This is a genomic window from Enterovibrio sp. QJM3NY_24 (assembly GCF_057786035.1).
On record NZ_CM173520.1, the window covers coordinates 863,692 to 921,362 of the forward strand.

Annotated in this window: 51 protein-coding genes (2 of these 51 only partly in view); 42 read left to right on the forward strand and 9 right to left on the reverse strand. The window is 48.1% G+C overall.

From position 1 onward, the window contains the following. The 3 genes from AC3CIC_RS20215 to AC3CIC_RS20225 all read right to left on the reverse strand — a co-directional run. A protein-coding gene (locus AC3CIC_RS20215) for an oxidoreductase (RefSeq protein ID WP_488515986.1) crosses the window boundary here: on the reverse strand, window positions 1–1,000 show its beginning. 1,061 nt of this gene lie to the left of the window's left edge; only the first 1,000 of its 2,061 coding nucleotides appear in the window; the start codon lies at window positions 998–1,000; the stop codon falls past the left edge of the window. 146 nt (window positions 1,001–1,146) lie between these two features. Further along, a complete protein-coding gene (locus AC3CIC_RS20220; protein ID WP_488515987.1) occupies window positions 1,147–1,677 on the reverse strand; it encodes a DUF5943 domain-containing protein in 531 nt (176 codons plus the stop codon). 73 nt (window positions 1,678–1,750) lie between these two features. Beyond that, window positions 1,751–2,740, reverse strand: coding sequence for a dipeptidase (locus tag AC3CIC_RS20225; protein WP_488515988.1), 990 nt, complete (start codon window positions 2,738–2,740; stop codon window positions 1,751–1,753). 207 nt (window positions 2,741–2,947) lie between these two features. On the opposite strand from AC3CIC_RS20225, the gene AC3CIC_RS20230 reads away from it, so the two are divergent. Further along, the gene (locus AC3CIC_RS20230) at window positions 2,948–4,072 is read left to right on the forward strand and encodes a M14 family metallopeptidase (protein WP_371732819.1); all 1,125 of its coding nucleotides are present in this window, start codon (window positions 2,948–2,950) and stop codon (window positions 4,070–4,072) included. Window positions 4,073–4,183: 111 nt separating this feature from the next. On the opposite strand, the gene AC3CIC_RS20235 is transcribed toward AC3CIC_RS20230, so the two are convergent. Both AC3CIC_RS20235 and AC3CIC_RS20240 read right to left on the reverse strand, forming a co-directional pair. Next, window positions 4,184–5,335 (reverse strand): sterol desaturase family protein, encoded by a 1,152-nt coding sequence (locus AC3CIC_RS20235; RefSeq protein WP_488515989.1) that lies wholly within the window; start codon window positions 5,333–5,335, stop codon window positions 4,184–4,186. Between the two features lie 183 nt (window positions 5,336–5,518). Further along, window positions 5,519–7,249 carry a formate--tetrahydrofolate ligase gene (locus AC3CIC_RS20240; RefSeq protein WP_488515990.1) on the reverse strand — a complete coding sequence of 577 codons (1,731 nt, stop codon included), beginning with the start codon at window positions 7,247–7,249 and terminating at the stop codon, window positions 5,519–5,521. Between the two features lie 346 nt (window positions 7,250–7,595). Between AC3CIC_RS20240 and AC3CIC_RS20245 the strand changes: the two genes are divergently transcribed. The 3 genes from AC3CIC_RS20245 (at window position 7,596) to AC3CIC_RS20255 (ending at window position 9,201) form a co-directional block, all read left to right on the forward strand. Then, window positions 7,596–8,237 (forward strand): SGNH/GDSL hydrolase family protein, encoded by a 642-nt coding sequence (locus tag AC3CIC_RS20245; protein WP_488515991.1) that lies wholly within the window; start codon window positions 7,596–7,598, stop codon window positions 8,235–8,237. An 84-nt stretch (window positions 8,238–8,321) separates the two neighbouring features. Further along, window positions 8,322–8,840, forward strand: coding sequence for a lipocalin family protein (locus tag AC3CIC_RS20250; protein ID WP_488515992.1), 519 nt, complete (start codon window positions 8,322–8,324; stop codon window positions 8,838–8,840). A gap of 157 nt (window positions 8,841–8,997) precedes the next feature. Further along, on the forward strand, window positions 8,998–9,201 hold the full coding sequence (locus tag AC3CIC_RS20255) for a hypothetical protein (RefSeq protein WP_488515993.1): 204 nt from the start codon (window positions 8,998–9,000) through the stop codon (window positions 9,199–9,201). Window positions 9,202–9,311: 110 nt separating this feature from the next. On the opposite strand, the gene AC3CIC_RS20260 is transcribed toward AC3CIC_RS20255, so the two are convergent. Next, window positions 9,312–9,563 (reverse strand): TIGR03643 family protein, encoded by a 252-nt coding sequence (locus AC3CIC_RS20260; RefSeq protein ID WP_488515994.1) that lies wholly within the window; start codon window positions 9,561–9,563, stop codon window positions 9,312–9,314. Between the two features lie 280 nt (window positions 9,564–9,843). Here AC3CIC_RS20260 and AC3CIC_RS20265 point away from each other — a divergent pair, with 280 nt between their 5' ends. The 13 genes from AC3CIC_RS20265 to AC3CIC_RS20325 all read left to right on the forward strand — a co-directional run bounded on the left by AC3CIC_RS20265 (window position 9,844) and on the right by AC3CIC_RS20325 (window position 27,709). Next, window positions 9,844–10,719: a DMT family transporter gene (locus AC3CIC_RS20265; protein WP_488515995.1), complete on the forward strand. Its 876-nt coding sequence runs from the start codon at window positions 9,844–9,846 to the stop codon at window positions 10,717–10,719. 323 nt (window positions 10,720–11,042) lie between these two features. Continuing rightward, window positions 11,043–12,572 carry a putative basic amino acid antiporter YfcC gene (gene yfcC, locus AC3CIC_RS20270; protein WP_488515996.1) on the forward strand — a complete coding sequence of 510 codons (1,530 nt, stop codon included), beginning with the start codon at window positions 11,043–11,045 and terminating at the stop codon, window positions 12,570–12,572. 81 nt (window positions 12,573–12,653) lie between these two features. Beyond that, window positions 12,654–13,670, forward strand: a complete 1,017-nt coding sequence (locus AC3CIC_RS20275; protein ID WP_488515997.1) for a succinylglutamate desuccinylase/aspartoacylase family protein — start codon at window positions 12,654–12,656, stop codon at window positions 13,668–13,670. A 206-nt stretch (window positions 13,671–13,876) separates the two neighbouring features. After that, window positions 13,877–15,394: an O-antigen ligase family protein gene (locus AC3CIC_RS20280; protein WP_017003825.1), complete on the forward strand. Its 1,518-nt coding sequence runs from the start codon at window positions 13,877–13,879 to the stop codon at window positions 15,392–15,394. 13 nt (window positions 15,395–15,407) lie between these two features. Then, window positions 15,408–16,556, forward strand: a complete 1,149-nt coding sequence (locus tag AC3CIC_RS20285; protein ID WP_488515998.1) for a histidine kinase dimerization/phospho-acceptor domain-containing protein — start codon at window positions 15,408–15,410, stop codon at window positions 16,554–16,556. 8 nt (window positions 16,557–16,564) lie between these two features. Then, window positions 16,565–17,239, forward strand: a complete 675-nt coding sequence (locus AC3CIC_RS20290; RefSeq protein ID WP_488515999.1) for an ATP-binding response regulator — start codon at window positions 16,565–16,567, stop codon at window positions 17,237–17,239. Window positions 17,240–17,530: 291 nt separating this feature from the next. Next, the gene (locus AC3CIC_RS20295; protein WP_488516000.1) at window positions 17,531–17,854 is read left to right on the forward strand and encodes an STAS domain-containing protein; all 324 of its coding nucleotides are present in this window, start codon (window positions 17,531–17,533) and stop codon (window positions 17,852–17,854) included. A gap of 29 nt (window positions 17,855–17,883) precedes the next feature. Further along, window positions 17,884–18,693 carry an OmpA family protein gene (locus AC3CIC_RS20300; RefSeq protein ID WP_488516001.1) on the forward strand — a complete coding sequence of 270 codons (810 nt, stop codon included), beginning with the start codon at window positions 17,884–17,886 and terminating at the stop codon, window positions 18,691–18,693. Continuing rightward, complete coding sequence (locus tag AC3CIC_RS20305) at window positions 18,690–20,792, forward strand: SLBB domain-containing protein (protein WP_488516002.1); 2,103 nt, start codon at window positions 18,690–18,692, stop codon at window positions 20,790–20,792. Before AC3CIC_RS20300 ends, AC3CIC_RS20305 begins: the two co-directional genes overlap by 4 nt. Beyond that, window positions 20,792–21,499 (forward strand): P-loop NTPase family protein, encoded by a 708-nt coding sequence (locus tag AC3CIC_RS20310; RefSeq protein ID WP_394208974.1) that lies wholly within the window; start codon window positions 20,792–20,794, stop codon window positions 21,497–21,499. Before AC3CIC_RS20305 ends, AC3CIC_RS20310 begins: the two co-directional genes overlap by 1 nt. 14 nt (window positions 21,500–21,513) lie before the next feature. After that, entirely contained in the window at window positions 21,514–23,043 is a 1,530-nt protein-coding gene (locus AC3CIC_RS20315; protein ID WP_488516003.1) for a SpoIIE family protein phosphatase, read from the forward strand. 160 nt (window positions 23,044–23,203) lie between these two features. Further along, on the forward strand, window positions 23,204–26,158 hold the full coding sequence (locus AC3CIC_RS20320) for a PAS domain S-box protein (protein ID WP_488516004.1): 2,955 nt from the start codon (window positions 23,204–23,206) through the stop codon (window positions 26,156–26,158). 117 nt (window positions 26,159–26,275) lie between these two features. Then, the gene (locus tag AC3CIC_RS20325) at window positions 26,276–27,709 is read left to right on the forward strand and encodes a sigma-54-dependent transcriptional regulator (protein ID WP_488516005.1); all 1,434 of its coding nucleotides are present in this window, start codon (window positions 26,276–26,278) and stop codon (window positions 27,707–27,709) included. Window positions 27,710–27,838: 129 nt separating this feature from the next. Here AC3CIC_RS20325 and AC3CIC_RS20330 read toward each other — a convergent pair whose 3' ends face one another. Then, window positions 27,839–28,783, reverse strand: a complete 945-nt coding sequence (locus AC3CIC_RS20330) for an NAD-dependent epimerase/dehydratase family protein (protein WP_488516006.1) — start codon at window positions 28,781–28,783, stop codon at window positions 27,839–27,841. Between the two features lie 424 nt (window positions 28,784–29,207). Between AC3CIC_RS20330 and AC3CIC_RS20335 the strand changes: the two genes are divergently transcribed. From AC3CIC_RS20335 to AC3CIC_RS20385, 11 genes are all read left to right on the forward strand, one after another. Beyond that, the gene (locus AC3CIC_RS20335) at window positions 29,208–30,224 is read left to right on the forward strand and encodes a glycosyltransferase family 4 protein (protein WP_488516007.1); all 1,017 of its coding nucleotides are present in this window, start codon (window positions 29,208–29,210) and stop codon (window positions 30,222–30,224) included. Window positions 30,225–30,409: 185 nt separating this feature from the next. Then, entirely contained in the window at window positions 30,410–31,666 is a 1,257-nt protein-coding gene (locus tag AC3CIC_RS20340) for a glycosyltransferase (RefSeq protein ID WP_488516008.1), read from the forward strand. Then, entirely contained in the window at window positions 31,663–32,805 is a 1,143-nt protein-coding gene (locus tag AC3CIC_RS20345) for a glycosyltransferase family 4 protein (RefSeq protein WP_488516009.1), read from the forward strand. The genes AC3CIC_RS20340 and AC3CIC_RS20345 overlap by 4 nt, the downstream gene beginning before the upstream one ends. Beyond that, window positions 32,802–34,226 (forward strand): lipopolysaccharide biosynthesis protein, encoded by a 1,425-nt coding sequence (locus AC3CIC_RS20350; RefSeq protein WP_488516010.1) that lies wholly within the window; start codon window positions 32,802–32,804, stop codon window positions 34,224–34,226. Before AC3CIC_RS20345 ends, AC3CIC_RS20350 begins: the two co-directional genes overlap by 4 nt. A gap of 237 nt (window positions 34,227–34,463) precedes the next feature. Continuing rightward, window positions 34,464–35,186 carry an acyltransferase gene (locus AC3CIC_RS20355; protein WP_488516011.1) on the forward strand — a complete coding sequence of 241 codons (723 nt, stop codon included), beginning with the start codon at window positions 34,464–34,466 and terminating at the stop codon, window positions 35,184–35,186. After that, window positions 35,183–36,310 carry a glycosyltransferase gene (locus AC3CIC_RS20360; RefSeq protein ID WP_488516012.1) on the forward strand — a complete coding sequence of 376 codons (1,128 nt, stop codon included), beginning with the start codon at window positions 35,183–35,185 and terminating at the stop codon, window positions 36,308–36,310. The genes AC3CIC_RS20355 and AC3CIC_RS20360 overlap by 4 nt, the downstream gene beginning before the upstream one ends. Next, complete coding sequence (locus AC3CIC_RS20365; protein WP_488516013.1) at window positions 36,307–37,812, forward strand: GumC family protein; 1,506 nt, start codon at window positions 36,307–36,309, stop codon at window positions 37,810–37,812. Before AC3CIC_RS20360 ends, AC3CIC_RS20365 begins: the two co-directional genes overlap by 4 nt. A 34-nt stretch (window positions 37,813–37,846) precedes the next feature. Then, a complete protein-coding gene (locus AC3CIC_RS20370) occupies window positions 37,847–40,207 on the forward strand; it encodes a glycoside hydrolase domain-containing protein (protein WP_488516014.1) in 2,361 nt (786 codons plus the stop codon). Window positions 40,208–40,361: 154 nt separating this feature from the next. Then, window positions 40,362–41,432 carry a glycosyltransferase gene (locus tag AC3CIC_RS20375; RefSeq protein WP_488516015.1) on the forward strand — a complete coding sequence of 357 codons (1,071 nt, stop codon included), beginning with the start codon at window positions 40,362–40,364 and terminating at the stop codon, window positions 41,430–41,432. A 1-nt stretch (window position 41,433) separates the two neighbouring features. Beyond that, window positions 41,434–42,666 carry a glycosyltransferase family 2 protein gene (locus AC3CIC_RS20380; protein WP_488516016.1) on the forward strand — a complete coding sequence of 411 codons (1,233 nt, stop codon included), beginning with the start codon at window positions 41,434–41,436 and terminating at the stop codon, window positions 42,664–42,666. Then, window positions 42,663–43,328: a sugar transferase gene (locus tag AC3CIC_RS20385; RefSeq protein WP_488516017.1), complete on the forward strand. Its 666-nt coding sequence runs from the start codon at window positions 42,663–42,665 to the stop codon at window positions 43,326–43,328. Before AC3CIC_RS20380 ends, AC3CIC_RS20385 begins: the two co-directional genes overlap by 4 nt. A 135-nt stretch (window positions 43,329–43,463) precedes the next feature. On the opposite strand, the gene AC3CIC_RS20390 is transcribed toward AC3CIC_RS20385, so the two are convergent. Both AC3CIC_RS20390 and AC3CIC_RS20395 read right to left on the reverse strand, forming a co-directional pair. Next, window positions 43,464–43,889 (reverse strand): DUF4399 domain-containing protein, encoded by a 426-nt coding sequence (locus AC3CIC_RS20390; protein WP_488516018.1) that lies wholly within the window; start codon window positions 43,887–43,889, stop codon window positions 43,464–43,466. Between the two features lie 179 nt (window positions 43,890–44,068). Then, a complete protein-coding gene (locus tag AC3CIC_RS20395; protein WP_488516019.1) occupies window positions 44,069–45,736 on the reverse strand; it encodes an FAD-dependent oxidoreductase in 1,668 nt (555 codons plus the stop codon). A 239-nt stretch (window positions 45,737–45,975) separates the two neighbouring features. Between AC3CIC_RS20395 and AC3CIC_RS20400 the strand changes: the two genes are divergently transcribed. The 14 genes from AC3CIC_RS20400 to tadF all read left to right on the forward strand — a co-directional run. Then, window positions 45,976–46,416, forward strand: a complete 441-nt coding sequence (locus tag AC3CIC_RS20400) for a YeeE/YedE family protein (RefSeq protein WP_488516020.1) — start codon at window positions 45,976–45,978, stop codon at window positions 46,414–46,416. A gap of 9 nt (window positions 46,417–46,425) precedes the next feature. Next, complete coding sequence (locus tag AC3CIC_RS20405) at window positions 46,426–46,872, forward strand: DUF6691 family protein (protein WP_488516021.1); 447 nt, start codon at window positions 46,426–46,428, stop codon at window positions 46,870–46,872. 779 nt (window positions 46,873–47,651) lie between these two features. Then, the gene (locus AC3CIC_RS20410; protein WP_016959159.1) at window positions 47,652–47,849 is read left to right on the forward strand and encodes a Flp family type IVb pilin; all 198 of its coding nucleotides are present in this window, start codon (window positions 47,652–47,654) and stop codon (window positions 47,847–47,849) included. A 22-nt stretch (window positions 47,850–47,871) separates the two neighbouring features. Beyond that, window positions 47,872–48,303 carry an A24 family peptidase gene (locus AC3CIC_RS20415; protein WP_488516022.1) on the forward strand — a complete coding sequence of 144 codons (432 nt, stop codon included), beginning with the start codon at window positions 47,872–47,874 and terminating at the stop codon, window positions 48,301–48,303. A gap of 265 nt (window positions 48,304–48,568) precedes the next feature. Then, window positions 48,569–49,219: an RcpC/CpaB family pilus assembly protein gene (locus tag AC3CIC_RS20420; RefSeq protein ID WP_488516023.1), complete on the forward strand. Its 651-nt coding sequence runs from the start codon at window positions 48,569–48,571 to the stop codon at window positions 49,217–49,219. After that, entirely contained in the window at window positions 49,137–50,450 is a 1,314-nt protein-coding gene (locus tag AC3CIC_RS20425; protein WP_488516848.1) for a type II and III secretion system protein family protein, read from the forward strand. The genes AC3CIC_RS20420 and AC3CIC_RS20425 overlap by 83 nt, the downstream gene beginning before the upstream one ends. Continuing rightward, the gene (locus tag AC3CIC_RS20430; RefSeq protein WP_488516024.1) at window positions 50,447–51,001 is read left to right on the forward strand and encodes a hypothetical protein; all 555 of its coding nucleotides are present in this window, start codon (window positions 50,447–50,449) and stop codon (window positions 50,999–51,001) included. The genes AC3CIC_RS20425 and AC3CIC_RS20430 overlap by 4 nt, the downstream gene beginning before the upstream one ends. Before the next feature lie 12 nt (window positions 51,002–51,013). Further along, the gene (locus AC3CIC_RS20435) at window positions 51,014–52,276 is read left to right on the forward strand and encodes a CpaE/TadZ family protein (protein ID WP_488516025.1); all 1,263 of its coding nucleotides are present in this window, start codon (window positions 51,014–51,016) and stop codon (window positions 52,274–52,276) included. 6 nt (window positions 52,277–52,282) lie between these two features. After that, window positions 52,283–53,560, forward strand: coding sequence for a TadA family conjugal transfer-associated ATPase (locus AC3CIC_RS20440; protein ID WP_488516026.1), 1,278 nt, complete (start codon window positions 52,283–52,285; stop codon window positions 53,558–53,560). Continuing rightward, entirely contained in the window at window positions 53,557–54,483 is a 927-nt protein-coding gene (locus tag AC3CIC_RS20445) for a type II secretion system F family protein (protein WP_016959152.1), read from the forward strand. Before AC3CIC_RS20440 ends, AC3CIC_RS20445 begins: the two co-directional genes overlap by 4 nt. Further along, window positions 54,483–55,349 (forward strand): type II secretion system F family protein, encoded by an 867-nt coding sequence (locus AC3CIC_RS20450; RefSeq protein WP_016959151.1) that lies wholly within the window; start codon window positions 54,483–54,485, stop codon window positions 55,347–55,349. The genes AC3CIC_RS20445 and AC3CIC_RS20450 overlap by 1 nt, the downstream gene beginning before the upstream one ends. Beyond that, window positions 55,349–56,848 (forward strand): hypothetical protein, encoded by a 1,500-nt coding sequence (locus tag AC3CIC_RS20455; protein ID WP_488516027.1) that lies wholly within the window; start codon window positions 55,349–55,351, stop codon window positions 56,846–56,848. Before AC3CIC_RS20450 ends, AC3CIC_RS20455 begins: the two co-directional genes overlap by 1 nt. A gap of 117 nt (window positions 56,849–56,965) precedes the next feature. After that, window positions 56,966–57,385 (forward strand): TadE/TadG family type IV pilus assembly protein, encoded by a 420-nt coding sequence (locus tag AC3CIC_RS20460; protein WP_488516028.1) that lies wholly within the window; start codon window positions 56,966–56,968, stop codon window positions 57,383–57,385. Next, window positions 57,369–57,671 carry the 5' portion of a tight adherence pilus pseudopilin TadF gene (tadF, locus tag AC3CIC_RS20465; protein WP_488516849.1) on the forward strand. 249 nt of this gene lie beyond the right edge of the window, so only the first 303 of its 552 coding nucleotides appear in the window; it begins with the start codon at window positions 57,369–57,371; its stop codon lies beyond the right edge, outside the window. Before AC3CIC_RS20460 ends, tadF begins: the two co-directional genes overlap by 17 nt.

Consider the following 57,671-nt stretch of genomic DNA (forward strand, 5'->3'; position numbering starts at 1 on the left):
GATGCGGGTCGGCAATGTGTGCGCGAGTCATGCCGACAAAATCAATCAATCCGCTTTCTAATGCGCGCGCCGCTTGCACGGGATCTTTGATGTTTTGCGCATGCATCACTGGCACATTGACCACGCTGCGAATGCCTGCCGCCAAATGGATAAACGGCTCTGGCGGATAGGTCATATTTGGAATGACATTCGCTAACGTATTGTGCGTATCACAGCCTGAGCCAACGATACTGAAAAAGTCGATGAGACCGAGGCTGTCGTAATACGCCGCGATCTCTTTCATGTCATCTTGATCAAGGCCATCTGGGTGGAACTCATCCCCTGTCATACGAATGCCGACAGCGAAATCCGGCCCCACCTCTTCACGCACCGCTTTGAGTACTTCCACGCCAAAACGCATCCGGTTTTCAAAACTGCCGCCCCACTCATCGGTGCGTCGGTTAACGCGCGGACTCCAAAATTGATCAACCAGATGTTGGTGCGCAAAAGAGAGTTCAACGCCATCCAAACCGCCGTCTTGGGCGCGTTTGGTCGCTTTGGCGAAATCACCAATGATGCGCCAAATTTCTTCTGGTTCGATAGTCTTACAGGTGGCGCGGTGAACCGGTTCACGAATGCCACTTGGGCTCATCAGCGACGGCCAATTGCCGCCATCCCAACGAGAACGACGCCCCATGTGGGTAATTTGAATCATGATATGCGCGCCATGTTTATGCATGGCATCGGCAAGATTTTGTAGGTGCGGGATCACTTCGTCGGAGGCCATATTGACTGACTTCCACCAGCCTTGCGGGCTGTCGATTGAGACCGGACTCGAGCCACCACAAACACACAGCCCTATGCCGCCTTTGGCTTTTTCTTCGTAATACTGAATGTAGCGCTCAGTCGGCATGCCATTTTCGGTCGCATATACCTCGGCATGCGCCGTGCTGATCACGCGGTTTCTGATCATCAGCTTGTTAATCGCAAGCGGCTGAAAAATGGCATCGAACTGAGACATGATATTTCCTTATGTTCGTTTTAGACCCTGGGTCCTGCAAAAATTCAAAGCCCATGTTTGCTACGTCAAGATTTTGCTTTCCCTAGGATCTAGGGCCTTCTCTTACAGCTCTTAACTCTCAACGCTTGACGCTTGACGCTTGACGCTTAAACAGGCTTCACGTCAAATAACCCAAATTCGCAGCCCTCTTCCGAGCCACTTTGACGTTGAACAGCATGCGTTTTGAGCGGGAAGCCCACGCTTTCGGTGACCTGATCCATCGCGCCTGCAAACCACCCCGTGAACATGTAATCCACTTTGCGATTGACCTTGCCGTAGTAATACACAAACGCGGAATTTTCGAGTCGCACTCGCGCTGTGCCTTGGGATACATCAAGGTGCTCGATAAAAAACTGCCCCCAACCACGTTGAGAAAGGCGTTTCATGTAATGATCAAACACTTCAGCGCCGGAAATGCCGTGGGTTTCACCTTCTTGCTCACACCAAAAATAGGCCGATTTGTAGCCTGCTTTGTAGAGCAAATCAGCATAGACATCCGCACCTAACGCTTCTTCTACCGCAGCATGGTTATTGATGAAAAAATGGCGCGGCACGTACAACATGGGTAACCCATCTGTACGCCAAACGCCGGTTTCGTCGTCAACCTGAATCGGTAATTCCGGTGGATGTTGGCTCATGAATGTTTCCTCAGCTTTCACTATTAATCTCGATCAAATCACTTCGCAACAATCGAACGCTTACACGCAGGTGCTATTCGCCCCACACGTCTTTCAATACATTGACCCAATTTCCGCCCATGATTTTCTGCACCTTGCTTGCAGGCCAGCCGTTATCAAGCAGCGCTTGGGTTAAGTTCGGGAAATCCCCGATGGTGCGCATACCTTTGGGGTTAATGATCTCGCCAAAGCGTGTCAGCCTACGCGCATAGCCTTTGTCATGGGTGATCCATTCAAAAAATGCCTGATCGTGACCCTGCGTAAAATCAGTACCAATACCGACACTGTCTTCCCCCACAATGTTGACGATGTAATCAATCGCCTCGACATAATCTTCGATGGTGGAGTTGATGCCGTTTTTGAGGAAAGGCGCGAACATGGTGACGCCAACAAAGCCGCCGTGATCAGCAATGAATTTCAGCTCAGCGTCAGATTTATTGCGCGGGTGATCTTTTAGCCCTAAAGGCAAGCAGTGGGAATAACAGACAGGTTTCTTGGATTCCAAAATCACTTCTTCAGAGGTTTTGGGACCAACATGGGAAAGGTCACACATCACGCCCACGCGATTCATTTCGGCTACCACTTCACGCCCATAACCCGACAAACCGCCATCACGTTCATAGCAGCCAGTGCCAACGAGGTTTTGGGTGTTGTAGGCCATTTGCGCGATGCCAACGCCCAGCTTTTTGAAAATCTCGATGTAGCCCAGTTGGTCTTCAAATGCCTGCACATTTTGAAAGCCCAGCATGATGCCGGTTTTACCTTCTTCTTTGGCACGTAAGATATCTTGTGTGGTGTGAACAGGCCGAATAAGGTCGTTGTTGTCACGAAGCAGCTGATTGAATTCGACGATATTGTCGATGGTGGCCTGAAAATCTTCCCACACCGACACGGTGCAGTTAGCAGCGGTGAGTCCACCCTTTGCCATGTCTTCAAACAGCGCCCTGTCCCACTTGGCAATGATGAGGCCATCAATAATGATGGAATCGCGATGAAGTACAGCGGCAGCGTTATTGTCGGACATGAAGGCTTCCTTGTGAGTATTCCCTTTTCTATGACTTTCACGTTAACCAACAACCTTCAAACTCGGCGGTGCGATTGCGACAGCTTGTTGCGGGTTTGCGTCAGAGGGGAAATTGCCCCACGCATATCGGGGGTGGATTGCAGGTTTAGGACGCCGAAAACTGTGATAATCTTACTGACTGTTCACACAAAAACGTCACATTCAAAAATGAAAATATTCAGCAATTTCGAAAGCGGAAATATTCACATCGTTAAAGCCGATACGCCTAACGATATTCAGCTCACCATTCCTGCGGATAACCAAACCGAGATATCCCAGTGGTTCCACTTTCGACTAGAAAGTACGTCGCAAGAACAGCATGATTTCAACATTCTGAACTTAGCAAAATCGGCTTACCCAGAAGGGTGGAAAGACTACGATGTTGTCGCGTCTTATGACCGCAATGAGTGGTTCCGTATTCCTGCCGAGTTTGATGGCGACACCCTGCGCTTTTCTGTTATCCCAGAAAGTGGCTCCATGTATTTTGCCTACTTCGCGCCATACTCTTACGACCGTCATCAAGACTTACTGCACAGTGCGCAATCTCACTATGCGTGCGAACTTGAAACCCTTGGCACCACGCTTGATGGCAACGACATCAGTCTGTTGACCATCGGCGAGCCCGCAGAAGGCAAGAAGAACATTTGGGTGATTGGCCGTCAGCATCCGGGCGAAACCATGGCGGAATGGTTCATTGAAGGGCTGCTGTTGCGCCTGCTTGATGAAACCGACACCGTGGGAAAAACCCTGATCGACAACGCGGTGATCCGCGTGGTACCCAACATGAACCCAGATGGCAGCATTCGCGGTCACTTGCGTCACAACGCGATTGGCGTAAACCTCAACCGCGAGTGGCAAACACCGTCGGTCGAGCGCAGTCCAGAAGTGTTCTACGTGCGCGAGCGCATGCTAGAAACGGGTGTTGATATGTTCTTGGACATTCACGGTGATGAAGCCATTCCGTATAACTTTGTCGCGGGCAGTGAAGGCATTCCTTCTTACAACGAAGAATTGGCGGCGCTCGAAGATCACTTCAAGCAAGCCCTGCTGACCATCACCCCTGAGTTCCAAGACGAATTCGGTTACCCGAAAAGTGCACCAGGTACGGCCAACCTAACTGTGGGTTCAAACTGGGTAGCAGAACAATTCAAATGTTTAGCTTACACCGTTGAAATGCCATTTAAAGATCACATCAGCCACGCTGATGCGCTGTATGGCTGGTCTCCTGCCCGCAGTGCGGCATTCGGTAACGACATGTTGGCAGCGATTTTGGCAACACACAGCAAACTGTAATGTCAGTTGCTTTGGTGACTGACGGGTAGACTCGCACAGACTTCAAATCAAAAAGCCCAAACGCAGAGTTTGGGCTTTTTTTTGACGCTTTGTGAATCAACGTGAATCTTGCTATTTGTTCTTTTTCCACGCTGTAATGGGATACAAGATCTGCCCCAGAATACTTTTCGGCAATGGCTTGGTCGTGCCGTAATTCGCAGGCCAGTGTTTACCCGGCATGTGCATGGTGCCGAACAGCCAATCAAACACCACCAAATGCGCACTGTAGTTGGTATCAATCGCCGGCTTTTCTGAACTGTGGTGCCAATGGTGAAACTGTGGCGTCACGAAGATGTATTTCAGCACACCAAAATGCAGCCGCGTATTACAGTGGATCAACACCGCTTGCAGCGCAGCGAATGCAACATAGGCATTCAAGGCGGCTTCCGATGGGCCAAGCAAATACAGCGGCACCATCACCATGGCGCGCTCAGAAAACACCTGCAGAAAATGACCACGTGAACCTGCCAACCAATCAAGATTTTCCACAGAGTGATGCACAGCATGCACAGGCCAAAGCACTTTCACTTCGTGAAACAAACGATGCTCCCAGTACAACACAAAATCAGCGGCAACCAGAATCAACACAAATTGAACAAACACAGGTAGCGATTGGATGGTTTCTTGAAACGAAGCACTCACCGCCCAGCTAAAGTGACTCACATGGTAGTTGGCATAAATCAGGATGGCGGAAATCGCGAGATGGTTGAAGCAGAAATAGAGAAAATCCGTCTCCCACTCTTTGCGTAAAATCACCTGATTTTTATATTTCGGATACAGCTTTTCCAGTGTCACAAACACCACCGCAGAGCCCAAAAACGCAAGGATTAACCAATCTACGCCGAGCGATAACGCTTTCGGTTCAACGGGGCCAACCGGCACGGTGTAACCACCCAATGCGAACGCAATGAGAGTCAACGAAATTCCCAAACAACCCAACCTGCGGCATTTTTTCAGTAGGTGCGTCATTGCCCCAAAGAACAACGAAAAATACATGCCGTATTTCAGTATGTGTTGCAGGCTTTCGGCGTCATAGGTTTTGCGTAGTTCGGTGGTAGTGAGATAAGAAGGAAACAGATAGGCCAGCACCGCAAGCAATGACAATGCACCGAGCATGACTGACAAATAGCCGCTGATTTTGCCATCGCCAATACGTAACTGGCGTTGTGCATCAAGCTCAACCTGTCGTTGCTGATAGTGATATGAAGGGTCCTGCTTGGCCATGTCTCTGTCCTTTTTTGTGTCAGTGCTCCGTGTGTGGAACCAAGACTACGACAGATCCCGCCCGCCGTTAATACCGCTGTTCAAAGTAACAAAAAGCGCCACGAAAGGTGGCGCTATCTGTGACTTTTTAGCGTGAGCTACTCAAATCGCAGCTTACAGGCTAAGTATTTGACGGTAGGAGCGCTAGAACAAACCCACAATTTCGCCATTGTCATCCAAGGAAATACTCAGCGCTGCGGGTTGTTTCGGCAAGCCAGGCATGGTCATCACATCACCACAAATGGCTACCACAAACCCTGCACCTGCCATCAAATGCAATTCACGCACGGGCAGAACATGATCCGTCGGAGCGCCCAGCATGTGAGGATCTGCGGTAAAGCTGTAAGGCGTTTTCGCGATACACACAGGCAAATGACCAAAACCTTGTTGATGAATTTCATCTAACTGTTTTTGCGCAGCAATGTTGAATTGCACATCCGATGCGCCATATAAGCGCGTGGCAATGGTGCGGATTTTCTCGTCGATCGGCATCGCATCTTCGTAGAGAAACTTCACCTCTGGCGAGCCGCTGTCCAAAATCGCTTTAACGCCTTCTGCGACGGCTTTTGCGCCCGCACTGCCTTCCGCCCAGTGATGCGCTTCTTCCACTTTCGCACCTAATCCTAAACAGACTTCTTTAATCACCGTCAGTTCTTCGTCGGTGTCTGTTGGAAATCGGTTAATCGCCACCAACGGGTTTAAGCCAAACTGCTGCATGTTTTCGATATGACGAACGAGGTTTTCTGCACCCTTGGTGACAGCCTCAACATTTGGCGCATCAAGGTCGCCTTTGCCGATACCACCCTGCATTTTCAAAGCACGTACAGTACACACCAATACCGCAGCATCGGGTTTTAGACCTGACAATCGACACTTAATATCAATGAATTTTTCAGCCCCCAGATCCGCACCAAAGCCGGCTTCTGTGACCACGACATCGGTTAAACCGAGCGCGGTGCGTGTCGCCATCACCGAGTTACAACCATGAGCAATATTGGCGAACGGACCGCCGTGGATCAACGCCGGATTATGCTCAAGGGTTTGAATTAAATTCGGTTGAATGGCTTCTTTGAGCAGCACCGTCATTGCGCCATCAGCGCCTAGCTCGCGTGCCGTGACTGTCTTGTTGTCACGGTTGCGCCCGATGATGATATTTCCGAGTCGGCGCTGGAGATCTTTTCGATCATCAGCAAGACAAAGGATCGCCATGATTTCTGACGCGACAGTAATATCAAAACCAGATTCACGTGGCTGACCATGAGCAGGTCCACCCAAACCAACCAAGGTATGGCGAAGCGCGCGATCGTTCATGTCCATGACACGACGCCACGAAATACGACGTGAATCCAGATTAAGCTCGTTGCCCCAGTGAATATGGTTATCAATCAGCGCAGCCAGCAAGTTATGGGCAGAAGTAATGGCATGAAAATCCCCCGTGAAGTGCAGGTTCAAATCTTCCATTGGGATAGCTTGTGCACGCCCACCACCTGCCGCGCCGCCTTTTACGCCAAAACATGGCCCAAGTGACGGTTCACGCAAGCAAACACTGGCGCTCACGCCAATGGCGTTTAATGCGTCGGTCAGCCCGATACTGGTGGTGGTTTTTCCTTCACCAGCAGGTGTCGGTGTAATCGCGGTCACTAATACCAGCTTGCCTTGCTTTTTACGGGTATCAAGCTGCGTCAAATCCAGTTTGGCTTTGTAATGCCCATAAGGAATCAGCGCGTGTGCAGCGACGCCAAGTTTACGCTGAGCCACTTCGAAGATGGGCCAAGGTTTTACTGCTCGCGCGATTTCAATATCCGGTGCGCCCGGAGGAGGTAACACTGTCATAGTTAATTCTGCCAGTACTGCATTATTATGATTATTGGTCATTTGTACTCGAACTGCTTGTGAGTATGGGCTGTTTGCCCGTACTCGATATTCTTCATTTGCGACACTTTCTAATCTTTTTGCTCTCCTGAAGCGCGAAAACCCCAGTCATCTCAAGATGCGTGTTCAGCGAGAGCTTGCGGGAGCCTAAGTAGACAGTAAGCGCGAGGAAATTGGCTTGATGCGGGTCAATGAAGAAGAAAGGATCGCGTAACTATTTCAACAATAACCGTAAGTTACTTGGGTATATCAGTTGAATATTATCTTGTGACGGTATCTACTCTTGAATGGGCGATATTCTAAATGCTTCGCTTTATACCCAAGTACTTTTAAACGGAGAAAAAACGCTATGCCACGGATCCTATGCTTCGGTGATTCAAACACTTGGGGATACAACCCTTCCAATGGCGAGCGATGGCCTGATGGCGTTCGCTGGACATCACGACTTCAACAACACCTCAATGACGAATCGCAAAAGCCAACGGCGTGGACACTGATTGAAGAAGGCCTTAACGGACGCACCACCATGTGGAATGACGCGCTCAAACCTCACCGTGACGGCAGCGCGGCCTTGCCAATGGTCTTACTGACCCATCGCCCGCTGGATTGGGTTGTCATCATGCTTGGCACGAATGATCTCAAATCTCAATACCCATCAGAGCCAGCATGGATAGCAGAAGGCGTTCGAAAGTTAGTGGGTCAGGTTCGCGAAACCGACAATGCAGGACAAACTGCACCGCAGATCCTCATCGTTTCTCCCGCGCCCATGCATGACGCCAATAAATGGGCGTCTGGTTTTATCAATGGGAGAGAGAAATCACTGCAATTAGCGTCTTACTTCCACACCGTTGCAGAAGAAGAAGGCTGCTATTTCCTAGACGCAGGTCAAGTATGTGAAGCCTCACCGATAGACGGTTTACACATAGATGCGCAAGGCCATGCAGCATTGGCAGCATTCATTTATGAAGCGCTAGAAGGGTTAACCGACTGATCCTGAAGATGTTCGCTACCGTAGTATTAGATTAAGCCCGTATTGGCTAACACCGGAATGCTCACACACAACACAAGAAGAAAAATGATGATTCGAACCCTTTTCGCCGTACTTTCATTGCTGCTACTCACTGCTTGCCAATCCGTTCCCGACGGCGTGACGCCTGTGACGGGGTTCGACGAACAGCGCTATCTTGGCAAATGGTATGAGGTAGCTCGTCTCGATCACAGCTTCGAGCGTGGTCTAAGCAATGTCACCGCCGAATACTCAGTGCGAGAAGATGGGGGTATCCGTGTGTTAAACCGTGGTTTTAACACAGAAGATCAAGAATGGTCTGATGCAGAAGGGCGAGCGTATTTCGTGGATGAGCGCGATACCGCGCATTTGGAAGTCTCTTTCTTTGGTCCTTTCTTTTCATCCTACGTGGTGTTCGAACTGGGTGAAGACTACGACTACGCCTTCGTGTCTGGTTACAACACAAACTACCTCTGGCTCTTAGCTCGTACACCCACCGTTTCTGACGCACTACTGGCAGAATTCTTAACCATTGCAGAGGAAAAAGGGTTTAACATCAACGACATTATCTTCCCCGTTCAAGAGTAATACAGACTGAGCCTGATCACTTTCGACGAGAGATTGGGCTCAACTTCCCGCTTTTTGATTAAATATTCTGCAAACTCGGTCGCCCTTAAAACAAAGGACTAAACTTCATCCTTCCTTTCTGCTTAAATAGCCCGATATTAACATGATAATCAATAATATGCCGATAACGACTGATACCCCTGCAATGCGAGAGACACTTGCTCGCCTGAACCAAGATGCTATTGCCTCCATTGACACCAACGGAGAATGCAAGATTAAGGTCAATGATCTGTCTACCCTGCTTTCTGCTTACAAAATTGAGCTAAACAAAAATCGAGGGTTAAAAAAAACAATGGGAAACGCAGCCAAGGCTGACGCTTAATTATTGATTTCTGACCGGAATTCAATTTCAAATCACCACACTTCCCTTCACTTGGGCGCGCAATAGCAGCGGTAAGTGGAGGAGCAGATTACACAGTCAATCAAATGTTTTCACCTGAGCTTATATTGGGAAGGGCAATAGCCTCGACTGACCTCAGCGCCTCGTAACTTTACATGCTTCGTTTTGCGCCCTGAGACTCTCGAACGCCAAAGCCTAAAACTACTGAGTTTTAATTGCTGTCGCATAAAACGAATCACGTCCGATTCGTTCATACCAAATTGCTGTTCAATTGCCTCAAAAGGTGTCCGATCTTCCCATGCCATCTCAATGATTCTGGACTGATTTTCGTGGCTTAATGTCATCGTGAAACATCCCGTTAGAAATAAATTTTCTACGTTGACACACCAATTTTGGTTCAGTAACTACAACAAGCCTACCGTCGAACACCAAGCGACATCACCGACACAAGTTATTGGTGCAAAGCCACTTTGGGGCAAAGCGATCCACACGCATCACCAAATCACACCCATCACTTCAAGTCGTTAAATCTTTCTTGGGTTGTAGCGTTCCAACAGATACGTTCTAATCACTCTCTTGCACGTCGCATTCACGCTATTTGTCTTCGCAAAGGATTGCCAACTGATGTTAAAAAGCTCTATCCCTTTTATATTTGTGTTGCTCTGGAGTACGGGTTTTATTGGCGCAAAATTTGGCCTGCTGGACTCGAACGCAGCCACGTTTCTCTTGATTCGTATGGCTCTAAATGTGCTGGTGTTCTTGGTTATTCTGGCCGTGATGAGACCCATTATGCCCAGAGGAAAGCTGCTTGTTCATGCGCTGGTGTCCGGATTCTTGATTCACGGGTTCTACTTAGGTGGCGTATTCGCCGCCATTCAATTAGGGATGCCTGCGGGCTTGTCATCCTTGCTGGTAGGGTTTCAGCCTATTCTCACTGCGGTGATTGTCGTGAATACCTCGGAGGAAAGACTCAGCTTCTCGCAATGGCTAGGGCTTGTTGCGGGCATCGTTGGGATTGCTTTTGTCGTACAAGGGAAAATGAGCTGGGGTATGGATGCGCAACCGCTTTATGCCTACATATTCATTGGCTCTGCACTGCTTGGTATTACCTTCGGCACCTTGTACCAAAAACGCTTTTGTCAGGGTATGAACTTGGTGACCTCGGCCATGTGGCAATATGTCGCGGCAGCTGTCGTATTCTTGCCTGTCGTTTGGTTCGTTCAAGGTTTCCAGGTGACATGGACACTCACTTTTACTCTGACGATGATTTGGTCCGTCCTCGTGCTTTCCGTTGTGGCTGTCTTGTTGTATCTCTATATGGTCGGTCAAGGTGCGGCATCCAAAGTCACGTCATACATTTACCTTGTTCCGCCGCTGGCAGCCATCCAAGGCTGGCTGTTTTTTGATGAAGCGTTTTCCGGCGCGACATTGATCGGCTTTGCCTGTTGTGCGCTGGCGGTGTATTTGGTGATGAAAGCGCCGAAGCTCTCCTTTCGATAATCTAATTTCAATGAATACTGGCTGAGGGCACGTTTCTCTCAGTCAGTATCTTGTTCAGGTTTTCCCATTGTCTTACCTAGTCGAGCCATTCTTTTCTACTTTCTTCCTCTTTGTCTCTTTTTCTCTTTTTCTCTTTTTCTCTTTTTCTTTATGCATTATCGCAACTCATCCATCACACCGCTCAATCCTTAATCAGTCATACTCTCTGCTTTTTGAGCGAAAATAAGGATTAGTGAATTACCTCTCCACAACAAATGAAATGCTTTGACTTTTTATTCGTATTTAACGACATTTTATGCCCCTTTTATTTTGAGAATGATGGAATGTCTCAAACACATGTTCAAACCCAAGATGGGGTGTCTGATCAGAAAAAATGGCAAATGCCTGACACCCTAATTTTGATTTTTATCGTTGGCCTTTTCGCTGCTGCAATGACGTATCTGATCCCTGTGGGTCAGTTTGACAGCCAGCAAGTTTCCTTCATGGTCGACGGCGCTGAAAAAACACGCACCGTTATCAACCCTGAGTCTTTTCGTTTGGTCACTGACGAAAACGGAGATTCGGTTTACAACCAAGTACAATTCTTCGCATCGGGCGGTGGTATTGGCTTGATGAATTTCCCGTTTGAAGGTCTGGTTTCTGGCTCAAAATGGGGTTCAGCGATTGGCGTGATCATGTTCATGCTGATCATCGGGGGTGCGTTCGGCATTGTCATGCGCACAGGTACCATTGATAACGGTATCTTGAAGCTCATCGACAAGACCAAAGGCAGTGAAGCGCTGTTTATTCCTGTGCTATTTTCGCTGTTCTCACTTGGCGGGGCCGTATTCGGCATGGGAGAAGAGGTCGTCGCGTTTGCCATTATCATTGCGCCATTAATGGTTCGTCTTGGCTATGATGGCATCACGACGGTGATGGTCACGTATGTCGCCACGCAGGTGGGATTTGCTACCTCGTGGATGAACCCATTCTCGGTGGCTATCGCACAAGGCATTGCAGGTGTTCCTGTACTGTCAGGCATGTCATTTCGCATGACGATGTGGGCAGGCTTCACCCTCATTGGTATTGCCTTTACCATGATGTATGCCGCCAAAATCAAAGCCAACCCGAAAGCTTCCTACAGTTTCGAATCTGATGCGTATTTGAAAGACAAAGCACAAGAAGATAACGAAGCGCGTTGGGGCTTTGGCGACACGTTAGTGATCTTGACAGTGATTGCGACCACCATCTGGGTTGTCTGGGGTGTGGTCATGCATGCATGGTACATTCCTGAAATCGCATCCCAGTTCTTCACCATGGGCTTTGTGGTCGCCATTATCGCTATCCTTTTTAAGCTCAACAACATGCGCTTCAATGATGTGGCTGACGCATTCAAAGAAGGCGCTGGTATCATGCTCGCACCGGCTTTACTGGTTGGCTTCGCTAAGGGCGTGTTACTGCTTCTTGGTGGCGGTTCAGACGACCCCAGCGTGCTAAACACGATTTTGCACAATACCGGGGGCGCAATCAGTGAATTGCCTTCTGCAGCGGCGGCTTGGTTGATGTATGTGTTCCAGTCTGTGTTCAACTTCTTTGTGACCTCAGGATCTGGGCAAGCAGCACTCACCATGCCTTTACTGGCTCCGTTGTCCGACATTGCAGGCGTAACACGCCAAGTCGCGGTACTGGCCTTCCAATTGGGCGATGGTTTTACCAACATTATTGTGCCGACGTCGGCATCTTTGATGGCGACACTGGGTGTATGTCGTATTGATTGGGGCAACTGGGCACGATTTGTTTGGCGCTTTATGCTGTTGCTTTTTACCATCGCAAGTGTCACGGTAATTGGCGCGCACATGATGGGCTTTGCCTAGCATCAACGCAGCATGCCCAAGGCAATAAATGAATAACAAGGGCGAGATAGACATCTCGCCTTTTTTTGACCTGAATAGAGTATGGCGACACGCAGTATGACAACAATTATTGAAGGTAATCAAATCGACGGGCTGGCCGTGATCAGCGCATTAGATGTCAATCAGCTAGACGCAGGACAACATAAGTTCTGGTTCCGCGCAGCCACCAATGCATTAGGCCAATCGCAACACTTACCTGTCTGGGTATTTAAAGGCGAAAAAGCAGGCAAGAAGATTGTCATTACTGCGGGCGTTCATGGCGATGAATACAACGGCGTATTGGCAGCGCAAGCCATTGCCCGAGAGCTGAAAAACAAAGAAATCGCTGGCTGCATAACCATTATTCCAACACTGAATCTCTCCGGCATGCTTAACCACAGCCGCGATTTTTTCTCGTCTGATCCCGATGTATCCTGTGGCAACCTCAACCGCCACTTCCCGGGCAATGCTGACGGTAATGAGCCACAGCGTTTTCTTCATGCGATTTGGCACAACTTGATGAAGCCAAACGCAGAACTCGCGATCGACCTGCATACCCAAACCACCGGCACCGTTTACCCGCTGTATGCATTTGCAGATTTTCGCATTGCTGATGCTGTCAACATGGCGCGATTGATGAATCCTGATGCGATTTTGGACGACCCGGGTGACCCAGGTATATTGGAAACCGTGTGGAATGAAAACAATATTCCAAGCATCACGGTTGAACTTGGCGTGGGCCGTTATACCGACACTGTTATGGTCACGCGGGCAGTCGATGGCGCGATGAATATTTTCAAGCATTATAATCTGCTTGATGAAATGCCTCAGGCGATAACCCCCGCCATTGAAAGTGCGCGCGTCACCAGTCTTCGTGCCATTCAAGGTGGCTTTATTTTGCCGCAAGTTTCACTGATGCAGCATGTAGAAACCGATCAACTCCTTGCCGTTCAATACGACAGCTTTGGTGAAGAAGTACATCAGTATCGCGCGCCTGACTCAGCAGTGGTACTCAGCCACAATGTAGAATCCATGCGTGCTGCGGGCGCGTTGGTGATTCGTCTCATTCATCCGCAATAAGTTACGCCAATTCGGAAAATCCCCCATGTTCGTTTAGTTTGTCGAATTGACAGTCAAAATAAGAAAACCGCGCCCTTGATGCGTGGTTTTCTTTTCTGTCTACATCTGTGAATTTATAATTAACTGATTTCATAGAATTAAATTTCAGATCAGTAAGTGGCACACTCTTTGCTATAACCGTGTATGAATCACGAAGAGTGCGGGTAATGCAACTACTTGACTGGCTGAGCGAACAGCAAAACTTGCTGCTAACGCGAATGAAAACCCATTTTGTGCACGTCACAGCGATGTTTGTCGCTTTGTCTTGTGTGGTGTGGTTTATCATTCCTCATCCTGTCATCCCTATCGCCATTGGCCTTGTCCCGCTGGCCCTTCTGATCACCCTGTCTCAACCTGTTTTACTGGGTTTACTGTTCATTGCTTTTTCCTTCTTTCGCCTCCATGAAGCGTTCCCTCAACTGTATTCACTAAAAATTCCGCTGATGTTGTCTTTGGGCACACTGACCACATTGGCTTGGCACATCGGGCTTAGCGGTAAAATCAAGATGTTCCACAGCAAGGAACTTAACGCTTTTTACGTCTTTCTTGCGCTCGTCACTATCGGTATTCCGCTCTCTGGCAATATCGGTGAAGCCTTTGCTTACTACAAAAACACCTACGTCAAAATCGGCATCATGACCCCCGCTTTGGCGTGGTTGCTTTGTCATGCCAAGCACTATCGAAATGCTCTTGTTATGATCGTGGCGTCGGGCATGTCGGTCGCACTGGTCACCCTTTTTAACAAAATGAACGGCATTGGGATGGTGGAAGAAACGCGGGTGACCGTCGGTCGAGATATTGGCTCAGTATTAGGTGACCCTAACGATTTGGCGCTCGTACTTCTGTTCCCTTTTTCTTTTGCGGTCAGCATTGCTATCACAGACGGTCTACCGAAAAAAGCCCGCTTCTTGGGTTTACTGACAGCAATTGCGCTGTTTTCAGCCATTATTGCCACACAAAGCCGCGGCGGGATCTTAGGTATCCTCTCGGCACTCGGCACCATTGCATGGCGACGCGTCAAATCGAAAGCCTTGCTGTTTAGTGTCGGCGGTGTGCTGTGTTTTATTCTGTTTATCGCAGCAGGGATCAGTGGCCGTAAGTCCGGCGGTGCAGAAGAAGAAGGTTTAGACGAATCCGCAAAAGGCCGTCTGTATGCCTGGGAAGCTGCTTTTTTTATGGCCGTCGACAACCCTTTTTCTGGCGTAGGATTGAACAATTTCTACTTCAATTATTTCTTCTATTCCCCACATTGGGATGGGCTTAACCATGCGGTTCACAGCACATGGTTCGGCGTATTGGGTGAAACCGGATTTTTGGGTTTGGCTGCGTTTTTAAGCATGACATTCATCGTGTTTCGCTCAGCGCAAAAAACGGTCTATCTCGTGACCCAAAAACCAAATGTTTACCCCCCGGTAGTGCGCTGTATTTCAGAAGGACTATTTTCAGGCATGGTCGCATTTTGCGTATCAGGCACCTTTCTGACCCAAGGGTTTACTTGGCCTATCTACATTCTCGTCGCGCTTACCGCCTCAGTTGCACACTACGTCAAAACAACCGAAGCATCGCTGGTAGCGACAGGGGAACAAGACACAGAACCCAACACTGAAGGGAGCGACCCGACTGAGGTTCATCCATCAAACAATGAAACCCGCAGAAACAAATATTCAAAACCGAACCTGCGTTAAAGGAGTCTTTACTATGAAGCGTTTACCTCTTTGGCTTAAATACATTGCCTCTGTCCTCGTGCTGACTGCAGGATTGAGTTATATGGCTGGTGAAGCAGCTCGAGGGTTTGAACGCAATTACCTCGAAAACCGCATGAACACGCAGATCCGGGCAAATTTCTCTGCCCTGATTTCCGCACTTTCAGACGATATTGTGACGCAGCAACCCGGTACACTAAATCAAAAACTGTTGCTGATGGCCGAACATTATCCTGATCTATGTTATGTCTCCATTATCACAGACCAAGGCGTCGAAATTGGCCAATGGGGTGACAAGCCGCATGATGACAACCCGATGGCGATGAATTTTGTCAATCCCGTCAGTGTAAAGGGCCAGTATATGGGCTCTATGCAAATATCCATGAGCAAAAAACAGATGCTGCAGGACATCACACAGCACGGGAATCAAATCCGTGGCTACGTGGCATTAACCCTGTTGTTGCTGAGTCTTCTGATATTTGCTGTTTCTCATTTTCTCATTTTCAGCCCACTTTCGCGTATTAACCGCCGCCTGCTCGGCTTTGCAAAAACGAACGACTATCACTCGTCGGCACACGATGAAATGTCTCGATTGAACCAATGCGTGGAAGACTTGGACATTCACTTAAAAAGACAACAAGAACGCGAAGCAGAATTAAAGCTCGCCCGAGAAGCCGCTGAAGCTGCAAATATTGCTAAATCACAATTCATTGCCACGATGAGTCATGAAATCCGTACCCCGATGAACGCTATTTTGGGTGCTATCGACATTTTGAACGAAGAAACGTTACCTGTGCATTGTAAGCCTTTAACCAAAATGGCAAATGACGCTGCCAAATTGCTGCTTAGTCAGCTCAATGACATCCTCGATTACTCCAAAATTGATGTTGGCGCGCTTGAAGTCTTTAGCGAAGAATTTGACGTCGGAGATTTAGGCAAAAACGTGATGTCGATGTTTGAAAAAAATGCCCGCGCTAAAAACATCGACATGGTTCTTGATGATCGCCTCAATCATCGATTCATCGCCGTCACTGACAAAGGGAAAATCAGCCAAATACTCACAAATCTAATCTGCAATGCGCTCAAGTTTACACAAGAAGGCGAAATCGAATTGACCATGAGTCACCTATATCCCAAGGCCTGAAGCTGCAAGTGTCTGATTCAGGTATCGGGGTTGCGCCTGCGTACCAAACCCTTATTTTCGAACCGTTCAAACAAAAGGACGCCACTTTTTCTCGTACCTATGGTGGTGTTGGCATGGGGCTAGCGATTTCAAAACGTTTGGTTGAGTTACTCGGTGGCGAACTCACGCTCGAAAGTAGAGTAGGTGTCGGCAGCGTATTCACCATTACGCTGCCCTGTGAAATGCGCTACCCCGAAGATTTATTACAAGAAAACACGAAGCGCAAAGCGTTCAAAGCAACCACAACGGAAAATGAAACCACCATATTGCTGGTCGAAGATAACCCCGCCAACCAACTCGTGGCACAGGCTATGTTAGAAAACGCTGGATTCAAGGTATCAATAGCAAGCAACGGTAACGAAGCGATTAAAGCCATCGAAAATACGCACTATGAAATCATTTTGATGGATTTACAGATGCCAGAAATGGACGGATTCACCGCATGCAAAGTGATTCGTGAACTCAATGAACAAGGACGTACTACGCCCATTCTCGCCATGACCGCCAATGTCAGCGCACAAGACAGAAACAAATGTCGACAAGTAGGCATGGATGATTTCCTCGCCAAACCCGTCAACAAACAAACCATGATTGATGTCATCACCAATTGGACAGGACGAAAACATATCAGTTTCAAGGCATAACGCGCTTTTTCGAGCATAACTAAGTGTCGCTTTTGAGAGTTTGAAACTATCTTTAAAAATGGACAGGTGATTACTTTTAAAGATACTGACATGTCACTAACATCGTTGTTCGATATTGAGAATGGAAACAAGGGAAATGGCCAATTAGCTTTTCCCAATTTCATTGTCAGAATGAGAAACCCCCTGTCCTCTCATGAACAAGTAAATCTATCCTTATGTTTAATAAGAATAAAAATACTTGGCATGTATTTCGCTTAAGAACATGTGTTCATAACGGAGAGGCCATACAACATGCAAATCGAACGTATCCAACAACCTGATGACTCCCTTCTCATCCTCATTCAAGGGGACATGGATGCTCAAGGCTGTAGTGAGCTTCAACCTGAACTCGATGCGCTGGTAGGCGCAGACCCTTTATCAGATATCACGTTAAATCTCGGCCAAGTGGACTTTTTAGACAGTTCCGGCATTGGTGCCATTGTGTTCCTGTTTAAACGATTGAAAGCATGCGGAAAAACCTTGGCGCTTACCCATGTTCACGGTCAGCCTATGGAAATCATTCAACTATTGCGTATTAACAGCGCCATTTCAGTTGAAGCCGCACCCACTAGTTAATTGCACGCTGACCTGACAAGGGAAACGTCATGAGAAAAATTGTCGCGCTCATCACCCTCACAGCTCTGTCATCGGGTTGCTCAATGTTTCCCGATCACGGTCAAGGTGGCATGGCCGAGCATCACTATTCAGCGCTCTCTCCGGTTTTAGCCGACCAACCATTGGGGCCAGAGCATGGATTGCGTTTTGAATGGGAATTATCCGCTCGCCATTTAGATGTGTTGGTACTAGAAGGTGCCGAACTCTGTTTCCCCGCCACTGTATTGCAAGCTCGTCGTATGCAAGACCGCATTGTTAGAGAATTACACGGTGACCTAGAATTCGACGCCGCTAACGACCTCATTATTCAACGCGCTGCGCTTGAACGTCTTGAAAAACAACTCGATGCCGTAAAACATAGCGGCGCATGCAGCCCACCAGGTGACATCAGCTATGCCTCATCTGCGGCGCTGGCGACAGAAATTGATGCACTACTCAATATCGATAACCAATTTGCGTTTAACTCACCAGAAGTAAACCCCAAATACATGGGTCACTTGGCCGAAGCCGCGCATCTGCTTCGAGAACTCCCACAGTATTCGCTGCACATTACTGGTCATACCGACTCCGTGGGTAATGAAGCAGCAAACCAAGCACTGTCACTTGCTCGAGCCAATCAAGTAAAACGATATTTGCAGATTTTTGGCATTGCGCCATCACGGTTAACCGTCGCTGCCGTCGGCGCTAACGATCCTTTATTCAAAGGCCACGCCCCGCAAGAACGTCTCGTCAATCGTCGCGTGTCCATAGAATTGATTGAACGCTCAAAAGCCAACAATAGCCTAGGAGGCACACAATGAAACGCCTCCTGACTTTCATCTTGTTCTCAATGCTGAGTGTCATCAGTGCACATGCAGAAGAGTATCAAGCGCAAATTGGCGATCAGATCGCCATCATGTTGCCGGGTGAAGTCACGCTTAATCAAGAGTTTCAAATTGACCGCCAAGGCCGCCTAACACTGCCCGAAGTCGGCATGATTGAAGCTGCAGGCATGACAGAAACCGAACTGTCCGCAGCGGTGCAAGAAACACTAGGCTCAGTGATCCGCGATTTGTCTTCCCTTCAAGTATTCGTGAGCAAACGCCAGCTTCTTGTTACTATTCAAGGGTATGTGGCCGAACCCGGTGAATTCACCCTAAAAGATAACGCGTCCATTCAAATGGCACTGTATGCGGCGGGAGGGCTTCGCCCCGGCGCACAACTCGACCGTTTTCAGCTTCGTCGTGGTGAAGAAATCCTTATCTTTGACTACAAAAAGTTCCTAGATTCGGGCGATGACAGTTTGTTACCCGACCTCAAGTCGCTCGATACTTTGTTTATTCCTGCCTCCCCGATGACGGGTAATGTTGAACAAAGCTTCGACCCATCACAACTGGCTGATTCCGGTGACGCCGCCGAGGACAGAAAAGCCATTAAAGTATTTGGCGAAGTCATTAGCCCCGGCAGTTTTTCCGCCAAAGAAGAAAACAATTTAGTGGATTTACTCATGCGCGCGGGCGGCGTAACTCGCTTTGCGGCGGTTGAGCAAATTCGCGTTATATCTCAAAGCAAGCCTCGCATTTTCAATCTGAAGCAGTACCTGGACAGCGGCGACGAAAACTTACTGCCCAACATTGTTGAAGGTTCCACCATTTTTGTGCCTAAACAAGAAGAAGAAATCAAAACCGGTTCGAACACAGTTTATGTGATGGGTGAAGTCGCCAAGCCCGGCGCCTATGAAGGCAAAGAAGGCGCGACCTTTATCGATATTCTCGCCAATGCCGGTGGCCCAACTCGTTTTGCTGAAAGCCGGCAGATACGCATTATTAAAGCGAATGGCAACACGGTGCCCTTCGATCTGACGTTATTCTCAGAAGGAAAACTGACGGGTCCACTGCCACTAGTGCAGCCGGGTGACGCCATTTTCGTTCCTGAAAAACTCGACATGAATGAAAAATCTTGGTTGAAAGTGTCCCCTGACAGAGCGGTACGCGTGCTCGGTGAAGTGGTACGCCCAAGCCGCGTGGAATGGTCGAGTGAGATGTCATTGCTGGATTTACTTGCCCACGTAGGGGGGCCAACATCACGCGCTGACACCAGCAAGATCGAAGTGGTCACGCCTGTCTCTCCCACAAAATCTGAGGTGTTCGTGTTTAACCTCGACACCTTTATTCGCGACGGTCTGTCCGATTCAGAATTACCCCCAGTCAATGCTGGCTCTACGATACGTGTACATGATCTTCCTGACGACCCCACGGAAAACAAAGCAAAATGGGTTCGCCAAAGTTCAGACACATCGATTTATGTCTTTGGTCAAGTCGGCGCACCAGGGCGCTATAAATTCACGGAAGAGATGCACTTTTTGGATATTCTCTCCGCCGCTGATGACCCAACCGCATCAGCTGATATACACAACATTCGCATCACCCATCTTGATGGCAAGGTGGCTCGCGTAAGCCGACTTAATCTCGCCCTGTTTTTCGAAACGGGCGATGCCACAATTTTGCCTGAAGTGAATATTGGTGACACGATTTACATCCCTGAAAAGGACGGCAATTGGTTGGACCGCCCTAAAGAAGAAACCATTCGTGTTCTTGGCGCAGTGAGCCGTCCCGGTCGTTATGACTTCGATGACCACATGACCATTTTAGATTTGCTGGCAGAAGCCGGTGGACCAAGCTCAAATGCTTATATTGAAAAAATCACGGTCGTCAATATGTCCTGCTGTCGTGATCAAGCTCGCACCTTTGACCTGTCGGAGTTTAGCCGTACGGCGCGCTTCCAAGACCTTCCCGTCTTGCGCGTGGGTGACACTGTTTACGTGCCTACCCAAGAAGAGAGTACTGCTGAGAAAATCCGTCAAGGTATTACGGACATCTTCCAACTCGTCGGCATCGCCGCACTGATAGGAATACTGTAATGATTATCCCTCCATGGAACGTTGAAGTTGAGCGAATCTACTTTCAGATTGTTCGCAATGACTACAAAACCCTCGCACTCACCGCGACAGAGTCTGGTGAAGGTGTAACGTCATTAGCCAGTGCCATTGCACACCGATCGCTGTTGGCGGGAAAATCCACACTGGTGGTGGATTTAAATCTTTATCATCCCAGCCTTGAAAGCCAAGGCATGACGGTCACAACCTATGATAACCACCAGCTTCCTAGTCCTGAATTAGTTGGCGTTTCAGGCGAAAACGCTTACTTCACAGGTATCATCGCGCCATCTAAACGCGAAACTATCATGGAGTTACGCCGTCCTGGTTCATTGGAAGAGTATGTAAAGCAGTGGCACAAAGATTTCGACCTTGTCATTTTTGATACCTCGCCAATTTCACGCCTCAATGCCAATAATATTCCCCCAGAGCGAGTCGCCGCTGCCGCAGACGGCACCATAATGGTCGTTATGACCGGACAAACCACGGAAGCGCAAGCTTCTGAATCCGTGAAAAAGCTCAATGATGCAGGCGCACATTTACTGGGCTGCGTACTCAACGATAAAGACAATCCGTCTCTGAAAGTCGAAATCTTGCGCGAAATTGGCCGTATCTCTAAACGCATGCCGAAACTTGCAGGGCGACTAAGAAAAGCCATATTAAGTAGCCACCTGTTGTCGTTGGAGATCTAGTCATGGTGTCGGTTGTGAATATCCAATGTCGTCCCGCTACGCTCAAAAAGGTCAGCTCTGCCAGAAAAGAAATTGGTGAAACACTCAAAAAGCGTGGGGTTGGTGATCATCTTTCCAACAAAATTCAGCTGTGTTTTGCAGAAGCTGCGGCCAATTTGGTGAATCATGCCAGTCCACAGCCCACGTTCATTGATGTGGCATTGGAGTGCCAAAACGAGTCTTGGTTATTGCACCTTTCCGATGATGGTCAAAGTTGGAACCCAACGCTGCCAAATAGAGTGCAAACCTTAGATACGTTTGAGGAAAAAGAGGGAGGTAGGGGATTAGCGCTGATACAAAGCCTGACGGATGATATGGAATACACCAAACGTACAACGTTTGGCACCAACCGTTTAACGCTGAAATGGATTATCCAACAGATCACGACCAAGCCGACCGTACTCATTGTCGAAGACGATGACAGTCAACGCCGTTTATACAGTGCTTACCTTTCTGAACACTATCGAATTTTTGAGGCGGAAAACGGCGAGAAAGCGCTCGCGTTTTTATTGCATCACCCCGTTGACCTCGTGATCTCGGATATTCGCATGCCAGGCATGGACGGATTAAGCCTCAAAAAAGCACTCCATGAACATACCAACACCCTGCTTACACCTTTTATCTTTTTAACGTTTTCCGACAACCCAGAAACACGAAACAATGCGCTGGGATTAGGCATTGATGACTACATGGTCAAACCCGTGGCGAAAATGTCACTCATGCAAAGCGTGCAGCGTGTATTGAATCGATCCGACCAAATCTACCGCCAATTAACGAACAAAATTAATCAGCGAATCACGAACGCGCTCACTCCTTCTTTACCTCGGTCGTCACACGGTTGGGAGTTGGCAGTTGCGAGTAGAAACACAGGAATAGGTGGCGGCGATCTGGTGCTATACCGCGACACCCCCGATTTTCTCATGCTCAACGTTGCAGATGTCATGGGTCATGACGTGGCGGCTAAGTTTTTCTCATACGCCTACGGCGGCTACCTTCGCGGCCTAATGTATCAGGTCGAAAAGGAAGATGACCCTTGCGCAACATTGCTTAATCGCCTTTCAGACTGCGCCCTTGAAGATAACTTATTGTCACAGGTTATCCTCACCTGCAGCTCAATCGCTTTATTCAATAACGGCCATATGCAAATTGCCAGCGCCGGCCACCCTGCTCCCATCAAAGTCTCGGCCAACGACGTACAAACCTTAGACATAGGCGGCATTCTGCCCGGCGTATTGTATGGCGCAGAATACGAGGTGCTGTCATTAGACGTCAAAGAGGGAGAGCGAATCGCCATTTATACTGATGGGCTTTTTGAAGCCGCCGAAGACAACGCTGCGCGTCAAAAACTCACCGATAAAGTGATGGAGGCCCTGCAACAAACACTGGCGTTACCCCTCCATGAAGCAACTGAGGCGGTCATGCAATCCTTTGAACATTACGGCGAGCGACACAAAGACGATGCGACGCTGATTTTGCTCCAAATCGCACCGCAGGAAAAAATATAAGCACTCAAACTGGTCTAAACTCAAAAGCGCAGACATCTTCAAATTGACACTTAAGTATCAATAATTAAACTGCAAATGAGGAGGCGCTCTGAATATCAACCTTAAAACTGTGTTTGTCACCGTTTGCGCGTTCACTTTTGTTCTCATGGCGCTGATTGTCATGTCTTTTAATCGTCATATCGAAACCAACGCTGACGTTCCCGACAATCATATTCAGCAGATCGCTAACATTACGGCAGCTGCAGCACACGATTACATCAAAAATGAAGATCTGGTGGGGCTAAAAGCCTTCACAAATCGTGTGATCGCAGAAGAAAGCTTCACGTTTCTCAGCGTTGAACAATACGGCAATGTAATTGCGTACAGTCAATTAAATAAGGACGCATCCGGCGAACTAGCCACGAGGAGCGCTCCAATTGGCGATGTCAGTAACCCAAAAGGTTGGGTAGTGATTGGGTTCTATGATCATGCCCCCACGCCAGTCGCCTTATTCTCTGAACATTTGCTTATTTGGGGAACGCTTGGCGTCGGTCTTCTCTCCATTATTTTGATCCACATGATGATGGTTGCGGTTACTCGCCCACTTCGGCAATTGCACGATGTCAGTGACACGTCAGATTCCCCTTCTCACTTTCAGCTTTTCTATCAAGATGATGTCAGCGAAACAGTGAGTATGGTCAACGCAATGCGCGAGAAGCTGGACAACAGCTATAACGAATTACACGCTTCGCTTAAAAATCAAAAATACTCCTACAGTGAAGCACGTCAGATTGAAGAGAAAAACGAAGCCATTTATAACGCGTCACACGATGCGATTATTGTGGCGAACGACAACGATATTATCATTGAGTTTAGCCCCGTAGCAGAGCAGATATTTGGCTGGGAACGCCACGAAGTGGTAGGTAAAGCCATGGCGGATACCATCGTCCCAAAAGCCATGCGCGAAGCACACATTAAGGGAATGCGTCATTTCCTTTCTACGGGAGAAGGTCCCGTTCTCAATCAACGTATTGAGTTGTCGGCCATAAGACGAAGTGGGCGAGAATTTCCTATCGAAATTTCCATCTCGCCCGCCAAGACCGAGCAAGGGCACATTTTCGTCTCCTACATTCGCGACATCACACAACAACTTAAAGATCAGACTGAACTGAAAATTTCCGCCCATGCCTTTGAATCCTCAGAAGCCATGTTTATCTCCGACAGTAAAGGGCACATCATTCGCACCAACCCTGCGTTTACCAAGATAACTGGTTTCTCAGGGACAGAAGTCAAAGGTGAAAAACCGCGCTCACTGACCGCTAATCCTCACGATACAGCGTTTCACAAAAGAATATGGCAAACACTATTAGCAAACGACAGTTGGCAAGGTGAGATTACGTTTCTTCACAAAGAAGGACGTGTCATTCCGGTTCGTATGAGTATCACGGCAGTCAAAGATGAAAGCGAACAGTTAACCCACTACGTGGCACATTTCTTTGATTTGACTGAGCAAAAAGACACGGAGCAGATTCTATTAGAAGCACAAAAAGCGGCTGAAAATGCTAACCGTGCCAAGAGTCAATTCCTTGCTGCCATGAGCCATGAAATTCGCACCCCCATGAACGGTGTGCTTGGCGTTCTCGGTTTACTAAAAGAAACGCCGCTCACTGATCAACAACAGAAACTGGTGCTAACTGCGCGTGAATCAGGCGAACTCCTCTTAGCCATCATTAATGACATCCTCGATTTTTCTAAAATGGAAGCAGGTAAACTAACGCTTGAGAAAAACCCGTTTGATGTATTTGATTTGTTTCATCAAACTATTGACATCATGCGCCCTCAAGCTGAGAAAAAGAACCTACGACTCACGGCTAAAATCTCTGACTCAGCACCGCAATACCTCATTGGTGATGGTGACAGGATCCGACAAGTTTTACTTAATCTGTTGTCCAACGCCGTTAAATATACCAAGCGCGGCACAGTCACTGTGTCGCTGACGTGTAATCATCAAAGTTCCACCTATAGTCAGATACAAATCGACGTGGTGGATACTGGCATCGGCATCGATAGCAGCCACCTCCCAACACTGTTCAACGAATTTACTATGGCCGAAGGTAACTATGACCGCGGGCATGAAGGCAGTGGATTGGGCCTAGCGATTTGCAAACAAATCGTCAATCTAATGGGAGGGGAATTGTCGGTTGTCACCGAACTCGGCAAGGGTTCCGTCTTTAGTTTTGCATTGAATTTGGACCTGGCGCTGCAAGATGATTGTGTTGTCACCACACCAGAACCTCTTCCCATCAATGCGTCGATTGCAAAAGATATCCGTATATTGATGGCGGAAGACAACCCTGCCAATCAGATCGTGCTGAGAACCATGCTGGAGTTTTCGGGACTATCAGCCGACATCGTGAGCAATGGACTAGAGGCTATCGAAGCCGTTTCCAGCATTCCTTATGACATTGTATTAATGGATATTTCAATGCCAGAAATGGACGGAATGGAAGCAACCCGTCGTATTCGTGCCCTCGATTCTGAGGCCAAGAATGTGGTGATAATTGCACTGACTGCGCATGCTATCCGAGGGGATAAAGAGCACTTTCTCGAAGTGGGCATGGATGATTTCGTTTCAAAACCGTTTACTCGACAGGCCATTCTAGATTGTCTCGCACGCTGGCAACCCAAAACGGTAGCTCTGAGTCAGAACGACATGGTCATTGCGCCTGAGCAAGATGAACCAAACGCTGCACTTGCAGCCAGCCAAGAAATGGTGAATGAGGGTACTTTAAACCAATTGGTGCAGGACACATCCGCTGACGTGGTGCCAAATCTGATCGCTTTTTACATCACTGACGCAAAAAAACGCATCGATAAGATCGCGGATGCAGCCGCTCAACATGACTATTACGTCTTGGAGTTTGAGGCGCACACCTTAGGCAGCAGCGCCGCGTCTCATGGCAACAGTCTACTGTGCAGCCTTTGTCGCGAACTAGAACAAAAATGCATGAATCAGAACTATGAACAAGCCTTAGACATCGCTTCGTCGTTAGGAAAAGAAGCGCCAGCATCGTTAAGTGCATTAGAAGAAAGAATGCTTCTCGGCTTTACTGAACAGAGCAACACCAAGAAATAAACCGCGTACATAACGAGTCTGTCTTACACTGAATATAAATAATTAACATAACGTTACGTCTCCTTTACCCACAAATGGTATGACGCAGGCAGACAGCAAAAAAGGGATTCTTTTCACATGAAGTCAACGTATCGCGTGCTTATCATTGAAGATTCGGAGCCTCTTTCGAACCTTTACATGCAGTACCTTGCCAACGAGCCCATTGAGCTTACTTGCCTTGGAACCGGCCAAGCTGCACTTGATCACCTTCAGGTTTCGACACCTCATTTGATTTTGCTGGATCTCAAACTGCCGGACATGTCCGGCGAGAAAATCCTCCAGTGGATCAACGAGCAGGCAATCCCATGCGCGGTTATCGTGGTGACCAGCCATGGCTCTGTCAATACCGCCGTAGATTTAATGCGCCAAGGCGCGGTGGATTTTCTCGAAAAGCCCGTCAGTGCTGAGCGTCTGAAAACCACGATTAGAAATCAGCTCGAACGCACGCGACTTCAAGGGTTGGTTGAAGACATCCAAAGCAACTTCGAACGCAATACCTATCAAGGATTCATTGGTTCCAGCCTGCCGATGCAAAATGTGTATCGCATTATTGATGCTGCAGCCCCCAGCAAAGCGACTGTATTTATTACAGGAGAAAGCGGCACAGGCAAAGAAGTCTGTGCGGAAGCCATTCACCACCAAAGCCCTCGAACCAACGCGCCTTTCATTGCACTCAACTGTGGTGCGATCCCCCACGATTTGATGGAAAGCGAAATTTTCGGCCATGTAAAAGGGGCATTCACGGGTGCCAGCAATGAACGTAAAGGGGCGGCTTCTCAAGCTGAAGGCGGCACGCTGTTTCTCGACGAAATCTGCGAAATGGATTTAGAGCTGCAAAAGAAACTCCTTCGCTTCATTCAAACCGGGCGCTTCCAAAAAGTGGGGGCCAGCAAAGAAGAAAGCGCCGATATTCGTTTTTTATGCGCCACCAACAGAGACCCACTTCAAGAAGTGTCCGCTGGGCGTTTTCGTGAGGATCTTTATTACCGACTGCATGTTGTGCCTTTAGCCATGCCGCCTTTGCGCGAACGTGGCGATGACATTTTGTTGATTGCAACGAGCTTTTTGGTGACCTATGCCAAAGAGGAAGGGAAGAAATTCTCGCGCTTTACGCCCGAAGCAGAAGTGGTATTGCGCCATTACCCCTGGCCGGGTAACGTGCGTCAGCTTCAAAACGTGATTCGTAACGTCGTGGTTTTGCATGATGGCGATGCAGTCAGCATAAAACAACTTCCGCCGCCATTGAATGAAACCTTAAGCGATCAGGAAATCAAATCGCTGGCACATTTGGCGATACCCGAGCCCGTCAACCATGCCAACGCAATAGACAATCAAATCTCATCACCCGATGCAGAGGACGGAATACGTCCACTCTGTGATTTAGAGCGCGAAGCCATTCAAAAAGCCATCGCCCATTGTGGTGGCAATGTGCTCAAAGCGGCCGTGTTGCTACAAATCAGCCCATCGACGCTGTATCGTAAGAAGCAAGCGTGGGAAACCGATGAAGCCTGAGTGACAATTTCAAAATAGCATCTAAGCGGGTAAACGCACCACGCAGAAAAGTAGAAAACGCCGCTTCGTCGCGGCGTTTTTATGTTTATTGTCGGTTAAGTCGGGGGATGACCTTAAACACGGCACTGATTACCCAGCCGACCGCTGAGTATGATTGCCATTGGCCAGATAACTCAGTAGTTCACGCAGTCCCTGTGTGACAGAAGTTTGGGCAACCACAGTCAATTCTTTCGCCCCGCGCGCAGGGCTGCCGATGGATGTGCGAATATCACCCCGACGCGCTGGTACGTATTCCATATCAACGGTCGTTCCTGTTAGTGACATCAATATTGTGGCCAATTGATTGACCGACAGGGCATCCCCTCGGCATACATTAAACACTTCAGGTGTCACAGACACTTCTTTCATGGCTGCGCGCAAGAACCGCACGACGTCTGCCACATAGATAAAGTCACGGGTTTGCTCTCCGTCACCAAAAATGGTGAGTGGCTCTGCATCCATCACTTTGTCTGCGAAAATCGAGATCACGCCAGAGTAGGGCGATTTTGGGTCTTGTCGAGGACCAAATACATTAAAGAATCGCAAACCCGTCGTTGGCACGCCATGCACCATTGACGCAACACGCGCATGCAATTCAGACCCTAACTTATCAGCGCCATAGGCGGTCAATGGGCGAAGCACTGCTCGCTCGGACAAAGGCATGTCGGCATTATCACCATAAACAGCCGCCGAAGACGCATACACGACAGGCGTTTTGACCACCCTCGCCGCCTCAAACACGCGAATACTGCCCGTTAAATTCACTTCGTGCGTTTCAACCCACTGTTGATTTGAACGTTCTACAGAGGCAATCGCCGCTAAATGAAAACACCCGTCCATTTCCTTCATTGCGTCTTCAAGGACACCCGGTTGACAAATGTCGGCCACGCGGAGTTCACAATGACGAGGAACATTTTCGCGAGAACCCGTCGAAAGATCGTCAATCACTCGAACGTGATGACCGTCGGCAAGCAGCGACTCAACCAAATGTGAACCAATGAAGCCACAGCCTCCAGTAACTAAGTAACTTGCCATGTTTGCCTCTGTACTTTGATGAAAAATCTATCAGGAGCAATGCAAAGGGTTTGCCAAGTTTCTGGTTTGCCATTGCGCCATGCTCAATGTTCACCACTGGCCATGACGCATTGAACCCAAGGAAAATAGGGGCTTCATCTCTTTCAGCGAGCACTGTTAAGAAGCGCATTAGTGATATTTTTTAGGTAATAGACCCCGCGATTTTTCTATTTATTCACTTTTTCGCGCTGCCCCTCTCCTTCTTTTGTCAATTTGACATGCGGTTTGACCAAACGCTGATTAGCGATTGTCATTTTGATTAATCAACACACCCTATTTAGACCAAAAAGGCTCGATATTGGCTTAAATTCAATAGGTTATCGTGTTGGCACTATCTTTGCTCTTACTGTGAGTAGAACTATTTATTTACGTTAGAGGTGGCAACATGGCAATAAGCAAAAAGAAAATCTGGCTAGTGTTGGACAGCCGAGGATTCGGCGGCATTGAATCTCATGTCGAACAACTGGCCTTAGGGCTTAACAATGCCAGAACTGATGTCACTGTAGTATTCCTCAATAGCTATGGTGAACATCCCGTTCACAAGCGCCTACTTTATTGCGGTTTACACTGCGACGTTCTTGACGGTCGCTTTGTGTCTTTATGGCAAGCCATTCGCAAAGGTAAACCTGACGTCATTCATACCCATGGTTACAAAGCCGGCATTCTCGTTCGCCCTATTACCAAAATGATGGGAATCACCTGTGCCAGCACCTTCCACAGTGGCGAAGTCAAAGAAGGAAAGCTGAAACTGTATGACTGGTTTGACCGCCACACAGCCTTTCTCGCGAATCAAGTTTATGCCGTCAGTACACCCGTGCTAGAAACCTTGCCTTGCGCTGCTAAGTTGGCTAACAACTTCGTGAACACGCACAACACCCCGCCGTCAGATGGCGATCAGATCGCGTTTGTTGGGCGCTTAAGTAAGGAGAAAGCACCTGAGCGATTTGTACATCTCGCAAAACGTTTTCCTCATCTCGATTTTCATATCTATGGTGATGGGCCATTACGCAAACAGTTAGAAAAAATTGCACCGCAAAACCTGACCTTCCATGGTGCGCAAAGTGATATGCGCAAAGTCTGGATTCACATCGGCCTGCTTGTTATTCCTTCTCGGGCGGAAGGGCTGCCCATGTCGTCTTTAGAAGCGATGGCTCGGGGAATTCCCGTCGCTGCCTTTAATGTAGGTGCGTTAGATAAACTTATTCAACATAACCAAAACGGTTGGCTGTTGGAGCAAGGGGATTTTGATGGCCTGGTAAACGTGATTCATGTGTGGCGAAACAGTGATGCGGTTCAACGTGCGCAATGGCGTATGCGAGCCATTAAAACCATCGAACAACGTTATTCCGCCGAAGCGGTGGTTCCGCAGTTGCTCCAAGCTTATACCGCCGTGGCAAAGTAATCTCACCAGTGATTCTCAAAATGACAAAAATCCAGACAACCGCGGTGCAATGCATCGCGGTTTTCTTTTAAATCCCAGTAAATCAGTCGGATAGAAACATGGCTCAATCATTGCAATGTTTTAGGTCAATACTCTTACGATTCCCGTAAGTCACGAATTGATATCAACAACCTGGAGGAAGGAAAATGACATTAACACCTCAGGTGCTACCTACCCCTCAAAAAGTGCTGTTTGTCCATTATGGTGATGATTGGATCCGCGGCAGTGAACGTTGCTTAATTGACCTCATCACGCACCTCGACAAAACATTGTTCGAGCCAGTGCTTTGGTGTAACAGCGAACGACTCGCCAATGAAGTCCGCCCACTTGATATCCCCGTTTATGTCAGCAACTTTACGCTGCTGCTCGGTGAACGCGCCCCCAAGTGGGACGTGATCGGTTTCAGCCGATTGGTGAGTCTAGGATTGCGTATTGTTGACGAACATCAGATCGCTCTGATCCATTCCAACAGCGGCGCGCCTTCCCAGTGGTTAAACTTGGTCTCCCGCGCTCGCAAGCTTCCTTTAGTGCTGCATTTGCATTCTCGCTATCCGCTAAGAGACCGCATTACTCTCGGACTGCATCATGCCAGCATGGCCGTTGGTGTTAGCCAACCTGTGGTTGACCAACTGTTAACCGATGGAGCCGCTCCCGATCGCTGTCAGGTTATTCCTAATGGAATAGACACTGAAGCCTTACTAAAACAACCCGTGGAAGACATCCGCCGATCGCTGGGTCTTCCTAGCGATGCGTTCGTCGCGGTAAGCGTTTGCTCACTGATACATCGTAAAGGTGTCGATCTGCTGATTGAAGCTTGTAAGCAACTGCGTGAACTTCGTCTGCCCGTTCACTTAGTTGTGATTGGCGAAGGTTCAGAGAGAAAAGCGCTCGAAGCACAAATCGCTGAAGCGCATCTCACCGACTATGTGCATCTCGTGGGTGAAAAACACAACGTGGTTGGCTTGATGCGCGGGGGCGCTGACCTTTGTATTTCAGGTGCTCGCGAAGAAGTATTTGGCTTAACCTTGGCAGAAGCTGGTTTAGCCAATCTCCCCGTTATTGCACCACGTGTCGGCGGTATTCCAAGTGTTATCAGCCATCAAGAAACGGGGTTATTGGTTCCAACGGAGGATGCGCATGCGCTTGCTCAAGCCATCTACCATTTGTTTGTGAACCAAGACCAAAGGTTGCAACTTGGTGTGCAAGGTCATCAACATGTGCTCGCGAATTTCACCATTAAGACACATACCTCTGCTTTCGAAGCACTCTACAATGGTTTACTCAACAACCCTGCCATGACCACCAAATGGATGAGTCATTGGCAATTTGTTCCACCGGTTAAAGCATCATTTGCGTTTGTGAAAAACTACCGCAAGCCGCATCCAGTCGAGGTGGCAGTATGAGCAAGTTAAAACACATACTGATCCTTGACCCCATCGCTTTTGCAGGGGGCTCAAAGGTATCCACCAAGCACGTGCTGGCGCAGCTTGAAAACAAAGATGTTCGCGTGTCTGTGCTGACGGCAGATGCCAAAAGCTGGCGTCAAACCCAAGCCTACGTTAGACACTTATTCATGCCCGCAAAGCTAGAAAGTGCGGAACAAGGGTTGGCCTACTTTGCTCGCCACTTGCTTATCGCCGCACAACTGCTTTGGTTTCGATTGGTTATCGGCACTATCGATACCGCCCTTGCCGCTTCCGGCCCTGGTGTGGATTTAGGGCTGTATCTAGCCAAACCTTTTTTAGGTTACCGACTCGTGCAAATGGTTCATGGCCCTGTCGCCACCTCCCGTACCATTGGACGATGTCTGATGCGTGCAAACCATGTGTTTTACCTTGATTCCACCCGTGAATCATTGTGTTCAGCGCTCAAAGCCACAGGCAACACGGACGATGTGTCTGCGTACCCGCACTTTCAAACGTTTAATAACGGCTTACCGAAAAGTGCTTGGCCAAGCCCGTGTCAACACGACCATGCCGTCGTCTTCTGGGCAGCATCTCTGTTGAAATGGAAAGGGCTGGACACCTTGATACAAGCATTGAGCCGTGTTCCCCCATCTCAGCGTGCTGAAGCACATATTTGTTTTATTCGACCCGAGCAAACTACGCTTACAGTTAGTGACGCGCCACAAAACGTTAGCAAGGTATTCTGGTATGAAGCGCCCGATGACCTCGATGGCATTCGCGCTCGTGCCAACATTTTTGTGTCCACCAGCACCAAAGAACCTTTTGGACTTTCCATTCTTGAAGCAATGGCGGCGGGCATGTGCGTGATCATTCCCGAAGACGGCGCCTATTGGGATACCCAATTAACCCACGGAGTGAACTGTTTGAAATACGCACCCAACGATGTTGATGCGCTGGCTGGCTCACTCATCAATGCACAAAGTGACATGCGAACCCTTAAGCGCATCGGCAAAGCGGCCAATATCGTCTCGCAGCAATATCGCGCTGAGTATTGTTTTTCTGATATCTGTGAGGCATTAGTGCCCAACTCAGGATCGCGTTTTTCGTCATTGAGCCGCAATGAGGTACAAGGATGAAATCGTTGTCGCCCGTCATGAAACAAACCCTGCTCTACGGCAGCAGCATCGCCTTGATGAAAGGGATTTCATTGCTGATGTTGCCCTTTATCACTCACCAACTGCCACAAGCAGAATTTGGACTACTGGAAATTATCAGCAGTATCGCAGCGCTTGGCAGTATCCTCGTGGGTTTAGGGCTTGAAGATGCGTTATATCGCTTTGTGGGTGGCAGTAAAACCCAACGCGAACGCATTACCATGGCGGCTCGAATATTCACTCTAACACTGATGGTCTGTGCCGTAATGATTCCACTAGGTTGGGTCGGTGCTGCCATGCTCGACAGCTATTTGCCGGGCGGACTGACAACCTATCAATTGCGCTTGGTGCTTCTCATGCTGGCATTGGAAGGCTGCATCGCCGTGCCATTAGGCTGGCTGAGAATGCAAAACCGCGCCGTCGCATTTTTCTCTGTTGCCGTAGGCCGCGCCTTTTTACATGCGGGGTTAACCATAGTGATGCTGCTTAATGGCAGAGGCATTGATGGGGTGCTGGAAGCGGGCGTTATTGCTGCAATAACACAAGCCGTGATCCTGACCATTGTGCAATTAAAAGAAACGGGGTTTTCATTCTCACGCTCGGTAACGGGACAATCGTTAGTTTATAGCATGCCGATTATGGCAAGCGGCATCATGGCTTTTACACTCAACGGCCTTGACCGCTGGGTACTCGCAGACGTGAGTTCATTAGAGGAACTGGCGCAATTCGGTGTGGCCGCCAAGTTTGGTTTGGCCGTGGTGTTATTGCTACAACCTTTTGGGATGTGGTGGATGCCAAAACGCTTTGATGTTCTCTACGGCATCGATGGCAGAAAGAAAGCCACACAATTTACTTGCTACGGGTTAGTCGCGGTAATGTTGATTGCCGTTAGCGTCGCCTTTGTCGCGCCACTCGCCATCACTTGGCTACTGCCAGAAAGCTACATTTTAGCCGCACAATTTATCGCATTCTTGGTGGCGGCAGCTTTGTTCAAAGAGATGGCTGAACTGGTCAACCTTGGCAGCTTTGCAGGTGACACCACTTATGCCCAAATGGGGATCAATGCGGTAGCGGCTGTCGTTGCAGTAACAACGCTATGGTGGTGGGGTCACGAATACGGGGTGTTTGGTGTACTGATGGCGTTGGCCTTCACCCAGTGTCTGCGCTTTGTTCTGTTTTTTGTAGTTAGCCAATCGCTATATCACCTGCCTTACCCAATATATTCACTCATCTTACTTGGCATGTTGTGTTTTGGTTGGTTAGCCGTATCACATCTCGAGTGGTCACCGGTTACCCGAATCATCTTGCTCGCACTAGCACCACTTAGCTTGATGTTGGCAAGTCAAAAACTTGGGTTACTGCCGAAATTGTCATTCAAACGTTTTACCGGACAAACCGTATAAGCGCATTCAACAACAATATGTGCCGAGCACTCACAACCGCTGACTGTAATCAACGCAGTCGGCGATTTCTTTAACGCCTGCTTTTGTCTATTTGAATGTCAAAATGACAAACGTGCTCCCCGCCCTCATCGAATACCTCCTATGTTATTGATAAATATATATTCAATAAGTTGGCTCGCTTCGTGCTTTATCAATTGTTAAACGGTCACTGTTACCGAAATAGCAAGGAGAAAGGCGATGAACACTCAAGCGACACGACATTGGCTAAAGCACAGCCCCAGCCCTGTGGCTCGCGGTCTATTTCGTACCCTAAAAGCCTGTCTCAACATGAGCATTCCAGCCCCAAAACTGATTGTTGTGCCGCTGTATCACCTAACGCGCTTAATCCAAGGGCTGTGGAAAGGCATGGCACGCACAATGTGGTGGACCCCCGTGTTTAAAGGTCGCCTGCATCACGTAGGCAAAAACTTTTATCTCTATGGCGGCATGCCGTTAGTCAGTGGCCCTCTTTCCATTTCCATGGGTGATGATTGTCGCGTCTCCGGACAGACCACGTTTTCAGGTCGCACCTGCAGCAACGAACAACCACAGCTGTTAATTGGCGATAACATTGATATCGGCTGGCAGACCACCATCGCAGTCGGTCGAAAAGTGGTAATCGGTAACAATGTTCGCATTGCAGGACGGGCGTTTCTTGCAGGCTATCCTGGCCACCCGATCAACGCACAAGATCGCGCTGCTGGCCTGCCAGAATTGGACGGCCAAGTCGGCGACATCATTCTTGAACCCGATGTATGGCTCGCCACTGGCGTGTCTGTCATGGCAGGCGTCACCATCGGACATGGCACCATTGTGGCAGCAGGCAGTGTCGTCACGTCTGATCTTCCCCCAAACGTCGTTGCTGGTGGTATCCCCGCCAAAGTACTGCGTCACCTGACTGACGAGGAGATGGCCCAATGAAACGCGACTTGATTGTTTTTGGCGAAGACTGGGGCGGTTTACCCTCCAGCACACAACATTTGATCCGCCGCCTGTCACAAGACCGTAAAGTTGTTTGGGTCAATTCCATTGGCCTACGTCGCCCGACATTGACGCTGACTGATTGCAAACGTGCCTGGCAGAAACTCACAACCCGCTCAGTCAGCAACAAGGGAACATCAAAAACCTGTGCGACGCCGGAGAGCCTCACCGTTGTAAACCCTTCGACGTTGCCTGCACCACGCACGATGCTGGGACGCAAACTGGCAGCGGGTATGCTGCGCAATCAGCTTGCGCCCATCATTGCGCAAGCAAACCTGCACAATCCTATCCTGTGGACGTCACTTCCTACCGCTGTTGACGTTTCCGACCAACTCGGTACATCTTCATTGGTGTATTACTGCGGTGATGATTTTTCTTCATTGGCAGGGGTAGATCACCACACTGTGGCTCAACGCGAACAGGAGTTGGTGGAGAAAGCCGATCTAATCCTGACCGCGAGCGAAACGCTCTACACGCGCTTTTCTGATAAATGCACTCGTTTACTGCCACACGGTGTCGACTATTCCCTATTTTCCACCCCTTGTCCTCGCGCCAAAGATTTACCGAACAATGGCCGTCCTATTGCGGGTTTTTACGGCTCATTGTCAGAATGGCTCGACTACAAGATGCTCGCAAAAACCATCACGCTACTTCCCGATTGGGATTTCGTATTTATTGGCAAACCTTGCGAGGCCGCATTGGCGCTCAAGCAACACGACAATGTCACCCTACTCGGCCCTAAATCTCACCATGCGTTACCCGGCTACAGTCAGCATTGGTCAGCCAGTCTGCTACCTTTTACTAATAACGACCAAATCAAAGCGTGTAATCCACTGAAGCTTAGAGAGTATCTCGCTGCGGGAAGGCCTGTCATCAGCACGCCTTTTCCAGCAGTGAATGAATACCGCAGCTTTGTCTCAGTGGTACAGAACGCCGAAGAAATGGCCAAAGCGCTTCGTAATGCGGCCGAGCAAGCACCCAATGCTCACCAGCAAACTGCGGTTAGCGCGCACACTTGGGATGCGCGGGCTGAAAAACTTGCCTCATGGTTGGATGCTTTATGAATACGTTAACGTATAAGTTGCTCATTTTGCTTGATGGTGCATGGCGTCGTCGCTATGTGATCATCATGCCCATCATCATCTTTCCGTTAATGGGCACGGCCATTGGCATGCTAACGCCGAAGAAATACAACTCACACACCACCATGCTGATCCAAGAAACGTCTAAGATGAACCCCTTTCTCGAAGACTTGTCCGTTTCTTCACAGATGAAAGAGCGCTTCAGTGGCTTGCAAACTCTGCTTCACAGTCGCCATATCTTGGGTAAAGTGGCGCTGGAACGCGGGTTAATTGAAGAAGATTCCTCTCCCGTCAAAATCGACGAAACCATTGCCCAGCTCTCTGGCGGCCTCACCATGTCGACCATAGGCAAAGACGTGATCCGCATTGAGTTCCGCTCTAATACCCCCGAAGGGATGAAAGAGACGTTGCAGATTGTTAGCGACCATGTCATCGAAGAATTGCTGGCACCTGAGCGCTCGTCGATGAAAGACTCTAGCGACTTTCTTTCCGAACACATCGATTTTCGCCGTATAGAACTCGATAAAGCAGAAGCCGCATTGTCAGATTTTCGCAGTAAACATGCTGATGGTCTGCCTGAGTTACAGCTCGCCAATTACGCACGCATAGAGACACTGAAACAGCGATTGTCTGAGAAAGAAGCAGAAATGGCGGGCGCAAAAAGAAGCTTGGGCGGACTTGATCACCAGCTTTCTAGCACCAACCCCGTTGTGGGTCGCATTGAAGATCAAATCGTCAAGCATCGCAGTGAACTTGCCATGTTCAAATCACGCTATACCGATCAACACAGCTTGGTGCAGGGGGCGTTGAGAACGTTACGTCGGTTAGAAGAGCAACGCACTCAGCTTTTAGCTTCCAACCAACAGCCCGTTGATACCGACAAACTGTGGGACATGGCCAGCAGCGCAGCTATTAATTCAAGTACCGAATCTCAGCCTCTGTTGATTTCGCAACTAGAGAATCTTCAACTGGCGCGAAGCAAAGTCGAAACACTCGATGAAGAAACCGTCAGCTTGCGCAAGATGATCCTCACACTGGAAAACAAAACCAGCCAATCTGGCGAAAAAGAGCAGAAGATCCGTAAGCTTGAACGCGACCTTGACGTGAAACGTCAGCTATTCCAAGAATTACTAGAACGTCACGAAATGGCGCGCCTGACCAGCTCCCTCGGTGTGTTCGAGCAAGACAAGCGCATCAAAATCATCGACCGCCCTTATTCGCCGGGCATACCCAGCAACCTTCCTTTGATTATTTTTACGATTGCTGGATTGATTGGCGGCTTATTCCTCGGTTGCGGCATGGCCGTTCTCCTTGAGCTGACCGATACCACTATTCGCCGTATTTCAACCTTGGAAGCCATCACAGGTACTCCCGTTCTGACCCGTGTTCCTAAAATGACCTCAGAGTTTCCTCCTCTTCCTTCAGGGCCTAGCGCACCACCTAGCGGCAGTAACGGCGGCGGAAGAATCATTGACGTGAATTAATTGAGATTGGATTGAGGTTGAAGAGGATAAATTCATGAAACATTGGCTACTGTCGCTAACACTGATGCTTTGCACGCCGGCACTTGCCGATTTAAGACTCGATAAAACCGAGTTAATCGACATATCGCAAACCAGCATGTTGTTGATCTCCGGGAATAACCTGACCGATTCCGATGTCATTATCGTCATACGTGCAGATGACACCAATAACCCTGGATACTCAGATCGCGCCAACATCGAGCGTGTGATCCCACAAGGTAGTTTTGAATTGCAGATCCCGTTTGCCAGCTTGCGTACCCCCAGCGGCCGCCAATTGGACCTCAACAAACTGCAGCAAATCATCGTATTTCCTGGCAACAGTGAGCGCGGTTTCGCTCTGTCTAATGCACGAATTGAAACACCAAAACCACTTGGGGAGAATGTGTATGCGTGGGACCTTGGTCCAGTAGGCAGCGCAATATGGCCGGGCTTTCAACCACTCACCATCAAGTCAGGGTTGTTGACGGGACCGGGGCTCAACGCCATTGATCGAGGTGCCCGCGCCCAAGCTGCTGATGCCCTGACCATTGATGGTATACGTGGTATCGAATCCGCAGCGCTCCCTCTGCCCGCAGGAAATTGGCAAATCACCCTTTGGCTTCGCGATGCCGGCGAGTGGGAATACCTTCCCCATCCACTTCAGCGCAAGATTACTGCCAACGGTGAGCCTGTATTCACTCAAAACATGTCACCGACTGAATGGATTGAAAACGTCTATCTTGGCCGGCGCAATGTGGATATTTCGCCCAATAGTAGCAGTTGGACACATTATGGCGAACGCAAAAGTGACCGCGTCACTTTCAACATTTTCAGTGATGGCAAACCCGTGGTCTTGCGGTTAAGTGGCAAAACAACCGATGCCCAGTTTATGAGTGGCATTCTGGCTGTCCCACAGAGTAACCCGCTGATTTTGGACATGCTCACACGCCAACGCAAAGTATGGTGGGAGAAGAATTGGCCCATCGCAAATTGGAAGAAATGGCCAACCGGACAACCTCGCCTACAAACCAATACCACAGAAACCAACGTCGCACCGGGTACATCTGCTGTGCTTCAATTTGCGTTTGAACAAGGCAATATTCCCGGCGCGCCCATGGTGATGCTGCGCCAACCCGTATTGAATGGTGTTTCCATTCCCGCCAATTGGCACTGGAGTCAGTGGCAATTAACGCGGACGCATCTCTCGTCAACACTGTTAGAGGCAAATGATGACTTTTTACGTTATGGCTTAATGCCAGAAAACGAGGGCGTTGCAATGCCGCGCCGCATGGTTATTCGTGTCGATGTCCCCCCCGCGACACCACCCGGTATTTATCACGGAGAACTGTTTGTGATGATGCAAGGTAAAAGCCTTAAGGCGCCATTTTCCATTAACGTGGTCAATGCGTCGTTACCTGATATGACCAAACCCGTTGGTATTTATCTTGAACCGTCGGTGCACTTTGGATGGTTTAAGGAACTCGCCGCCACAAGCCATCAAGCCACGTTGTGTGATCTCACCTTTTTGAGAACATTGGGACTCACGGGGATCTCACCGCCTTACCCCACGCCACAAAACACCGAGGCACTTCAAGCGTTCGAGGACATGTCTATCACACTGAATAAAATGGGTTTTCGCGAAGCCATGGCCTACACACCCGCGAAACGGCTGACACAATCACTCGGAGCAGGAAATGCAGCCAATGTGATAGCGAATATTGAACAGCAACACCAACAGCGTCTGCAAAGCACGCCGTATTGGTCAATCGCCGATGAACCGAGCAACCCTGGTAATGTTGATTTATTTAAAGACATGCATCGTCAGTTTTCTATCTTTGCCCCGTCTGCAAAATTAGCCGGACATTTAAACCATGACAAAGACAGAGAATACCTCTCCATGTTCAATTTGATTTTGATAAACGATGGTTATGGCGTGGACAAAGACGAAATACAACAGGCACAACGCGATGAACGTAAGGTGTGGTTGTATAACTTACCCAATCCTCGTGCTGCATCAGGCTTCTACCTTTGGCAGTCGGACGCTGACGGCTTTCTCAAATGGCATGGGCGAATGCCAACCGCCGATCCGTTCGACCCCACTGACGGACGAGAATATGATGTGCAGTTTCTCTACCCATCAAATGAACCTTGTCCTGAAGAACCTGATATCAACATCACGCTGTACGACATCATGGAAGGTATTACGGATTATCGCTGGGTGTTATGGCTCCAGAATAAAGCCCAAACAAACCCTGACGCCAAACGTCTTCTGACTCAATTGAAACGTGATGTGCCGAATACATGGGAAGCTATGCTAAAAGTCACACCTCAACAAATGGAAACATGGCGCCAACAGATTATTCAACTCGCTCAGTGACAATCAATACGACTCTCAGAATGAGAAAAGACGAAGCCGAAGAATTTGATTTTGGGCTCATTCTTTCAAAATCATAGCCTTACAAACTGCATGGAAAGTGGCACGCCTTCTGCATTAACACTCTCAGTTGTTCGTTTTTTCACTCGAGGTTGTCATGAAGACCATTGTTCAAGTAGTGCAACATCTCAGACCTGGCGGATTAGAAGTGATGGCATTAGAGCTGATGAAGTTCTCTCATCATGGTCATTCAATGAAGATTGTCAGCCTTGAAGGTGATGCTAAATCGGCTCTTGCAGCATGGCCTCGTCTTCGCGAGTTTGAAGATCAGTTAGTGTTCATGAATAAAGCACCGGGGTTCACGCCATCAACAGTGGTCTCACTCAAGCGCCTGCTCACATCATTAAATGCAGACCTTATCCACACTCACCACATTGGTCCGTATTTTTACGGTGGTCTTGCTGCGTTTTTCAGTCACATTCCTCATATTCACACTGAGCATGACGCTTGGCATTACAGCAACAAACGCCACCAATTGCTGCATCGTATCGTTTCTATATTTGGTAACCCTATTCGCGTTGCCGATGCTGATGTGGTTGCCCATGCCCTTTCTTCAATATCAGGCATGAATGACATTCGCGTGATCAAAAATGGGGTCGATACGGCGAAGTATGTACCAGGTGAACAAACTACAGCACGCGTTGCGATGCAACTGCCCACCCACGTAAAAATGGTAGGAGCAAGCGGACGTCTTGAGGAAGTCAAAGGACACGGCGTATTGATTTCCGCCATGGCCGAGCTGCCTAGCCACATTCACCTCGCCATTGCAGGTTCTGGCTCAATGGAAATGCAGCTAAAAGATAAGGCCAAATCCTTGAACCTGAGCGATCGCATTCACTTTCTCGGTCATGTCGAAAACATGCCGCTATTCTACCAATCACTCGATTTATTTTGCCTGCCGTCTTTCAATGAAGGGTTTCCACTTGCCCCATTGGAGGCCCAAGCCTGTGGCATTCCGACTGCCGTGACCAACGTTGGCGGTGCAGTAGAAACACTGTGCCCCGAGTCCGGGCTGATACTCAAAGCCGGTGACGCAAATGATATGGCGGAAAAAATCATTAACCGGATTCATGGTGTCAAATCATCAAATCCACGCGCATTTATCTCGAAAAACGCAGACATACGCACTATGGCACGTGCCTACGATTCTCTCGCAGAGGGTCTATAACATGACACATCAACTGATTTTCTGGCTTACGTCCATCAGCATATTTTTGGTGATATACCATCACCTCGGCTATCCCCTACTGCTAAAATTGCTGGTGCGCCGTCCTTCTTCTAACGAAGAAAATACACACGAAGGAACGCCTGCTCGAGGCTACCGTGAAAGTGTTGCCGATAGCGACTTGCCGACCATTAGTGTCCTGATGCCAGCTTACAACGAAGCAAACTGGATCGCAGACAAGATCCGTAACCTCGCAGCACTGGATTACCCAAGCAACAAGCTACAGGTGATATTGGCCTGTGATGGATGCAGTGACGACACCGCAAACATCGCCCGCCAAACTGCCGCGGAGGCGCTGTGTGCCCACCTTAATGTCACGGTGATTGAATATGCAGAGAACGCGGGAAAAGTCGCGGTGATCAATACCACCATGCCGCAAATCAAATCGGACATTGTGGCGTTCAGTGATATCTCGGCGCTGATTTCTATCGATGCGTTCTACATCGCGGCTCGCCATTTTCAAGACCCAACAGTCGGTGTGTTGAACAGCCGTTACTGCTTGCTTAACCCCGCCGATGGAGAGCAAAAATACTGGGACTATCAAAGTAAAATCCAGAGCAATGAAGCTCAACTGGGTTCATCGCTTGGTGCACATGGCGCGTTGTATTTCATTCGAGGCCATCTGTTTACACCATTAGCGCACGACACCATCAATGATGATTTCGTGTTGCCAATGCAAATCGTGGAAAAAGGCTTCCGTGCTGATGTCCACGATGCGATTCAAGCCGTAGAGCTTGAGCCAACCAATGCACATCAAGATTTTCGCCGCCGCCTCCGTATTGGCGCGGGGAACTGCCAACAACTTCTGCGTCTTTTTCGTTTACTCAACCCTGCGCGTGGTGGCATCGCCTTCACGTTCGCATCAGGAAAAGGTTTGCGAGTATTGATGCCCTTTTTCATGCTAACCGCTTTGTTGGGTAGCGCACTGCTTGCACCATCAAATGGGTTCTTTGCCCTTGCGGTGCTCGGTCAAATCTTCATCTATCTTGCGGTGGGTTTTTGGCACCTTTCGGGCTATCAGCCCAAAGGCAGTATCGCGAAATCGCTGGTGTATTTGGTTACAGGACACACCGCCAATTTCATCGGTACGTTACGTTACATCACAGGCTTAGAGACAGGGAAATGGACCCGCATCTCTGAGGTGTCGAAGAATACTCACAAGGAAGCATCAAAATGAATCTCACCATTAATTTGAACGCGAACGTGAAAAGCGACATCAACCCCATCACAGCGAAAGCAAAACGTGGATTCGACATTTTCTTTGCTTTAATTGGACTGGGGCTAACCCTTCCGCTGTTTCCTCTGATTGCGCTTGCTATCAAGATCGACAGCCGTGGTCCGGTATTCTTTAGCCAAATGCGTATCGGTCGTGCGTTACCTGACAGAAGTCTGATTTTTGAAATGCTGAAGTTCCGCACCATGCGTACCGATGCCGAAAGCGTTTCTGGTGCAACATGGGCGACCAAAACGGACCCTCGTGTCACACGCATTGGTCGTTTTCTAAGAAAAACACGCTTGGATGAAATCCCACAATTTATCAATGTACTCGTAGGCGATATGTCACTGATCGGCCCACGCCCTGAACGTCCAGGTTTCTACCAAAAGCTGGAAAACGCTATCCCTTACTTTGCAGAGCGTACATACGGCGTAACACCAGGTATCACGGGTCTAGCGCAAGTTAATCAAGGCTACGATACTTGTATTGACGATGTGCGATCTAAAGTGGGATACGACCACTCTTATGCATTGGCGCTTTCATCACCAATAACGTGGTTCAAGATGGATTGCTACATCATGGTTCGTACTATTGTCGTGATGGTGTGTGGTAGAGGCCAGTAACCCCAAAGACGGTCATTCACACACTTGAGTCATCACAAAAAAAGCCGTTTCCCTTCGCGACAAAGCGAGCCGGAAACGGCCTTTTCATGTGTACACAATTAACGCTAGCAGGTCATTGAGATGACTTGATTTAGGTTACTGAACATTAATGGTGATTTTTTGAGAGAGAACGGGTTTGTCATGGGGGATATGCACAAAATCCGCCAGCAACAATTGTAGTGTGTGCTTGCCTTTAGGCAATGTCAGCATGGTTTCAGTTTGCCCTCCCCCAAAGTGCTTCACGTTATCATTGGCGGGTAGCGGTAAGGCAAAATCCACCAGCGAATCGACATCAATCAGCAGGTGATGGTGACCCGAGTTGGGTTGATTATCACCCGCTGGTGCGACATCCATGCCTTTTAACCCAAACACCACTTTGAAGGTCTCAGGTACAGTTTCACCATCTTTGGGTTGCACAAAATACACATCTGCACCGGCAGCAGAAGGCGTAGCCGCGAGTAACGATGAAGGCAGAAGCGAAGCGGTTACAAGCAATAGCGATGAGAGCAGTGCATGTTTCATAATGTTCCCTTAATAAAGCTGTCTAACAGCTTTCAGCATGACCGATGTTGAGAAGGGATAAGTGTCAGGAAATGGGACTTTGCAAAAAAATACCGCCCAATCAAAGGGCGGCATGGTGAATCATTCTTCAGGGGGCAGTTAGCGCGATGTCATCCGCCATGAGGCGTAACATTGAAACGTTAGCATTGAGACGTTTTCCACGTGCGATAACCGCCAATTAAGTTACGAGCCTTGAAACCATTGTGGACAAGCTGACGATAGGCCACGTTTCCGCGCAAGCCCACCTGACACGCCACAATGATTTCTTTGTCTTTCGGCAGTTCATTCATACGCCCGCGAAGTTGATCAACGGGGATATTAATAGCGCCGGGGAATGTACCGACTGACTCCAGCTCACCCGGATTACGCACATCTAACAGGACTTGGTCGGCGGTTAAATTCGCCAACGCGTCATAATGAATGCCATTAACGTCGCCTTTCATCACATTGGTTGCCACAAACGCCGCCTGATTAATCACATCTTTCGCGCTGCCATAAGGGGGGGCATACGTCAGCTCGACGTGTTGCAGTTGTTCAACCGTCATACCCGCACGCTGTGCAACCGCCAAAATATCAATGCGTTTATCAACGCCATCTTTACCAATAGCTTGCGCACCCAGAATTTTGCCCGATTCTGGCGAGAACAGCAGTTTCAGTGATACCACTTCCGCGCCCGGATAATAGCTCGCATGGCTGGCTGTGTGCACATAGACTTTCTCATACGCGATTTCATCACGCTTGAGTTGCTTCTCATTCTTACCGGTTGAAGCGACAGCCAAATCAAACACTTTGCAAATCGCCGTACCTTGCGTGCCTTGGTAGGTTTCGTGTGCGCCTAACATGTTGTCTGCCGCCATGCGTCCTTGACGGTTTGCTGGGCCAGCCAATGGCACCACGGTTTGCTTACCCGTCAAAAAATCTTTTTCTTCGATGGCGTCACCCACGGCATAGATAAACGGATCGCTGGTTTGCATTTCATCATTCACCCAAATGCCGCCAAGCTCGCCAATTCTTAGTCCCGTGGCGCGTGCCAATGTGGTTTCAGGACGAACGCCAATCGCCATGATCAGTAACTCTGTGTTTAATGTATCGCCATTGCTCAATTGCAGTGACAGCGCGCCGCGTTCTGCGTCATCTGCTGCTGCCTGAAACTCTGCCGATTGCAACGCAACCCCCAAACGCAAATCAATACCTTTTGCGCGAATTTCTTGATGAACAAATCCTGCCATTTCTTTGTCTACTGGCGTCATGACCTGATCAGCCATTTCAACCAATGCAGTTTCAATGCCTAATTGATGAAACGCCTCCATCATCTCTAAGCCAATGAAGCCACCACCAATCACCGTCGCATGCTTAGGCTGGTTATGTGTGATAGAGGCAAGGATCTTGTCCATGTCTGGAATATTGCGAAGCGAGAAAGTAAGCGGGTTATCAATACCGGGAATAGGCGGTACAACAGGGCTCGCGCCGGGGCTGAGAAGCAAGAAGTCATAACTTTCCGAGTACTCAGTGTCGTCGAGCAAATTTTTAACAGTAACGGTTTTAGCTTCACGTTGAATACTGATGACTTCGTTCATCACGCGGACATCCACGTTGAATCGCGATAGGAAACTTTCAGGGGTTTGCAAAAGAAGCTTGGCTCGGTCTTTAATGTCTCCGCCAATATGATATGGCAAACCACAGTTCGCAAACGACACAAAGGGGCCGCGCTCAAACATAATGATCTCAGCACTTTCACTCAATCGACGGGCACGTGCCGCGGCTGAGGCTCCACCTGCAACGCCGCCAATAATAAGGATCTTCGCCATAACTCACTCCTGTGTTTCTCCACCGACGAATGCATCGTGGTATCGAAAAATGATACATAAACAAAACTGGGGGACTCGTCGTTTTCTGTTAGTACGAGCCAATAACTGCTACATTATATTAGATTAAACTCATATAAAATACTCTAAATTAGCATTGACTTAAATAAAGATCGTCGTATGATTAATATCATCATAAACGCATATAAATTTGTTTAATTGAAGAAAATCAGGGAGTCGTTATGTCGTTTCAGATCCCTTGGGATACATTCTCTTGGAGCCCATTGTTCGGTGGAATGCTACTCGGTGTTTCAGGGTTGGTACTGCTCGCTTTCAACGGGCGTATTGCCGGAATCAGTGGCATAGTAGGTGGGTTGCTCAAACCACGAAAATCCGAATTCTCTTGGCGCTTGTTGTTTCTTAGCGGCATGGTTATCGCGGGTTTGACTGCCCCTCTGCTCGGATTCGAATACCCAGACTTGTCTTCTCTCACACCAAGCATTTCGCCGATGATGGCAATACTCGCGGGCTTACTGGTCGGCATCGGCACTCGGCTTGCCAATGGCTGTACCAGTGGTCATGGAATTTGCGGTATGGGTCGGTTATCTAAACGTTCTATCGCCGCCACGCTAATTTTTATGACGGCAGCGTTTGTCACCGTATTTTTACGTCTTCACGCCTAGGAGGTTTATATGTTTTTTCGCGCAATCGCACTATTAGCAGGTTTACTTTTCGGCTTGGGCATGATGATTTCTGGCATGGTGAACCCTGCCAATGTAATCGGTTTTCTCGATATTTTCGGCCAATGGAACCCAAGTTTGGCATTTGTGATGGGCGGTGCGCTGCTTGTGTTCATGCCGGGTTATTTTTTGTTGATTCGTCGACAACCCAAACCCATGCTTGCGGAAACATTTTGCTTGAGTGACAACCAATCGTTAGATAAACGATTAGTCTCCGGTTCTGCGCTGTTTGGCATAGGTTGGGGCTTGGCAGGCATCTGTCCAGGACCTGCCATCACACTGCTTGGTTCTGGCTCTGGCTCCGTCGCACTGTTCTTTCTAAGCATGCTCGCAGGAATGTATCTGGTAAATATCGTTGACGACAAACGCGCAGCGCTCGATATTAGCCCACAGCGTTAATTTTCATATTCGCTTTTTTGCTTAATCATTTGCCTCTCGCATTACTCCCACCTCGCACACGATAGCTAAGTCATCTCAAGGAACCTGTTCAGCGCGAATATTCACCCTCGGAAGAGGGTTTGAATCCTGCCTCAGGAATCCTGAAATTACTCGGGTCTATCGTTACAAAACAAAAATATCGACCTCCCGCTTTTCTTTTCCACCTCAAAAAGATCAACCCAAAAAACGTAACCATATACACTCATCGCATAAGATATTGGGCAAAAGAAAGAGAAAACCAAAGTGCACGCTTAATAACCACCTTTACACTTTGACTAACTTTCATTTATAAGTGCTCAATTATTCATGCAGATTATTATGCACCCAATTAATTCTGAAATTTAAATAGTATAATAAACCGTCATTCCTTGTATTTTTCTATGTGATACCCATCAAATAAATAGAATAATTAACAGTGTCTTATTTGTTCTCAACCGTGATAAGTGACGTTTAGTTTCATATATCCAACCGTGATGTAAATCATGTGATTGGCCTCAAAGCATTAAAACGATCGCTTATGAAACAGAGAGCCAACTCAATCATCCGTCTTATAATTGAACCAATCAATACTCCGTGAAATAAAAATAGACAACGCCGATGGTAGATAATTTTTAATATCGGTTATATCTTATTGTGAAGTTTGTGCTTACATATTCTTTAAGGGCACTGCGCTTAAAGAGTGGTTATGCAAGTACATGCTTCTCTTAGTAAAAACCATCTTAAATAAACGGAGCTCATCTATGTCATTATCTCAAATCACAAAGCGTTTTATTAATGACGAACGTGGCGTAACAGCAGTTGAATATGCAATACTTGGCGTCGCGATTTCAGCAATTATTCTGGCAGCTGTCGCTAACGATTCTACTCTTGGAACTGCTATCAGTAACGCTATGACTCAGATTTCCACCAACATCACCTCAGCTAACACTGGGGGCTAATTCTCTCTAACGGGCTAACTCGTTGAGTGTTTTAGAACTGCTTTTAATCTCTGGCTCAATAGCAGGGATGGCGACTGATATTTTACATAGAAAGATAAGCAATAAATTGTGCTTTGGCATTCTTCTAACGTGCCTACTATTGGCATTTTTCGAAGAAAAATTACAACTTCATGTATGTCAATCTCTATCTGTTGTCGCTATTGGGCTAGTGTTATTTTATTTTGGGATTTTAGGGGCAGGAGACACAAAGTTATTTTCAGCATATGCACTCATTATTGACGCCCAATATTTTTCATTAACAATATTTATCATCAGCTTTCTAGGCGCAATAACAGCATTAGTCGTTTTGGTTATGCAATTCATATCAGAAAACAAAACCAAGAAAGGCGTGCCTTATGGCGTTCCTATTGTGGTTGCGAGTTTGTTTAGCATTTATTTAAGTAAGTTGAATTAAACCATGAGCCAACGTGTATTCTTTCTTATTGCTTTACTGTCCATAGGTGTAGGCATTCTAAAAGTGCCTAAGTGGGTTTTTCCAAAGTAAGCACACTACCGCATCCGGAATATCGAATATTTCCTATCAGGTTGCTCAACTAAAAACATCGATTAAACGCGGTGATACTCTGACTCGTGAAAACATCCGATATTTCAAACTGCGAGAAGAAGACGCCCTGAAAAATGGGATCGTCAGCGATATCATCATCTCGCATGTTCCCGGCATGGTCGCCAAACGCGATATTGGCGATGCCGTGTATCTTTCCTCGAGTGATTTTTTGCTCCCCAATGACCCCAATTATTTAGATGCTGTCATCAAAGATGGCATGTCGCCCTACGCCCTAACCATTGATCGAAAAGAATTTATTGGCTCAGGTATTTCAGTGGGGGATAAAGTTGATGTGATGATTTTAACCTCTGACGAACAGAATATTGGGGAAACGTCTAGGTCTACTTATATCGAGTCTTTCCGTTCACTTTCCGTGTCTCCGCTTCTGCGTAACATACGCGTATTAGCGATTGAAGATGACCACGATGAATTGCTTCCTCTCACGATTGAGCTCAATCGTGAGCAAATCGCCAAAATGGTGATCGCTCGTCGAATAGGCATTGTTGAAATCATCAAGGCATCAGGCAATGAGCTTTATAGCAGTGGTTCGATGAACGCTGATACTCACGATGTACTTCCTAACTTCAAATCCGTTACTGAAATTCGTGGCCAGAATAAGGCGTTTTTAACTAGAGAGCAAGAACATGCGACGCCATTACTTATCTGTCATTTTTTCTGTTGGCTTGCTCCTCGGTGGCACCTCTTCTGCTTTTGCTGCTGGAATTTTAAACCTAGGGACAGGGGACGCGCGATCTTTATCCTTTGATGCCGTGATCGGCACTGTTTTCATCTCCGATCCAGAGGTCGCCGACTATCAAGTTATCGACAACAACCGTCTTGTCGTTTTTGGACGTGAAATAGGCACCACCACACTGATTGTTTTTGGTGAAAACAGTCGAACACTCACCAAAAAGAAAATTGTCGTTAACCAAAGCCTCACCAAGATTGAACAAATTTTGGCGATTCAATACCCCAATGTCGAAGTGTCAGTGCTTAACCTTGGCGAGCAAGTCGTACTTTCAGGTTTTGTACCCACGCAAAAAGAAAAAAATGAGATCTATTCCATTGTTGGAGAATTGTTGAAAAAGAAATTCACCGAACGGCGAACGGAATGGAAAACGTCAACACGAGAAAGTTTCGATATCGATTTCATGGCGCGACGCACCTATGACGGATTGGTGAATAATCTAGAAGTCGCGGTCACAAAACAGGTCAACGTCAAACTCACCATTGCTGAGGTCAATAGCTCGCTGGTTAACGAACTGGGCATTAAATGGGGAACGATCTTTTCCGACGGATTTGGCGGTAACGGACAGTTCTTTCGAGGCATTACTGGTTTTAATGGTAGCGCAACCAACATTGCGGCTTACATCTCAGCCATTAATGACGACAACGTCGGTCAAGTGCTTTCGGAGCCGAATGTTTCGGTGATTTCTGGCGAAACGGCAAGCTTCTTAGTCGGCGGTGAAATCCCGATCACCTATCGTATTGATGATGGCTATCGCATTGAATATAAAGAGTTCGGTATTGGCCTTGATTTGGCTGCCGAAGTGCTTCGCGACGACAAAATCAAGCTGTCCATCATGCCGCAAGTCAGCTCAGTGGACAGTCAATACGGCGATACCTTACTCGACATCCCGTCATTTAAAGTTCGACGCGCTCGCACCACGTTAGAACTGGGTGACGGTGACAGCTTTGTACTGGCAGGCTTGCTCAGCAGTGAAGATGAAGAAGCCTTATCGAAAATTCCGTTTATCGGTGATGTACCTATCTTGGGTGCTCTTTTTCGCCATACCTCAACAACCCGCCGAAAAACCGAGTTGATTATCGTCGCCACGGTTTCACTGGTGGAGCCAATTTCTTCAACCAACGTCAAACTGCCCAGTATGCAGCGAACGTCCGCACTGTCTCGGTTCTTTGGTGTAGGTATAAACAGCTCTCCTGAAGTGTCGAAGTGGCAGGAAGAAATCCTCTCAACTGGAGGCTTCAAAAAATGATGATCATTAAGCACAGAGCAACACTGTTTATTTCGTTGGCACTTGCAACCACCTTAATGGGCTGCGCCACAGGGCCTGCTATTACGGGTAGCCACCTATTAGTGACCCCTGTTGTTTACGAATATTCGGTGACTGTCAAAAATAAGGCTCTGCAGCACGCGCAGAAAGAAATTTCAGCATACTTGGAGCAAAACGAATATGCATTGTTGGTACATGGTGCCACGATTTCATGGAATGGTAGACACGGAAAGACGATTGCGAAACATGCACAACAGTGGCTCATAAAACGCGGTATCTCTCTGGATAAATTGTTGCTCTCAGAAGCCAAAACTATGGGCAAAAGCACGGGAACAAAACAAAGCAACGTGACCCTGTCCACCACCATCCATCAGGTACAAAACCCAGCGTGTGGTTACGCCGTTATCGGTCAATATCATCGTAACAATGATGGTTGTATCCATGAGGCGATGCGATGGGAATCCATGGTGTATCCGGAAAACAAGCTTGCTGGGCAAGGACGTCTTTCTATCATCCCACCAGACACCCTATAAAGGAGGTTATCTATGTTAGATTTTGGCGATCTCCTAAAAAAAGAAACGACTGACAGCGAACCTGCGATCGGGAACCAGCATGGCCTGAAGTCTCTACAATTCTTTCGTACTGAAGAAGTCAAAATTCTGGTGGATGAGACCTTCAGATTTGATGGTCACTCAGTCCCCATTTCCTATGCGTACAAATTCAAAGATATTCCCACGCAGGTCGAAGAGCATAACGCTCAACTCGTGGTCATTGATTTAGTTGGCTGCCCAGACACGCTCAAAGAGTGTCGCCAGTTATCTGCTCGGCTACCCTCTTATCTTTCTGTCATCATTCTGGGGGATGTGGATGCAATTTCAGTGATCCGAGAATTAAAATCACTGGGCTTTTACTACCTTTTTTGGCCTGTCGATAAAATTGAGCTGGCCGAGTTTGTTGATACGGTCGTAACGCGACATATTGAAGCGAACTCTCTCCACGGTCGACGAAAAGCCAAGCGTATTGGAGTGATTGGCATGCGTGGTGGTGTCGGCACCACCATGCTCACCGCAGAACTTAGCTGGATTTTATCCAACGATAAACAGACGTCGTGTCTTGTAGTCGATCACAACTACCTTTCCAGCAATCTCGATATTTTCCTCGGTATCAAAAACCGCGAAAAACGGCGGCTTAACGATACAGAAACCGGCGGGGGAGAAATCGATCAAACATCATCCAAAAACCTCGTCACACGCGTGAGTAACCGCCTTGATTATCTCGCCCTTGGACTCAGCGACGAACGATCTGCAGATCTGGATGAGATGACTGAATTGGTGCTCAATTATCTCGCCCCAGACACGAATTTTATTGTCGACGATTACTCCGCGTCCGTCGGGTTTGATATACAGCCTAAAAACTTATTAAAAACGCTGGATGTTGCCGTGCTGGTGATGGAACCGACCATTTCTTGTCTACGCGAAACCGCCGCGATGCTCAGTAAAATGAAAAAATTATTCGAAGAGCCCGAATACAAACGCACCGTGCGTGTCATTTTAGTATTGAACAACCACCGTGCTTCCCGCTTTAACAGCGTGACGCAGGCGGAAGTTGAAAAGTACCTAGATGTTCCCGTCAACATTGTTCTCCCCTACGAGATCACGGTGGAAGAAGCGCTGTTGAATGGCACCTATCTCAGTGCCGGGAAATCTAAAATTGGCACCCAGATCAAGCACCTTTGCTCACGGATCATCGGCGAAGAAGTCGCCCCTAAACGTAAGCTTTTCTCCTTTACACGTTCCAGTAGCGAGTAATTATTTATGCTTGGTCCAAAGGAACTCTATCGCTCATTCCGCGAACGTATTTTTGATGCCATTGACGCGGAAGCCATTACCACGCTGTCGAAAGAAGAATTAAACAGTCAGCTCACCCAAGCCATTAACCTGCTAACAGAGCAGGACAATGTGCCCATGCCAACATCACTTCGCAATGACTATGTGAAGATGATGTATGACGAACTTCGTGGGCTGGGTCCCATTCAATCATTGATTGAAGATGACTCTATTTCCGACATCATGATCAATGGGCCTCAAGCCGTTTTCATTGAGCGAAACGGCTTGGTTGAGAAATCACCCATTACCTTTATCGACAACGAACAACTCCTTACCATCGCCAAACGCATTGCCGCCAAAGTGGGGCGTCGCGTTGATGAATCTGTCCCACTGTGTGATGCACGCCTCATGGACGGTAGTCGAGTCAATATCGTTTTACCGCCCATCGCCATTGATGGCGCGTCGATTTCCATTCGTAAATTCAAAAAGAAAAGCATCGGTTTTGGCGATCTCATTGAGTTTGGTGCCATGAGCCCGGAAGTCGCCAAACTGATGGTAATTGCCTCTCGCTGTCGGCTCAACATCGTGATTTCTGGTGGTACCGGCTCAGGTAAAACCACCATGATGAACGCCCTATCCCAGTACATTTCGGAAAGAGAGCGGATTGTCACCATTGAGGATGCAGCAGAACTGCGATTACAACAGCCTCACATAGTTCGTTTAGAAACACGCACAGCAGGCATTGAAGGCACGGGCGAAGTTAATCAACGGAATTTGGTGATAAACGCACTTCGTATGCGCCCTGATCGCATCATTATTGGTGAGTGTCGTGGCTCTGAAGCCTTTGAAATGCTGCAAGCGATGAACACGGGACATGATGGCTCCATGACCACCCTTCACGCTAACAACCCACGTGATGCCATTTCCCGTATCGAAAGCATGGTGATGATGGCGACAGCGTCGCTCCCTTTGGAAGCCATTCGACGCACCGTAGTGAGCGCCGTCGATGTCATCATTCAGATCAGTCGATTGCATGATGGAAGCCGCAAAGTGATGAGCATCAGTGAAGTGATTGGCATGGAAGGCCAGAACGTGGTGATGGAAGAAATATTCCGCTTTGAACACCAGGGGCTATCAAGTAAAGGCAAAGTGTTGGGTGATTTCGTGACCGCCGGTTTAATGGAGCGCTCTGCTTTGTATGAAAAGGCACGTTATTTCGGTCTTGAAAAAGAACTAAACAGCATTTTCAGTGGAGTAACTGCATGATTGCGAACCTTATCTATTGCCTATTCGTGGCTGTAGGTTTGTATATTTTTCACAAGCAAACGCGACTAAAAGCCCGCCGAGAAAGTATGCTTCGTGATAACAACCCACTGCCTGTCACACGATTTTTAGAAAACCGTGCCGTAGACATGGAAGCCCTAACACAAACTACCTTGCCACAGCGTATACGCCGATATGCTGAAAATATTTTCGCTGGCATTGGTGAATTTGCCGTACTAAAAATCATCGCATTTTACTTCGTCACTGCGTCTGCTGGGGTTTATATGCTCTCGACGCTATTCAAGGTCGGCACGCTTGCTGGTCTTGTTATTGTCTTGCCACTCGCGACTTTTTTAGGGATTCGCTATCTCGATATCCGCGCTCAACGGGCATTTGAAAATCATTTCCCTGATGCACTGAATATGATTGCGAGCTCGGTGTCTGCGGGCGAAAGTTTGCTTCACGCTATCCAATTTGTCGGTCAATCGCTCGACAATATTGTCGGAAAAGAATTTAAGATCATGGGGGAGCGACTGAACATGGGGGAGTCTACGGACACCGTCTTTCGCAAAGCCTGTTCCCGCTTCCCAACCCCTGCTTTTCAATTTTTTGTTATCTCTATGCGCGTCAATGTGAATCGCGGTGGACAGTTGCGTCATGTGATCACGCGATTAAATCGGGTGTTGTTTGATGCCAGAAGCATTGACATGAAAAAGCGTGCAATGACCGCTGAAGCAAGGATGTCAGCGTATATCGTTTGTGCTATCCCGTTCTTTTTCTTGTTTGGTGTCATGCGGTTACTCAGCCCGGAAAATTATGACTTTGTCATGAATAATCCTGAAGGTCGTCCTTTGCTTTATTACACATTGATTAGTCAAGCGATAGGCATGTCTATTATCACTGCCTTGATGCGGAGCGTAAAGTAATGAGCGGTTTATCGTTAGTACTGTACGCACTATTTTTCACGTTTGGGGGCGCGTTGCTGTTGACGATTGTCTATACCTCCATGCGTCGCCATCGCTCTATCAAAGGCACCTTGACAACCTCGGTTGAAAAGCCATCAGCCATGGCGGAGATTTCACGGATCGCGTCGAGTTTCTTTTCCGCGACCAACACCGAAATTTCTGAAAAATTTATCGGCGCGGGTTTCTACAACACACGCTTTGCCCCTTATTACTTTCTAGTGAAATACACCGTTGGAGCGGTGGGTTTCGGCATTATCTTATTTGCCGGTGATAAACCCCTGCTAGAAGACTACCAAACAAAAATCATGTGGTTGAGCCTGCTTGTGGTGCTGGTCATTATTGCGCCAGATATGTACCTCGAAATGCGCCGCCGTTCACTCGCGGGGAAAATCACCCGTCAACTTCCCTACCTACTCGATATCATGGGAGTTTGCGTTCAGACCGGTATGACGGTTGAAACCACGCTGTTCTACCTGACCTCAGAAATGGCTGCGTTTGACCGCGATATTGCCTACGTACTCAAACGACTACGAGACAGAGCGCAAACCGTGGGTTTAGACAAAGCCTTGCTAGAACTTCACGATCGTGTACCCGCCCCTGAAATGCACAGCTTTGTGATGACACTAACGCAAAGTATGAAGCACGGCACATCTATCTATGAAGTGCTCTCTACGCTGGCGAGAGACATTCGTGAGATTCAGTTACTTTCGCTAGAAGAAAAAGCGGGAAAGCTATCATCGAAAATGTCTGTGCCACTCATTTTATTCATCGTGATGCCTATCGTGATTCTCATCACGGCACCAGGAATTATGAGGATGCTCGGATAATGAAAATACCCTTAGCGCTCGCCACAACCTTGCTGGTTGTGAGTTGTACCACCTCGTCACCTAGCGATTACGCACGCCAAAACGGCGAGAAACTTCTCATGGATTCTGGCAGCTATTCTGCACTCATCACACGGTATCAGACAGAATTACAAAAAGAGCCAAGTGCCGAGGTACGCCACAAGCTTGCCAATGTGCATTACTTAATGGGGGATCCTGAAGCCGCGATGTTCCAGCTCTCTCAAATTCCACCAAAGGCTCGGAATACAGCCGAACTTGCCTTGCTTCGCGCCAACGTGTTTTTCGATCAAGGCAAAATGCCATCAGCAGAACAATACACAAACGCAGCGATTCGCATAGATAACGAATTGGGCGAAGCACATAACTTGAGAGGCCTGATATTGGCTGGCAAAGGTCAATTGGCGGAGGCGAAAGTCGCGTTTGAATCGGCAAGGCAATTTCATTTCGATGATGCGACGGTTAAGAACAATCTGGCGATGATTGCAATGCTGCAAGGGGATTTTGATCAAGCCATTGATATTTTAATGCCTTTGGTACAAAGCGGACGTGCCGACGATACTGCCAAAGCCAATCTGGTACTGGCTTTTGCCAAAGCAGGACGTACCCGAGCATTTAGCCAAATGCTCGCAGGCAGTGAAAGCGATATCCATCTGGCTGAGAAATTCCAAAGCCTGAATAGCGCTAAGATCCATCATTCTCAGTTGACGCCGACTACCACATTAATAAACCTAACCCAATCCACTGCAGGGCTAAGCACTATCGCAAAAGTGCCATCGCCTTCACCCAACAACGCACCTTCATCAACAATAGCAAAGGCTCCTTCCTCCAACTTGGTTAAGGCCATGGATTCAGCCCAACCAAAACACGGTGTAGAAAAAGGCATCAAACCCGTATTAGAAGCCAAGCCTGAAAAAACACAACCTAAGCCCTTAGCTCTCAAAGCCATCAATACGGCAGCAAACGAAGACATAGCGTCTGAAATCGAGAAAACCAAAGAGCATGCCCGTGATCCTCTTACATTGGCGCGAGAGCGAGTTAAAGCAGCCAAAGAAAAAAAAGCAAAGCAGGTTGCCGAACTGGCCACAGCAGCAAAAGCGAAAGAAATTGCAGAAGCTAAAGCGAAAAAACGGAAAACCAGCAGCAAAAAACGATCTCGCAAACTCATTACTGCACTGCAATACCAACCTGTCACGGCCAACGGCAGTGGCAACGAACAGTATGTCGCCACGGCTGATTTTGAATTGGAAAAAGTGCGCACCATGTTCCTCGAGAAACGCAACAAATGGGTGTTTGACGTGCGAGGTGCAAAGGATTTCACCACCAAAAGAAAACAATACTTAAAAGAGGGGCCCGCAAAAATGATCGAGCTTGGCGAGCACAAAAACTACGTCCGAATTGTGCTTACGCTTCGTGATGGCGCGAAAGGTAAACCCGTTGTCGCTGTAGACGGTAACACGCTCACTATTCGCTGGGAGGCTTAACGATAAGCTATGCGTTCATTACCACAAAACACAACAATGTCATCGCCTAAACAAAAGCCGTTGCACAGAAGAGCCACATCAAAGAAGCAACAGGGTATTGTCAGTATCGAGTTCGCGATGGGTTTCATTATGCTCTTTTACTCAATGATTGCTTGGGCAGAAATATGTGTGATGGGCTTTATTTCTTCCGTTGTCGATTATTCTATTTCAGAGTCATCACGCGCGGCACGAACCTCAGCCAATGCGGATTATGAAGCGCTATTTCGCGAAGCTTTGCTTGATAGCGACCAACTGTGGGTGAAGATCGTTGACCCAAACAAATTTGATGTCTCAGTGCGCTATTTCACCTCCTTTAACCAAGCCAGTAATCCGGCATTTAGTGGCGGAAGCAACAGAAATAATAATCCCATTGCGCTCTATCGCATCAGCTATGAATACAAGCCAATTTTTGCCCTATTTTTTGATGACGAGTCCGTGACACTGTCACGTGAAGTTTTTGGCCTACAAGAGTTTGAGCGTGATGCATTCAGTCAGTAAACAACGTGGTGTTTTTATCATCGAACTTTCGATGATCTTACTCGTACTTAGCCTAATCATCGTGTTTACCATGGACGTGGTGGTCAAACAAACCGTGAAAGGTAAGCTCGATCGCCTTTCCTATTCCTTAGTTAGCCTATTGCGAGAACGCTCGCAGCTGTTCGAGGGTAATGAAACCATGACCTTCGACGAGGCCGCTAAGTCGTTTTCTCTCATTCAACGCTCGCTCAACAGCACCATGGGCAACTTCGACATTTCACGCCTAGGTATGGTGATCGAGCAGCAA

What these genes read in the sequence shown, in the direction of transcription:
- AC3CIC_RS20220 (WP_488515987.1), bottom strand. Translation starts at nt 1,677, where the DNA reads ATGAGCCAACATCCACCGGAATTACCGATTCAGGTTGACGACGAAACC.
- AC3CIC_RS20225 (WP_488515988.1), bottom strand. Translation starts at nt 2,740, where the DNA reads ATGTCCGACAATAACGCTGCCGCTGTACTTCATCGCGATTCCATCATT.
- AC3CIC_RS20230 (WP_371732819.1), top strand. Translation starts at nt 2,948, where the DNA reads ATGAAAATATTCAGCAATTTCGAAAGCGGAAATATTCACATCGTTAAA.
- AC3CIC_RS20235 (WP_488515989.1), bottom strand. Translation starts at nt 5,335, where the DNA reads ATGGCCAAGCAGGACCCTTCATATCACTATCAGCAACGACAGGTTGAG.
- AC3CIC_RS20240 (WP_488515990.1), bottom strand. Translation starts at nt 7,249, where the DNA reads ATGACCAATAATCATAATAATGCAGTACTGGCAGAATTAACTATGACA.
- AC3CIC_RS20245 (WP_488515991.1), top strand. Translation starts at nt 7,596, where the DNA reads ATGCCACGGATCCTATGCTTCGGTGATTCAAACACTTGGGGATACAAC.
- AC3CIC_RS20250 (WP_488515992.1), top strand. Translation starts at nt 8,322, where the DNA reads ATGATGATTCGAACCCTTTTCGCCGTACTTTCATTGCTGCTACTCACT.
- AC3CIC_RS20255 (WP_488515993.1), top strand. Translation starts at nt 8,998, where the DNA reads ATGCCGATAACGACTGATACCCCTGCAATGCGAGAGACACTTGCTCGC.
- AC3CIC_RS20260 (WP_488515994.1), bottom strand. Translation starts at nt 9,563, where the DNA reads ATGACATTAAGCCACGAAAATCAGTCCAGAATCATTGAGATGGCATGG.
- AC3CIC_RS20265 (WP_488515995.1), top strand. Translation starts at nt 9,844, where the DNA reads ATGTTAAAAAGCTCTATCCCTTTTATATTTGTGTTGCTCTGGAGTACG.
- yfcC (WP_488515996.1), top strand. Translation starts at nt 11,043, where the DNA reads ATGTCTCAAACACATGTTCAAACCCAAGATGGGGTGTCTGATCAGAAA.
- AC3CIC_RS20275 (WP_488515997.1), top strand. Translation starts at nt 12,654, where the DNA reads ATGGCGACACGCAGTATGACAACAATTATTGAAGGTAATCAAATCGAC.
- AC3CIC_RS20280 (WP_017003825.1), top strand. Translation starts at nt 13,877, where the DNA reads ATGCAACTACTTGACTGGCTGAGCGAACAGCAAAACTTGCTGCTAACG.
- AC3CIC_RS20285 (WP_488515998.1), top strand. Translation starts at nt 15,408, where the DNA reads ATGAAGCGTTTACCTCTTTGGCTTAAATACATTGCCTCTGTCCTCGTG.
- AC3CIC_RS20295 (WP_488516000.1), top strand. Translation starts at nt 17,531, where the DNA reads ATGCAAATCGAACGTATCCAACAACCTGATGACTCCCTTCTCATCCTC.
- AC3CIC_RS20300 (WP_488516001.1), top strand. Translation starts at nt 17,884, where the DNA reads ATGAGAAAAATTGTCGCGCTCATCACCCTCACAGCTCTGTCATCGGGT.
- AC3CIC_RS20305 (WP_488516002.1), top strand. Translation starts at nt 18,690, where the DNA reads ATGAAACGCCTCCTGACTTTCATCTTGTTCTCAATGCTGAGTGTCATC.
- AC3CIC_RS20310 (WP_394208974.1), top strand. Translation starts at nt 20,792, where the DNA reads ATGATTATCCCTCCATGGAACGTTGAAGTTGAGCGAATCTACTTTCAG.
- AC3CIC_RS20320 (WP_488516004.1), top strand. Translation starts at nt 23,204, where the DNA reads ATGTCTTTTAATCGTCATATCGAAACCAACGCTGACGTTCCCGACAAT.
- AC3CIC_RS20325 (WP_488516005.1), top strand. Translation starts at nt 26,276, where the DNA reads ATGAAGTCAACGTATCGCGTGCTTATCATTGAAGATTCGGAGCCTCTT.
- AC3CIC_RS20330 (WP_488516006.1), bottom strand. Translation starts at nt 28,783, where the DNA reads ATGGCAAGTTACTTAGTTACTGGAGGCTGTGGCTTCATTGGTTCACAT.
- AC3CIC_RS20335 (WP_488516007.1), top strand. Translation starts at nt 29,208, where the DNA reads ATGGCAATAAGCAAAAAGAAAATCTGGCTAGTGTTGGACAGCCGAGGA.
- AC3CIC_RS20340 (WP_488516008.1), top strand. Translation starts at nt 30,410, where the DNA reads ATGACATTAACACCTCAGGTGCTACCTACCCCTCAAAAAGTGCTGTTT.
- AC3CIC_RS20345 (WP_488516009.1), top strand. Translation starts at nt 31,663, where the DNA reads ATGAGCAAGTTAAAACACATACTGATCCTTGACCCCATCGCTTTTGCA.
- AC3CIC_RS20350 (WP_488516010.1), top strand. Translation starts at nt 32,802, where the DNA reads ATGAAATCGTTGTCGCCCGTCATGAAACAAACCCTGCTCTACGGCAGC.
- AC3CIC_RS20355 (WP_488516011.1), top strand. Translation starts at nt 34,464, where the DNA reads ATGAACACTCAAGCGACACGACATTGGCTAAAGCACAGCCCCAGCCCT.
- AC3CIC_RS20360 (WP_488516012.1), top strand. Translation starts at nt 35,183, where the DNA reads ATGAAACGCGACTTGATTGTTTTTGGCGAAGACTGGGGCGGTTTACCC.
- AC3CIC_RS20365 (WP_488516013.1), top strand. Translation starts at nt 36,307, where the DNA reads ATGAATACGTTAACGTATAAGTTGCTCATTTTGCTTGATGGTGCATGG.
- AC3CIC_RS20370 (WP_488516014.1), top strand. Translation starts at nt 37,847, where the DNA reads ATGAAACATTGGCTACTGTCGCTAACACTGATGCTTTGCACGCCGGCA.
- AC3CIC_RS20375 (WP_488516015.1), top strand. Translation starts at nt 40,362, where the DNA reads ATGAAGACCATTGTTCAAGTAGTGCAACATCTCAGACCTGGCGGATTA.
- AC3CIC_RS20380 (WP_488516016.1), top strand. Translation starts at nt 41,434, where the DNA reads ATGACACATCAACTGATTTTCTGGCTTACGTCCATCAGCATATTTTTG.
- AC3CIC_RS20385 (WP_488516017.1), top strand. Translation starts at nt 42,663, where the DNA reads ATGAATCTCACCATTAATTTGAACGCGAACGTGAAAAGCGACATCAAC.
- AC3CIC_RS20390 (WP_488516018.1), bottom strand. Translation starts at nt 43,889, where the DNA reads ATGAAACATGCACTGCTCTCATCGCTATTGCTTGTAACCGCTTCGCTT.
- AC3CIC_RS20395 (WP_488516019.1), bottom strand. Translation starts at nt 45,736, where the DNA reads ATGGCGAAGATCCTTATTATTGGCGGCGTTGCAGGTGGAGCCTCAGCC.
- AC3CIC_RS20400 (WP_488516020.1), top strand. Translation starts at nt 45,976, where the DNA reads ATGTCGTTTCAGATCCCTTGGGATACATTCTCTTGGAGCCCATTGTTC.
- AC3CIC_RS20405 (WP_488516021.1), top strand. Translation starts at nt 46,426, where the DNA reads ATGTTTTTTCGCGCAATCGCACTATTAGCAGGTTTACTTTTCGGCTTG.
- AC3CIC_RS20410 (WP_016959159.1), top strand. Translation starts at nt 47,652, where the DNA reads ATGTCATTATCTCAAATCACAAAGCGTTTTATTAATGACGAACGTGGC.
- AC3CIC_RS20420 (WP_488516023.1), top strand. Translation starts at nt 48,569, where the DNA reads ATGGTCGCCAAACGCGATATTGGCGATGCCGTGTATCTTTCCTCGAGT.
- AC3CIC_RS20430 (WP_488516024.1), top strand. Translation starts at nt 50,447, where the DNA reads ATGATGATCATTAAGCACAGAGCAACACTGTTTATTTCGTTGGCACTT.
- AC3CIC_RS20435 (WP_488516025.1), top strand. Translation starts at nt 51,014, where the DNA reads ATGTTAGATTTTGGCGATCTCCTAAAAAAAGAAACGACTGACAGCGAA.
- AC3CIC_RS20440 (WP_488516026.1), top strand. Translation starts at nt 52,283, where the DNA reads ATGCTTGGTCCAAAGGAACTCTATCGCTCATTCCGCGAACGTATTTTT.
- AC3CIC_RS20445 (WP_016959152.1), top strand. Translation starts at nt 53,557, where the DNA reads ATGATTGCGAACCTTATCTATTGCCTATTCGTGGCTGTAGGTTTGTAT.
- AC3CIC_RS20450 (WP_016959151.1), top strand. Translation starts at nt 54,483, where the DNA reads ATGAGCGGTTTATCGTTAGTACTGTACGCACTATTTTTCACGTTTGGG.
- AC3CIC_RS20455 (WP_488516027.1), top strand. Translation starts at nt 55,349, where the DNA reads ATGAAAATACCCTTAGCGCTCGCCACAACCTTGCTGGTTGTGAGTTGT.
- AC3CIC_RS20460 (WP_488516028.1), top strand. Translation starts at nt 56,966, where the DNA reads ATGGGTTTCATTATGCTCTTTTACTCAATGATTGCTTGGGCAGAAATA.